Origin of the sequence: Gallintestinimicrobium sp., assembly GCF_046968865.1 — a bacterium.
GTDB classification, from domain to species: Bacteria; Bacillota; Clostridia; order Lachnospirales; family Lachnospiraceae; genus Gallintestinimicrobium; species Gallintestinimicrobium propionicum.
This window is the reverse complement of the sequence record NZ_JBKVPW010000017.1, coordinates 1-57,671: the sequence shown is the minus strand read 5'-3', so window position 1 is coordinate 57,671 and position 57,671 is coordinate 1. Positions and strand designations below refer to the sequence as shown.

General features: G+C 48.0%; 55 protein-coding genes and 1 pseudogene (1 of these 56 running past the window's edge). 48 read left to right on the top strand and 8 right to left on the bottom strand.

The features are described from left to right. The 14 genes from pepF to ACLTOQ_RS13570 all read left to right on the top strand — a co-directional run. Positions 1 to 1,710, top strand: the 3' portion of a protein-coding gene (pepF, locus tag ACLTOQ_RS13635) for an oligoendopeptidase F (protein WP_117962300.1). 96 nt of this gene lie to the left of the window's left edge; the window shows 1,710 of its 1,806 coding nt (coding positions 97–1,806); its start codon lies beyond the left edge, outside the window; its stop codon occupies positions 1,708 to 1,710. 413 nt (positions 1,711 to 2,123) lie between these two features. Beyond that, positions 2,124 to 2,984 carry a PRD domain-containing protein gene (locus tag ACLTOQ_RS13630; protein WP_337427024.1) on the top strand — a complete coding sequence of 287 codons (861 nt, stop codon included), beginning with the start codon at positions 2,124 to 2,126 and terminating at the stop codon, positions 2,982 to 2,984. Then, positions 2,971 to 3,462 carry a PTS glucose transporter subunit IIA gene (locus ACLTOQ_RS13625; RefSeq protein WP_021915607.1) on the top strand — a complete coding sequence of 164 codons (492 nt, stop codon included), beginning with the start codon at positions 2,971 to 2,973 and terminating at the stop codon, positions 3,460 to 3,462. Before ACLTOQ_RS13630 ends, ACLTOQ_RS13625 begins: the two co-directional genes overlap by 14 nt. A gap of 21 nt (positions 3,463 to 3,483) precedes the next feature. Next, entirely contained in the window at positions 3,484 to 5,100 is a 1,617-nt protein-coding gene (gene ptsP, locus ACLTOQ_RS13620) for a phosphoenolpyruvate--protein phosphotransferase (protein ID WP_308728364.1), read from the top strand. A gap of 121 nt (positions 5,101 to 5,221) precedes the next feature. After that, the gene (locus ACLTOQ_RS13615) at positions 5,222 to 5,479 is read left to right on the top strand and encodes an HPr family phosphocarrier protein (protein WP_117962302.1); all 258 of its coding nucleotides are present in this window, start codon (positions 5,222 to 5,224) and stop codon (positions 5,477 to 5,479) included. A 130-nt stretch (positions 5,480 to 5,609) separates the two neighbouring features. Next, positions 5,610 to 7,076 carry a PTS transporter subunit EIIC gene (locus tag ACLTOQ_RS13610; protein WP_412280268.1) on the top strand — a complete coding sequence of 489 codons (1,467 nt, stop codon included), beginning with the start codon at positions 5,610 to 5,612 and terminating at the stop codon, positions 7,074 to 7,076. Between the two features lie 391 nt (positions 7,077 to 7,467). Continuing rightward, complete coding sequence (nagB, locus tag ACLTOQ_RS13605; RefSeq protein ID WP_021915611.1) at positions 7,468 to 8,193, top strand: glucosamine-6-phosphate deaminase; 726 nt, start codon at positions 7,468 to 7,470, stop codon at positions 8,191 to 8,193. 112 nt (positions 8,194 to 8,305) lie between these two features. Beyond that, the gene (nagA, locus tag ACLTOQ_RS13600) at positions 8,306 to 9,445 is read left to right on the top strand and encodes an N-acetylglucosamine-6-phosphate deacetylase (protein WP_412319650.1); all 1,140 of its coding nucleotides are present in this window, start codon (positions 8,306 to 8,308) and stop codon (positions 9,443 to 9,445) included. 78 nt (positions 9,446 to 9,523) lie between these two features. Next, positions 9,524 to 9,853 (top strand): zf-HC2 domain-containing protein, encoded by a 330-nt coding sequence (locus ACLTOQ_RS13595; RefSeq protein WP_021915613.1) that lies wholly within the window; start codon positions 9,524 to 9,526, stop codon positions 9,851 to 9,853. Next, positions 9,854 to 12,541: a DNA polymerase I gene (gene polA / locus ACLTOQ_RS13590; protein WP_412319649.1), complete on the top strand. Its 2,688-nt coding sequence runs from the start codon at positions 9,854 to 9,856 to the stop codon at positions 12,539 to 12,541. Positions 12,542 to 12,591: 50 nt separating this feature from the next. After that, positions 12,592 to 13,200 carry a dephospho-CoA kinase gene (gene coaE, locus ACLTOQ_RS13585; protein ID WP_021915615.1) on the top strand — a complete coding sequence of 203 codons (609 nt, stop codon included), beginning with the start codon at positions 12,592 to 12,594 and terminating at the stop codon, positions 13,198 to 13,200. Then, the gene (locus ACLTOQ_RS13580; protein WP_262586926.1) at positions 13,197 to 13,994 is read left to right on the top strand and encodes an MBL fold metallo-hydrolase; all 798 of its coding nucleotides are present in this window, start codon (positions 13,197 to 13,199) and stop codon (positions 13,992 to 13,994) included. The genes coaE and ACLTOQ_RS13580 overlap by 4 nt, the downstream gene beginning before the upstream one ends. Before the next feature lie 127 nt (positions 13,995 to 14,121). After that, entirely contained in the window at positions 14,122 to 14,394 is a 273-nt protein-coding gene (locus ACLTOQ_RS13575; RefSeq protein ID WP_021915617.1) for an ACT domain-containing protein, read from the top strand. Positions 14,395 to 14,600: 206 nt separating this feature from the next. Then, positions 14,601 to 15,965, top strand: coding sequence for a PFL family protein (locus tag ACLTOQ_RS13570; protein ID WP_021915618.1), 1,365 nt, complete (start codon positions 14,601 to 14,603; stop codon positions 15,963 to 15,965). A gap of 205 nt (positions 15,966 to 16,170) precedes the next feature. Here ACLTOQ_RS13570 and ACLTOQ_RS13565 read toward each other — a convergent pair whose 3' ends face one another. The 5 genes from ACLTOQ_RS13565 to ACLTOQ_RS13545 all read right to left on the bottom strand — a co-directional run bounded on the left by ACLTOQ_RS13565 (position 16,171) and on the right by ACLTOQ_RS13545 (position 20,766). Further along, complete coding sequence (locus ACLTOQ_RS13565; RefSeq protein WP_337755027.1) at positions 16,171 to 17,649, bottom strand: glycoside-pentoside-hexuronide (GPH):cation symporter; 1,479 nt, start codon at positions 17,647 to 17,649, stop codon at positions 16,171 to 16,173. A gap of 178 nt (positions 17,650 to 17,827) precedes the next feature. Beyond that, the gene (locus tag ACLTOQ_RS13560) at positions 17,828 to 19,123 is read right to left on the bottom strand and encodes a nucleotidyltransferase family protein (RefSeq protein WP_412319648.1); all 1,296 of its coding nucleotides are present in this window, start codon (positions 19,121 to 19,123) and stop codon (positions 17,828 to 17,830) included. Between the two features lie 111 nt (positions 19,124 to 19,234). Then, positions 19,235 to 19,717 carry a GNAT family N-acetyltransferase gene (locus tag ACLTOQ_RS13555; RefSeq protein ID WP_262586949.1) on the bottom strand — a complete coding sequence of 161 codons (483 nt, stop codon included), beginning with the start codon at positions 19,715 to 19,717 and terminating at the stop codon, positions 19,235 to 19,237. 32 nt (positions 19,718 to 19,749) lie between these two features. Continuing rightward, on the bottom strand, positions 19,750 to 20,313 hold the full coding sequence (locus ACLTOQ_RS13550; protein WP_337427035.1) for a GNAT family N-acetyltransferase: 564 nt from the start codon (positions 20,311 to 20,313) through the stop codon (positions 19,750 to 19,752). 18 nt (positions 20,314 to 20,331) lie between these two features. Next, positions 20,332 to 20,766: a class I SAM-dependent methyltransferase gene (locus tag ACLTOQ_RS13545; protein WP_412319647.1), complete on the bottom strand. Its 435-nt coding sequence runs from the start codon at positions 20,764 to 20,766 to the stop codon at positions 20,332 to 20,334. Between the two features lie 296 nt (positions 20,767 to 21,062). On the opposite strand from ACLTOQ_RS13545, the gene ACLTOQ_RS13540 reads away from it, so the two are divergent. The 10 genes from ACLTOQ_RS13540 to ACLTOQ_RS13495 all read left to right on the top strand — a co-directional run bounded on the left by ACLTOQ_RS13540 (position 21,063) and on the right by ACLTOQ_RS13495 (position 32,509). Further along, the gene (locus tag ACLTOQ_RS13540; protein WP_412319646.1) at positions 21,063 to 22,760 is read left to right on the top strand and encodes a hypothetical protein; all 1,698 of its coding nucleotides are present in this window, start codon (positions 21,063 to 21,065) and stop codon (positions 22,758 to 22,760) included. Between the two features lie 52 nt (positions 22,761 to 22,812). Then, a complete protein-coding gene (locus ACLTOQ_RS13535) occupies positions 22,813 to 24,231 on the top strand; it encodes a spore germination protein (RefSeq protein ID WP_021915626.1) in 1,419 nt (472 codons plus the stop codon). 97 nt (positions 24,232 to 24,328) lie between these two features. Beyond that, positions 24,329 to 25,480 carry a glycerate kinase gene (locus tag ACLTOQ_RS13530; RefSeq protein WP_412319662.1) on the top strand — a complete coding sequence of 384 codons (1,152 nt, stop codon included), beginning with the start codon at positions 24,329 to 24,331 and terminating at the stop codon, positions 25,478 to 25,480. 246 nt (positions 25,481 to 25,726) lie between these two features. Then, positions 25,727 to 26,944 carry a GTP-binding protein gene (locus tag ACLTOQ_RS13525; RefSeq protein ID WP_412319645.1) on the top strand — a complete coding sequence of 406 codons (1,218 nt, stop codon included), beginning with the start codon at positions 25,727 to 25,729 and terminating at the stop codon, positions 26,942 to 26,944. Between the two features lie 91 nt (positions 26,945 to 27,035). Then, positions 27,036 to 27,965: a GTP-binding protein gene (locus ACLTOQ_RS13520; protein WP_021915629.1), complete on the top strand. Its 930-nt coding sequence runs from the start codon at positions 27,036 to 27,038 to the stop codon at positions 27,963 to 27,965. Positions 27,966 to 27,981: 16 nt separating this feature from the next. Further along, a complete protein-coding gene (locus tag ACLTOQ_RS13515) occupies positions 27,982 to 28,746 on the top strand; it encodes a YlmH/Sll1252 family protein (RefSeq protein ID WP_021915630.1) in 765 nt (254 codons plus the stop codon). A gap of 91 nt (positions 28,747 to 28,837) precedes the next feature. Continuing rightward, on the top strand, positions 28,838 to 29,512 hold the full coding sequence (locus ACLTOQ_RS13510; protein WP_412287176.1) for an IS607 family transposase: 675 nt from the start codon (positions 28,838 to 28,840) through the stop codon (positions 29,510 to 29,512). Next, a complete protein-coding gene (locus ACLTOQ_RS13505) occupies positions 29,424 to 30,584 on the top strand; it encodes an RNA-guided endonuclease InsQ/TnpB family protein (RefSeq protein WP_412319169.1) in 1,161 nt (386 codons plus the stop codon). The genes ACLTOQ_RS13510 and ACLTOQ_RS13505 overlap by 89 nt, the downstream gene beginning before the upstream one ends. 192 nt (positions 30,585 to 30,776) lie before the next feature. Then, positions 30,777 to 31,721 carry a putative ABC transporter permease gene (locus ACLTOQ_RS13500; RefSeq protein WP_412319644.1) on the top strand — a complete coding sequence of 315 codons (945 nt, stop codon included), beginning with the start codon at positions 30,777 to 30,779 and terminating at the stop codon, positions 31,719 to 31,721. 8 nt (positions 31,722 to 31,729) lie between these two features. Next, complete coding sequence (locus tag ACLTOQ_RS13495) at positions 31,730 to 32,509, top strand: ZIP family metal transporter (RefSeq protein ID WP_337425873.1); 780 nt, start codon at positions 31,730 to 31,732, stop codon at positions 32,507 to 32,509. 204 nt (positions 32,510 to 32,713) lie between these two features. Here the strand turns inward: ACLTOQ_RS13495 and ACLTOQ_RS13490 are convergent, their stop codons facing one another. From ACLTOQ_RS13490 to pyrB, 3 genes are read right to left on the bottom strand one after another with little or no spacing between them, the layout of a single operon-like run. Then, the gene (locus ACLTOQ_RS13490) at positions 32,714 to 33,331 is read right to left on the bottom strand and encodes a hypothetical protein (protein WP_262585700.1); all 618 of its coding nucleotides are present in this window, start codon (positions 33,329 to 33,331) and stop codon (positions 32,714 to 32,716) included. A 40-nt stretch (positions 33,332 to 33,371) separates the two neighbouring features. After that, complete coding sequence (locus ACLTOQ_RS13485) at positions 33,372 to 33,806, bottom strand: aspartate carbamoyltransferase regulatory subunit (RefSeq protein WP_021916023.1); 435 nt, start codon at positions 33,804 to 33,806, stop codon at positions 33,372 to 33,374. Positions 33,807 to 33,823: 17 nt separating this feature from the next. Next, positions 33,824 to 34,741 carry an aspartate carbamoyltransferase gene (gene pyrB, locus ACLTOQ_RS13480; protein WP_337425874.1) on the bottom strand — a complete coding sequence of 306 codons (918 nt, stop codon included), beginning with the start codon at positions 34,739 to 34,741 and terminating at the stop codon, positions 33,824 to 33,826. A 510-nt stretch (positions 34,742 to 35,251) separates the two neighbouring features. Between pyrB and ACLTOQ_RS13475 the strand changes: the two genes are divergently transcribed. The 24 genes and pseudogenes from ACLTOQ_RS13475 to ACLTOQ_RS13360 all read left to right on the top strand — a co-directional run bounded on the left by ACLTOQ_RS13475 (position 35,252) and on the right by ACLTOQ_RS13360 (position 57,426). Next, positions 35,252 to 35,620 carry a PH domain-containing protein gene (locus ACLTOQ_RS13475; protein ID WP_262585699.1) on the top strand — a complete coding sequence of 123 codons (369 nt, stop codon included), beginning with the start codon at positions 35,252 to 35,254 and terminating at the stop codon, positions 35,618 to 35,620. A gap of 465 nt (positions 35,621 to 36,085) precedes the next feature. Continuing rightward, positions 36,086 to 37,708, top strand: a pseudogene (locus ACLTOQ_RS13470) (glutamine amidotransferase-related protein); the annotation flags it as partial. 42 nt (positions 37,709 to 37,750) lie between these two features. Then, positions 37,751 to 38,758: an anthranilate phosphoribosyltransferase gene (gene trpD, locus ACLTOQ_RS13465; RefSeq protein ID WP_412319661.1), complete on the top strand. Its 1,008-nt coding sequence runs from the start codon at positions 37,751 to 37,753 to the stop codon at positions 38,756 to 38,758. Between the two features lie 99 nt (positions 38,759 to 38,857). Continuing rightward, positions 38,858 to 39,658, top strand: coding sequence for an indole-3-glycerol phosphate synthase TrpC (trpC, locus tag ACLTOQ_RS13460; RefSeq protein WP_412319643.1), 801 nt, complete (start codon positions 38,858 to 38,860; stop codon positions 39,656 to 39,658). After that, positions 39,651 to 40,322, top strand: a complete 672-nt coding sequence (locus ACLTOQ_RS13455; protein WP_412288056.1) for a phosphoribosylanthranilate isomerase — start codon at positions 39,651 to 39,653, stop codon at positions 40,320 to 40,322. Before trpC ends, ACLTOQ_RS13455 begins: the two co-directional genes overlap by 8 nt. Beyond that, positions 40,322 to 41,506: a tryptophan synthase subunit beta gene (trpB, locus tag ACLTOQ_RS13450; RefSeq protein WP_412288057.1), complete on the top strand. Its 1,185-nt coding sequence runs from the start codon at positions 40,322 to 40,324 to the stop codon at positions 41,504 to 41,506. The genes ACLTOQ_RS13455 and trpB overlap by 1 nt, the downstream gene beginning before the upstream one ends. An 84-nt stretch (positions 41,507 to 41,590) precedes the next feature. Then, positions 41,591 to 42,370, top strand: a complete 780-nt coding sequence (gene trpA / locus ACLTOQ_RS13445; RefSeq protein WP_412288058.1) for a tryptophan synthase subunit alpha — start codon at positions 41,591 to 41,593, stop codon at positions 42,368 to 42,370. A gap of 181 nt (positions 42,371 to 42,551) precedes the next feature. Next, positions 42,552 to 43,577 carry a branched-chain amino acid aminotransferase gene (locus tag ACLTOQ_RS13440; RefSeq protein ID WP_262585692.1) on the top strand — a complete coding sequence of 342 codons (1,026 nt, stop codon included), beginning with the start codon at positions 42,552 to 42,554 and terminating at the stop codon, positions 43,575 to 43,577. Positions 43,578 to 43,918: 341 nt separating this feature from the next. Next, positions 43,919 to 46,639, top strand: a complete 2,721-nt coding sequence (locus tag ACLTOQ_RS13435) for an alpha-mannosidase (RefSeq protein WP_262585691.1) — start codon at positions 43,919 to 43,921, stop codon at positions 46,637 to 46,639. Positions 46,640 to 46,867: 228 nt separating this feature from the next. Beyond that, positions 46,868 to 47,908, top strand: coding sequence for a C40 family peptidase (locus ACLTOQ_RS13430; protein WP_412319642.1), 1,041 nt, complete (start codon positions 46,868 to 46,870; stop codon positions 47,906 to 47,908). Between the two features lie 168 nt (positions 47,909 to 48,076). After that, entirely contained in the window at positions 48,077 to 49,447 is a 1,371-nt protein-coding gene (locus ACLTOQ_RS13425) for an MATE family efflux transporter (RefSeq protein WP_262585689.1), read from the top strand. A 257-nt stretch (positions 49,448 to 49,704) separates the two neighbouring features. Beyond that, positions 49,705 to 50,052: a hypothetical protein gene (locus tag ACLTOQ_RS13420; protein ID WP_412319641.1), complete on the top strand. Its 348-nt coding sequence runs from the start codon at positions 49,705 to 49,707 to the stop codon at positions 50,050 to 50,052. A gap of 120 nt (positions 50,053 to 50,172) precedes the next feature. After that, positions 50,173 to 50,598 (top strand): GNAT family N-acetyltransferase, encoded by a 426-nt coding sequence (locus ACLTOQ_RS13415; protein ID WP_262585687.1) that lies wholly within the window; start codon positions 50,173 to 50,175, stop codon positions 50,596 to 50,598. Between the two features lie 266 nt (positions 50,599 to 50,864). Then, the gene (locus ACLTOQ_RS13410) at positions 50,865 to 51,302 is read left to right on the top strand and encodes a LytTR family DNA-binding domain-containing protein (protein WP_262585686.1); all 438 of its coding nucleotides are present in this window, start codon (positions 50,865 to 50,867) and stop codon (positions 51,300 to 51,302) included. A 9-nt stretch (positions 51,303 to 51,311) separates the two neighbouring features. Next, positions 51,312 to 51,749, top strand: a complete 438-nt coding sequence (locus ACLTOQ_RS13405) for a hypothetical protein (protein WP_262585685.1) — start codon at positions 51,312 to 51,314, stop codon at positions 51,747 to 51,749. Between the two features lie 13 nt (positions 51,750 to 51,762). After that, positions 51,763 to 51,939: a cysteine-rich KTR domain-containing protein gene (locus ACLTOQ_RS13400; RefSeq protein WP_262585684.1), complete on the top strand. Its 177-nt coding sequence runs from the start codon at positions 51,763 to 51,765 to the stop codon at positions 51,937 to 51,939. Next, the gene (locus tag ACLTOQ_RS13395; protein ID WP_262585683.1) at positions 51,933 to 52,643 is read left to right on the top strand and encodes an ABC transporter ATP-binding protein; all 711 of its coding nucleotides are present in this window, start codon (positions 51,933 to 51,935) and stop codon (positions 52,641 to 52,643) included. Before ACLTOQ_RS13400 ends, ACLTOQ_RS13395 begins: the two co-directional genes overlap by 7 nt. Beyond that, positions 52,640 to 54,229 carry a putative ABC transporter permease subunit gene (locus tag ACLTOQ_RS13390; protein ID WP_412319640.1) on the top strand — a complete coding sequence of 530 codons (1,590 nt, stop codon included), beginning with the start codon at positions 52,640 to 52,642 and terminating at the stop codon, positions 54,227 to 54,229. The genes ACLTOQ_RS13395 and ACLTOQ_RS13390 overlap by 4 nt, the downstream gene beginning before the upstream one ends. Positions 54,230 to 54,374: 145 nt before the next feature. Next, positions 54,375 to 55,157, top strand: a complete 783-nt coding sequence (locus tag ACLTOQ_RS13385; RefSeq protein ID WP_262585681.1) for a retropepsin-like aspartic protease — start codon at positions 54,375 to 54,377, stop codon at positions 55,155 to 55,157. Positions 55,158 to 55,166: 9 nt separating this feature from the next. After that, the gene (locus ACLTOQ_RS13380; RefSeq protein ID WP_330667278.1) at positions 55,167 to 55,574 is read left to right on the top strand and encodes an SdpI family protein; all 408 of its coding nucleotides are present in this window, start codon (positions 55,167 to 55,169) and stop codon (positions 55,572 to 55,574) included. Positions 55,575 to 55,591: 17 nt separating this feature from the next. Further along, positions 55,592 to 56,026, top strand: coding sequence for a pyridoxamine 5'-phosphate oxidase family protein (locus ACLTOQ_RS13375; protein WP_262585680.1), 435 nt, complete (start codon positions 55,592 to 55,594; stop codon positions 56,024 to 56,026). Between the two features lie 22 nt (positions 56,027 to 56,048). Continuing rightward, positions 56,049 to 56,564 (top strand): GNAT family N-acetyltransferase, encoded by a 516-nt coding sequence (locus ACLTOQ_RS13370; RefSeq protein WP_262585679.1) that lies wholly within the window; start codon positions 56,049 to 56,051, stop codon positions 56,562 to 56,564. A gap of 15 nt (positions 56,565 to 56,579) precedes the next feature. Beyond that, on the top strand, positions 56,580 to 57,230 hold the full coding sequence (locus ACLTOQ_RS13365) for a DNA alkylation repair protein (RefSeq protein WP_412319639.1): 651 nt from the start codon (positions 56,580 to 56,582) through the stop codon (positions 57,228 to 57,230). Between the two features lie 40 nt (positions 57,231 to 57,270). Continuing rightward, complete coding sequence (locus tag ACLTOQ_RS13360; protein WP_412319638.1) at positions 57,271 to 57,426, top strand: hypothetical protein; 156 nt, start codon at positions 57,271 to 57,273, stop codon at positions 57,424 to 57,426. Positions 57,427 to 57,671 lie beyond the last annotated feature (245 nt).

Below are 57,671 nucleotides of genomic sequence, written 5' to 3'. Positions count from 1 at the left end.
AAGGATTTTGCGGCGGCGAAAAAGGTCGCAGAGGAAGCGGCAGAATATGCCGGACGGCTGGGTGAGAGCGCACAGGCGCTGTATGACTGGTCGGCTCTGACAGAAAAGCTCGACTGCATGCTGAGCGAAATTTACGGTTATGCGTCCCGCGTCAAGGACCAGGATACGGCGGACGCGGCAGGACAGACGCTGTCTGCGCGCGCGATGGGCTTATATGTGGAATGCAGCGGTCTGATTTCCTTTGCAGACCCGGAAATTCTGAGCATTCCGGAGGAAAAGCTGGAAGCATTTTATGCAGAAAAGCCGGAGCTGTTAAAGTATCGCAGAAGCATCAATGAAGTGCGCAGATGCAAGGATCATATTTTATCGCCGGAGCTGGAAAAGATACTGGCAGATGCAGGGGAGATGGCGCAGGCGCCCGGAACGGTTTATTCGTCTTTGGTAAATGCAGACCTGACCTTTGACCCGATAAAAGGCAGCAACGAAGAAGAGCTGGAAGTGACCGGCGGAAGCTTTATCCCGCTGATGCAGAGCCCGGATCGAAATGTGAGAAAAGCGGCGTTTGAATCTCTTTACGGCGGCTATGGAAAGGTGTTAAATACGGCAGCAGGACTGCTGAACGCGCAGGTCAGCCAGCTGAAATTCTTTGCAAAGGCGCGCAAATATCCGGACGCCCTGCACGCTTCGCTGGATGCGACCAACGTGCCTGTGGAAGTCTATCATAACCTGATCGAAGCCGTTCATGAGGACATCGGCATCCTGCACCGTTATATGCGTCTGCGCAAAAAGCTGATGAAGACGGATGAGCTTCATATGTACGATCTTTACACCTCCCTCGTTGCGGATGCGGATGTGAAGATTCCGTTTGAAAAAGCGAAGGAGGAAGTGCTGGATGCGACTGCCGTTCTCGGAAAAGAGTACGGGGAAGTGTTAAAGCACGGCTTTGAAAGCCGCTGGATCGACGTTTACGAAAACAAAGGCAAGCGCGGCGGTGCGTACAGCGCAGGACAGATTGTGCATCCGTATGTGCTTTTAAATTACAAGGGCACGCTGGATTCCGAGTTCACGCTGGCGCACGAGATGGGACATGCGATGCACTCCTATCTTTCCACCAAAAATCAGGAGCCTGTGGACAGAGAGTATGTAATTTTCGTTGCGGAAGTCGCATCTACCTGCAATGAGTCGCTTCTGATGCAGCATCTGCTGAAAAAAACGCAGGACAAAAAGACCAGAGCGTACCTGATCAACTATTTCCTCGAGCAGTTCCGTACGACTCTGTACCGCCAGACGATGTTTGCAGAGTTCGAGTTAAAGATCAACGAGCTGGTACAAAACGGCGGCAGCTTAACGGCAGAGGGCCTGAACAAAATTTACCATGACTTAAACGTATTCTATTATGGGGATGCGGTTGTTGTGGATGACTTAATCGACCGCGAATGGGCGAGAATTCCGCATTTTTATTACAACTATTATGTGTTCCAGTATTCGACGGGCTTTTCCGCTGCGATGGCGCTGTCTGAACGGATTTTGAGCGAAGGCGAGCCTGCGGTGAAGGATTACTTAAACTTCCTGTCCGGCGGCTGCTCCAAAGATCCGATTTCCCTGCTGCAGGGCGCTGGCGTTGATATGCGCACCGCAGAGCCGGTACACCGCGCACTGAAGCTGTTTGACAGCCTGCTTGACGAGATGGAAGCATTGATGGAAGCATGATGTTGGACAAAAATCAGAATTGTTTAATGAGATGTCCTAAAAATAGGATATAATAAGAAGAAATGACGATTCCGCCGGACACTTCTGGAAAAGAAAGGTCCGGCGGATTGTGCAATATGGATGCTAAAATAAAAAATAAAAGGACAAAATAAGACAAAATGAAAAATAAAGGTTGACTTCTGAATGGATGTTCAGTATACTAAGGTCAGTTGATACGACAGCACGATAAGATAAATTGGATTGTTACTGGCAGGCAGGCAAAACCAAGTTTTATAAATTAGTTTTTCAGATATTATATATTTCTGCAGAACTGGTTTATAAAATTTGGTTTTTTGTTTCTAAAGAGTCTGCAAGACCATGTGGGATACCGGACAGTTGATTGTTGCGCATGGGCTGCATTTCAGGAGCGGGGCATGAGGATAGAAAAGGTAATCAATAACAATGTGATCTCCGCGCTGGATGATCAGGGACGGGAGATCGTGGCGATGGGCAGGGGCATCGGCTTCCAGAAAAAAAGCGGTCAGGAGATCAAGGCTGCACAGGTGGAGAAGATTTTTCATCTGGGAAGTCCGGATTTACAGGCACGGTTTCAGGAGCTGCTTGCCAATATGCCAATGGAATGCGTGCAGGTTTCAGATGAGATTATTTCCTATGCGAAGAGTCATCTTTCCATGCAGCTCAACCAAAACGTTTATCTTGCGCTGACCGACCATATCGATTTCGCACTGAGACGGTTTAAGGATGGCATGCTGTTTGAAAATGCGCTTTACAGCGAAATCCGCAGATTTTATCCGGAAGAATTCCAGATTGGCTGTCATGCCCTCGATCTGATCGAAGAGCGGATCAAAGTGAGACTGCCGGAGGATGAGGCTGCATCGATCGCGTTTCATCTGGTCAACAGCGAATTTGGCGGGATGCGCCTGAGAGATACTCAGATTATGACGGAGATAATCCGTCACCTGATCGGAATGATTCGGGCAGATTACCATTTTCCGGAAGACCTGGTTTATGAGGACCGGTTGATCACAAATCTGAAATTTATGCTGAACCGGTTGATCCAGAACAAAGAGGGCTGGATTACGGAGGATGCTCGCTTTAACGAATTTGTCAGGGCAAATTACAGAAATGAGTATGAGCTGGCAAGAGCGATGAGAGACTATATAGAATCCGTGGTTTCCTGCAAGATGACGGAGGAGGAAGTGATCTATCTCGCAGTCCAGCTGAAATATGCAGATATCAAAAAAAAGGAAGGAAAGAAAAATGGGATTTTTTGATCGTTTTAAAAAGGATAAAGGGATTGAGCTTACAGCACCGATGAAGGGAAAATGTGTCAGCATTAAGGAGGTTCCGGATCCGACCTTCGCTGAGGAAATCCTCGGTAAGGGCATTGCTGTGATCCCGCAGGACGGACATGTTTACGCTCCGGCAGACGGCAAGATCAGTACCGTATTTCCGACCGGTCATGCGGTAGGCATTACGACTGCAGATGGTGCAGAAATTCTGATCCATATCGGTCTGGATACTGTAGAATTAAAAGGTGAGCCCTTTGAACAGAAGGTAAAAGAGGGTCAGGATGTGAAAAAGGGCGATCTGCTTGTCGTTGCAGATCTGGACAAGATCAAAGCGAGTGGAAGAGAAACAATCACACCGATGATCATCTGCAATTCTGATGCATATGAGCAGGTAGAAACCTTTACCGGCAAGGACGTGGAAACAACAGATGCGGTTATGAAGCTGCATCCTGCAAAATAAATGTTCAAAGAGGATGATGAAATGGTAGTTTGTCAGGGGAAAAGCGTTCTGAAGGGAATTGCGATCGGGAAAATTTACCTTTATGAAAAGCAGGAATATGTCCTGGAGCAGAAGCAGGTTGCTGATGCAGAGGCAGAGGTTGCCCGGTTCGAAGCAGCTAAGGAGACTGCCATCGGACAGTTGGATGACTTATATGAAAAAGCGCTTGCAGAAGCAGGCGAAGAACAGGCGATGATCTTCGATGTGCATAAGATGATGCTGGATGATGGCGATTATCTCGATGCGATCACCGGACTGATCCGGAGTGAAAAGGTCAATGCAGAATATGCAGTGCATACCACAGGAGAGCAGTTCGCAGCAGTATTTGCTTCCATGGATGATGATTATATGAAAGCGCGCAGCGCAGATGTCAAAGATATTTCCGGACGTGTGATCCGTATCCTGGCAGGCATCGGGGACGGCAGCATTGCTTCAGAGGAGCCGGTGATCTTACTGGCAGATGATCTGACTCCGAGTGAGACGGTTTCTCTTGATAAAAGTAAGATTCTCGCATTTGTAACCCGCAACGGTTCAGCAAATTCCCATACAGCGATTCTGGCACGTTCGATGAATATTCCGGCATTGGTGCAGACCGATGTGGAGCTGTTAAAAGAATACCACGGCATGGATGCAGTTGTAGATGGTCTGGATGGAAAGCTTTATCTGGATCCGGAAGAGGCTGTGCTTGCAGAATTAGTTCAGAAAAAGGAAGCCTGCGGCAGAGAACGTGCGGAGCTTGAAAAGCTGATCGGACTCGATAATGTGACAAGAGACGGTCGAAAGATTAACGTTTATGCGAATATCGGAAGCCCGGAAGATGTGGATAAGGTGCTTTTAAATGATGCAGGCGGTATCGGACTTTTCAGAAGCGAATTTTTGTATCTCGGACGGGAAGACTATCCTTCCGAGGAAGAGCAGTTTGAAATTTACAAAGAAGTATTGAGCCGGATGGAAGGCAAAAAGGTTATCATCCGTACACTTGATATCGGAGCGGACAAGCAGGTGGATTACTTCAAGCTTCCAAAAGAAGAAAATCCGGCGATGGGCTATCGTGCGATCCGTATCTGTTTGGATCGGATTGACGTGTTTAAAACACAGCTCCGTGCAATTTACAGAGCGTCCGTTTATGGTACTGCAGCCATCATGTTCCCGATGATTATCTCAGTCAAAGAGATCCTTCGAATCAAAGAGATCGTGGAAGAGGTTAAGGCAGAGCTGACAGCGGCAGGAATTGAGATTGCACCAGTTGAATTGGGTATTATGGTAGAGACACCTGCAGCAGTCATGATCAGTGAAGAGCTGGCAAAGGAAGTATCCTTCTTCAGTATCGGTACAAACGACCTGACGCAGTACACTTTGGCGATCGACCGTCAGAACCAGAGCCTTGATACCATTTATGATTCCCATCATCCTGCAGTGCTTCGGATGATCCGGATGACGATCGAAAATGGTCATAAAGGCGGCGCGTGGGTCGGCATCTGCGGAGAACTTGGAGCAGATACGACGCTGACAAAGACCTTTGTGGATATGGGGATTGACGAATTGTCCGTTTCCCCGACCTATGTACTGGGGCTTCGCAAGGCGATTCGGGAAATTTGAAAATAATAGAATGCATGCGCTCTGCGAGTATTCTATTGTCATGAATAAAAGCAATGCCGCACATAAATTTCTGAAGCGGCACTGCAAAGAGAATAAGAAGTGACCACAGGAGGAACAGAACATGACACAGTTTTCTTACACAATTCAGGATGAGCTCGGTCTTCATGCAAGACCGGCAGGGCTCTTGGCAAAGGAAGCCGCAAAGTTTAAAAGCACCGTTACGGTAGAAAGCGGCGCAAAAAAGGGAGATGCAAAGAAGATCATGTCCCTGATGATGCTGGGCGCAAAGAAAGAGCATACACTTTCCTTTACTGTAGAAGGAGAGGATGAAGAAGCCTGCGCAGCAGCGCTGGAAGCGTTTTTAAAAGAAAATTTATAAATCGATAACGCTGACAGTTTTCCAAAGTATTCGTTAAGGTGTGTACCTTTATGAATAAATCCGCGGCCAGGGCGGAAACCACAGTGCAGAAAGAATCTGCATTGTATTAAACAAGAAGGGGGTAACTTTTATGAAATGGTTACAGAAACTTGGTAAGGCTTTAATGCTTCCGGTAGCTTGCCTTCCCATTTGCGGTATCCTGATGGGTATCGGTTATTTACTTTGTCCGTCCACCATGCAGGGTGGTGACGTAGTTGGCTTTGCTGAGACACTGGGATTCTTCCTGGTAAAAGCAGGCGGAGCTTTGATCGATAACATTGCGATCCTGTTCGTTATCGGTGTTGGTGTCGGCATGTCCGATAAAAATGACGGCACCGGCGGCCTGGCAGCTCTGGCTTCCTGGCTGATGATGACAACTCTGCTTTCCACAGGCGTGGTTACAACCATCATGCCTTCTATGGCAGAAAAAGAAAGCGCTATGCTGGCATTTGGAAAAATCGCGAACCCTTTCATCGGTATTTTAGCTGGTGTGATCGGTTCTACCTGCTACAACAAGTTTAAGAGCACGAAGCTGCCTGACTGGCTGGCATTCTTCTCTGGCAAACGTTGTGTAGCGATCATCGCAGGCGTTATTTCCATCGTTGTTTCTGCAGTGCTGCTGTTTGTATGGCCTCTGATCTTCGGTGGTCTGGTAGCTCTTGGTGAGGGTATTGTAGGCCTTGACGCTGTAGGTGCAGGTATCTACGCATTCTTAAACCGTCTGCTGATCCCTGTTGGTCTGCATCATGCATTGAACAACGTATTCTGGTTTGACACCATCGGCCTTGGCGATCTGTCCCACTTCTGGGCAGGTGAGACCAGCGCAGACGTAAGCTGGAGCCTTGGTATGTACATGTCCGGTTTCTTCCCTTGTATGATGTTTGGTGTTCCCGGTGCAGCGCTGGCTATGATCCAGACTGCAAAGAGCACGAAGAAGAAAGTTGCAATCGGTCTGGTTGGTTCCGCAGCTCTGTGTGCATTCATCTGCGGCGTTACCGAGCCTTTTGAATTCGCATTCATGTTCCTTGCACCCGGTCTGTATGTTGTATACGCTCTGCTGTACGGCATCTTCACCGTAATCACTGTTTTAGTTGGCTTCCGTGCAGGCTTCTCCTTCTCCGCAGGCGCAACAGACCTTCTGTTCTCTGCATCCCTGCCGGCAGCAGCAAATACCTGGATGATCATTCCTCTGGGCATTGCAGCATTCGTTGTATTCTATCTGGTATTCCGTTTCGCGATCGTGAAGTTTGATCTGAAGACTCCCGGCCGTGAGGATGATGATACAGAAGCTGAAAAGCAGGTTGTTCTGGCAAATAACGACTACACCAAGGTTGGTGAGATCGTGCTGGAAGGTATCGGCGGCAAGGATAACGTTGTCAGCCTGGATAACTGCATTACCAGACTTCGTTTCGAAATCAAGGATTACACCAAGGTTGACGAGAAGAAGATCAAATCTGCAGGCGTTGCAGGCGTTATCCGCCCCAACAAGAACAATGTTCAGGTTATCGTCGGAACCAAGGTTCAGTTTGTAGCAGACGAAATCCAGAAGATGCTGTAAAACATTTTTACAGTACAGGAATTATCGTTTACATTCTTATCGAAGGGAAAAGCCCTCCATTCGATAGATACAGGAAATTAAATATTGACAGTGCCCTGCGGCACGAAAAACCTGGCACATCGGAGGCTCCTCGCAAGAGGGGCTTCCGATTCTTTTTCAAAACAGCGGAATGTTTGTAAAGCGTACCTTCTGGTGTTTTACAGCCGCAGGATCTGCACATTTGGTTTCCCGACACAGCCCGGGCGCGTGTGAACTGTAATCTTATGAGTAAACCTGGGACAATTATTTTTTTAAAACAATTGAGAAAAAAGTCGGGATGTATTAGAATGAATAGAGTAGCCGGAGAGGTTCCGACACAAAATATATTATCAGAAACGGGAGAATAAGCGATATGAGAATTATCAAAACCAAAGATTATAACGATATGAGCAGAAAAGCTGCAAACTATATTGGTGCACTGATCATCAACAAGCCTGACTGCGTACTGGGTCTGGCAACCGGTTCCACACCGATCGGCACATACAAAAATCTGGTAGCTGGCTATGAAAATGGCGACTACGATTTCTCCAACGTAAGAAGTGTAAACCTGGATGAGTACAAGGGCCTGCCCAAGGAGAACGAGCAGAGCTATTACTACTTCATGCATGACAATCTGTTTTCTCATGTAAATATTGATCCTGCAAACACCCATCTGCCGGACGGCACAGAGCCTGACAGTCAGAAAGCCTGTGAGGAATACAATAAAGTGATCGCATCCATGGGCGGTGTTGATCTGCAGCTGCTGGGTCTTGGACATGATGGACACATTGGCTTCAACGAGCCTAACGACGAGTTCGACAAAGAGACTCATTGCGTAGATTTAACAGAGATGACTATCGAAGCAAACAAGCGTTTCTTTAACTCCATCGACGAAGTTCCGCGTCAGGCTTACACCATGGGTATTGCTACGATCATGCGTGCAAAATGCGTCCTGATGGTTGTCAGCGGCAAAGATAAAGCAGAGATTTTAAAGAAATCCTTCTTTGGACCGATCACACCTCAGGTTCCGGCTTCTATTCTGCAGCTGCATCCGAACTTTGTTCTGATCGCAGATGAGGACGCTCTGTCCGCACTTTAATGCATTCTGTTGCTGAAAATGATAACAGGGTCAAAAATCAGAAAGCCGTTGCAGGGTTGTCTGCAGGAGGCTTTCTGAACGTTTGATTTGCCAAAGAAGGAGGCAGGAGACCATGGTTTTACAGAGCAGAAGAGTTTGGCTGGCAGGACAGTTTGTTCCCGCTCAGCTGGAAGTAGCCGATGGAAAAATCGTAAATGTATATCCTTTTGGGACAAAGACTGCAGATGTGGATTACGGCAATAAGCGGATTGTTCCCGGTTTTATTGACGTGCATACGCATGGTGCTTATGGATTCGATACCAACGACGGCGAGCCGGAAGGTCTGCGCGACTGGATGAGACGGATTCCGGAAGAAGGCGTTACCTCAATTCTTCCGACAACCGTAACTCAGATGCCGGAGGTTCTGACCAAAGCGGTTGCAAATGTCGCAAAGGTTGTGGAAGAAGGCTACGAGGGTGCAGAGATTCTGGGGATCCATTTCGAAGGACCTTATCTGGATATGGAATACAAGGGCGCGCAGCCCCCGGAAGCGATTGCAAAACCGACCGTAGAACAGTTTAAAATGTATCAGGAAGCCGCACATGGCATGATCAAATACATCACAATGGCTCCTGAGCATGATCCGGAATTTGCGTTGACGAAATACTGCAGCCAGAACGGTGTAGTAGTCAGCATGGGACATTCCAGCGCGTCGTATGAGCAGGCGCTGATGGGAATCGCCAATGGCGCGATGAGCATGACACATGTATACAACGGCATGACGCCTTATCATCACAGAAAGCCCGGATTGGTCGGAACCGCGTTGCGCGTCCGCGATATTTACGGCGAGATCATCTGTGACGGTTGTCACTCCCATCTGGCTGCACTGAATAACTTCTTCACCGCGAAAGGAAGAGATTATTCTACTATGATCAGTGATTCCCTGCGTGCAAAGCACTGCCCGCCCGGCGGCAATTATGAGCTTGGCGGTCATCCGATCGAAATTGGAGAGGACGGTCTGGCAAGATTAAAAGGAACCGATACGATCGCTGGAAGCACCTTAAATATCAACAAGGGGCTGAGGATTCTTGTGGAAGAGGCGATGGTTCCCTTCGATGCAGCATTAAATTCCTGCACGATCAACCCTGCCCGTGTTCTTCGGGTAGACGACCGGAAGGGTAAATTAACTGCCGGCTACGATGCGGATATCGTTGTTTTGGAAGACGATTATGCGGTTGCACAGACCTATTGCAAAGGAATTGCAATGTTATAAAAAATATGAGATACTAATGGGGCATTTTAGGCACAGCCTGGGATGCCCCTGATGTTTTATGAAAGGAGACTCTGTGATATGACAGATCTGGACTGCAAACAGACCGAAAAGCTGATTCCTCAGTTTTTGAAGGACGAACTGGATAACCGCACGGAAAAGAAATTTTTAAATCATGTGGATGGATGCAGTTCCTGCCTTGAGGAGCTGAGCATACAGTTTCTGGTGACAACCGGGATGCAGCGCCTGGAAAACGGCGATACGTTCGATTTAAACAGAGAGCTGCGCATGCGGATTGACACCGAGAAGCGACATCTGCATATCCTGAGTTCCTTACAGCATGGGCTGTATGCGACAGAAGCGATGGCGATTCTGGCGGCGACTATGATTTTGACGATGGTGGTATTATAAATGAGTGAAAAACTGGTTTTAATTGACGGACACAGCATTTTGAACCGCGCCTTCTATGGCGTGCCGGATTTATCCAATTCCGAGGGGCTTCACACGAATGCGGTCTATGGCTTTTTAAATATTTTATTCAAGCTTCTGGAGGAAGAGAAGCCGGAATATCTGACGGTCGCGTTCGACGTGAAAGCGCCGACGTTCCGGCACGAGATGTACCCGGAATATAAAGGGACGAGAAAGCCGATGCCGCAGGAGCTGCACGAGCAGGTTCCTGTGATGAAGCAGGTGCTGCATGCCATGGGAATCCGGACGATGGAGCAGCCCGGACTGGAAGCGGACGACATTTTGGGGACGCTTGCAAAGCGCGCGGAAAAAGAGGGAATGGATGTATCTCTGGTTTCCGGGGACCGGGATCTTTTACAGATCGCGAGTGACAAAATTAAAATCAGAATTCCGAAGACCAAGGGCGCGCGGACAGAGGTCGAGGATTATTATGCAGCAGATGTTGAAGCAAAGTACGGCGTGACGCCTGCCGGCTTTATCGAATTAAAGGCGCTGATGGGCGATACGGCGGACAATATCCCCGGCGTGCCCAAGGTCGGTGAAAAGACGGCTTCCGAGCTATTAAAGCAGTTTCAAACGCTGGACAATTTGTATGCGCATGTCGAAGAGGTGACGAAAAAAGCGGTGCGGGAATCGCTGATCGCCAATAAAGATCTGGCATATCTGAGTCTCGATCTTGCGACGATCCGCATCGACAGTCCTGTGGTGCTTGACTGGAATGAAGCGCGGCTGGGAGAGCTGTATACAGAGGATGCGTATCAGCTGTTCCGGAAGTTGGAATTTAAAAATCTGCTTGGACGATTCGAGCAGAAAGAGACGAAGCAGGATAGCTTGACGGCAAAAATTCATGTGACGAGAGATTTGGCAGAGGCACAGGAGATTTTCGAGGCGGTCAAAAAAGCGGGACACTGTGGCTTTGCAGTGTTATCCGATCAGAAAAAATGCAGAAAAATAGAAGAAACCGAGTTTTGCGGACTGGCGCTGTGCTGGGGCGAAGAAAAGATCGCTGTGCTTCCGGCGGAGGGCTTTTTGACTGCGCAGTGGCTTTGCAGTCAGCTTTCCGATCTGTATCTGGCGGGCATAGGCCTTTCTACGTTTGAAATCAAAAAAGCGTATCCGGCGCTTTTGTCCAATGGAGAAAAAGACCAGGACAGCTGCGGTACAAAGACGCTGTTCGATGTTTTGATTGCCGCGTATCTGTTAAATCCGCTCAAAAACGATTATGAGCCGGAGGACATTGCAAAGGAGCAGCTCGATCGCATGATCCGCACGAGAAAGCAGCTGTTTGAAAAGCTTTCTTTAAAGGAAGCATATGCGCAGAGACCGGAAGAATTTTATGAATATGCCGGAACACTGGCGTATGTGTGCTATGCGGCTGTGCCGGTGCTTTCCCAAAAACTGGAAGAAGCCGGGATGCAGAAGCTGTTTGACGAAATTGAGATGCCGGTATCCCGTGTGCTTTATGAGATGGAAAAAGAGGGCGTGCTGGTACGCAGACAGGAGCTGCAGGCATACGGTGATGCGCTGGTGGACCGGATTAACGAGCTGGAAACAAAAATCCACGAAGCGGCAGGCTGTGAATTTAATATCAATTCGCCGAAGCAGCTGGGAGAAATTTTGTTTGAAAAGATGGGCTTAAAGGGCGGAAAGAAAACCAAAACCGGATATTCGACCGCTGCAGACATTCTGGAAAAGCTCGCAGCAGACAATCCGATTGTTGCGGATATCCTGGAATATCGGGGGCTGACGAAATTAAAATCGACCTATGCGGACGGTCTGGCGGATTATATCGAGGAGGACGGCAGAATCCACACGTCCTTCAATCAGACGATCACGGCGACCGGACGAATTTCTTCAACGGAACCGAATCTGCAGAACATTCCGATGCGTACAGAACTGGGACGGCTGATCCGCAAGGTATTTGTGCCAAAGGACAACTACTTGTTTACGGACGCGGACTATTCCCAGATCGAGCTTCGTGTGCTCGCGCATATTTCCGGGGACGAGCAGCTGATCGAGGCGTACAAAAGTGACGCGGATATCCATCGGATTACGGCATCCAAGGTGTTCCATACGCCGTTTGAGGAAGTAACGGACTTACAGCGGCGCAATGCAAAGGCGGTCAATTTCGGTATCGTTTACGGTATCAGCTCCTTTGGCTTGAGTCAGGATCTGAGCATTACGCGGAAAGAGGCAGCAACCTATATCGAACAGTATTTTGCAACCTATCCGCAGGTCAAGACATTTCTGGACAAACAGGTGGAGGATGCGAAGCAAAACGGTTATGTGACGACGCTCTACGGGCGCAGACGTCCGATTCCGGAGCTGAAATCCAGCAATTTTATGCAGCGTTCCTTTGGCGAGCGCGTGGCGATGAATTCTCCGATTCAGGGTACGGCGGCAGATATCATGAAGCTTGCGATGATCCATGTCTGGGAAGAGCTGCATCGCAGGAAATTGAATTCCAGGCTCAGTCTGCAGATTCACGACGAGCTGCTGATCGAGACCGATCGTGCGGAAGCTACGGAGGTGGCAGAGCTTTTAAAGGATAAGATGAAGCATGCGGCAGAGCTTTCCGTTTCGCTGGAGGTGGATCTGCATACCGGCGAAAACTGGTATGACGCGAAATAGTAGAATGCACGCTCTGCGAGCATTCTATTGTCATGAATAAAAGGAATGAAATGATGAAAACAATAGGAATTACCGGCGGGGTTGGTGCCGGAAAATCGAAGATTTTAGCATATATTCAGACACACTGCAACTGCCGGATTTTGCTGGCGGATGAAGCAGCGCATAAGGTTCGTGAGCCGGGAAATCCCTGCTACAACGCCCTCGTCCGGCTTCTGGGAACAGACACGCTGGAAGAGGACGGTCAGATCAACCGGCAGAAAATGGCGGCGAAAATTTTTGCAGACCATAAGTTGCTGGAAGCGATCAATGCGGTCATCCATCCGGCGGTTAAAGCCTATATTTTGCAGGAGATCGAAGCCGAACGCGAAGCTGGAAAAATCGACGCCTTTTTTGTGGAAGCGGCGCTCCTGATTGAGGAAGGCTATGGCGAGCTGCTGGATGAGCTATGGTACATTTTTGCACAAAAAGAAGTACGCAGGAAGCGGCTGATGCAGGATCGTGGATATTCCGAAGAAAAGGTAGAACAGATTTTTGCGAGTCAGCTTTCGGAAGAAGAATTTCGATGTCACTGTAAAGTGGTGATTGACAATAGTGCCGACCTGGGGGATACTTACAGACAGATAGACGAAAGATTAAAGGAAGCAGGGCTGAGCAGATGAGATTATGCAGTATTGCCAGCGGAAGCAGCGGAAACTGTATTTATGCGGGAACGGATACGACCCATGTGCTGGTGGATGCAGGCATCAGCGGCAAGCGCGTGGAAAACGGCTTGAACGATATTGGTTTGACAGGACGGGATATTGATGCGATTTTGATCACTCATGAACATATTGACCATATCGCCGGACTTGGTGTTTTAAGCAGACGGTATGGAATTCCGATTTATACGACGGAAAAGACTGCGGACGCGATTCAGGAAACGAAGAGTGTGGGAAAGATCCCGGAAGAGCTTTTTCATCCCGTCTGTGCAGAGGAAGCGTTTACAATTAAGGATCTGACGGTAAATCCGATGCGTATTTCTCATGATGCCGCAGATCCTGTGGGCTATCGTTTTTCTTATGGCAGCAGCCATGCTGCTGTGTGTACAGACCTTGGTACTTATAATGACTACACCGTGGAATGCTTAAAGGGGATGGATGTCCTTTTACTGGAGGCAAATCACGATGTAAATATGCTGCAGGTGGGGAGCTATCCCTATTATCTCAAGCAGCGGATACTCGGAAACCGCGGGCACCTTTCGAATGAAAATTCGGGCAGACTGTTAAGCAGGGTGCTGCATGATAACCTGAAAAAAGTGATCCTGGGACATCTGAGTCAGGAAAACAACCTGCCGGAGCTTGCATATGAGACCGTGCGGATGGAAATTGACCTGGCGGATAATCCGTATCATGGGGGTGATTTCCCGATTCAGGTGGCGAAGCGCAATGAGGTTTCGGAGATGATCTGTTTTTAAAAAAATGAGGAACTGTGAGAGGAGAAAGATTGAAAAATAAAATTTTCAATCGCGGGATTTGTGTCTGCGCGCACTTGACACAAACTTGACATGCGCAAAAAGCGTGCGCGGAAAAGAGGAGAAAAGCATGAAGAAAAGCATTATCACTGTAGTAGGGAAGGACACTGTCGGAATTATTGCAAGAGTATGTGCATATCTGGCAGATAACAACATCAACATTCTGGATATTTCCCAGACCATTGTGCAGGGATATTTTAATATGATGATGATCGTGGATATGAATAATGTATCCAAGGAGTTCGGAACCATTGCGCAGGAGCTGGATGCGCTCGGAGAGAATATTGGCGTTATTATCAAATGCCAGCGGGAAGAAATTTTTGACCAGATGCACAGAATCTGAGACACCAGTTTACTCGTGGCTTCCTGTGAGCTGATTTCATGCTTGCATGAAAATCTGCTTGCAGGAAGGTACGAAGGAAGCGCCAATCCATGAGCAAAAGTAGCGGTGGCGTAGCCAGCGCGGAGAGCATCGAAGATGCGAGTTTGCGAATGGCGCGGTAAACGGCTCAATCACGACAAATACATCTGCGAAATGGAGAAAATAGCATGATCAATATCTATGAAGTAACCGAAACCAATAACATGGTGGAGAAAGAAAATCTGGACGTACGCACCATTACGATGGGAATCAGCCTTTTGGACTGCATCGATTCGGATTTAAACGCATGTCTGGATAAAATTTATAAAAAGATTACCGAATCCGCAAAGGATCTGGTAAAGACCGGCGAAGAGATTGCACAGGAATTCGGCGTGCCGATTGTAAACAAGCGTATTTCTGTGACTCCAATTGCGCTGGTCGGCGGTGCCGCATGTAAGACGCCGGAGGATTTTGCAAAGATCGCAGAAGTGATGGATAAAGCTGCCCACGAGGTAGGCGTAAACTTTATCGGCGGGTATTCTGCGTTGGTGAATAAAGGCATGACCCATGCGGATGAGCTTTTAATCCGTTCGATTCCGATGGCACTGTCCAGAACTGAAAATGTCTGCAGCTCTGTCAACGTCGGTTCCACCCGCTGCGGTATCAACATGGATGCTGTCCGCCTGCTGGGCGAAATCATCAAAGAGACGGCGGAGTATACAAAGGAGCAGGATTCCTTAGGCTGTGCAAAGCTGGTGGTATTCTGCAATGCGCCGGACGATAATCCGTTCATGGCGGGCGCGTTCCACGGCGTGACAGAGGCTGACCGTATCATCAATGTCGGCGTCAGCGGTCCCGGCGTTGTAAAGACTGCACTGGAATCCGTGCGCGGCGAGAGCTTTGAGGTGCTCTGCGAGACGATCAAAAAGACCGCGTTCAAGGTTACGAGAGTCGGTCAGCTGGTGGCAAAAGAGGCTTCGAAGCGGTTAAAGGTTCCCTTCGGTATTGTCGATCTTTCGCTGGCTCCGACGCCTGCAATCGGCGACTCTGTTGCAGATATTTTATGTGAAATCGGTCTGGAGCATGCCGGCGCACCTGGAACGACGGCGGCCCTTGCCCTGTTAAATGATCAGGTGAAAAAAGGCGGCGTTATGGCATCTTCCTATGTTGGCGGCTTGAGCGGGGCATTCATTCCGGTCAGTGAAGATCAGGGTATGATCGATGCGGTGACAGCAGGTGCGCTGACACTGGAAAAGCTCGAGGCGATGACCTGTGTCTGCTCCGTAGGCCTTGACATGATCGCGATTCCCGGAGATACAAAGGCAACCACGATTTCCGGCATCATTGCGGATGAAATGGCGATCGGTATGATCAACAATAAGACAACCGCTGTTCGCCTGATCCCCGTTATCGGTAAGGGTGTTGGCGAAACCGTTGAGTTTGGCGGACTGCTGGGCTATGCGCCGATTATGCCGGTCAACCAGTTCAGCTGTGACGCATTTGTAAACCGCGGCGGACGGATTCCTGCACCGATCCATAGCTTCAAGAACTAAGCGGTATCGTAGCAGGAGCAGGACGAATTCTGAAAAAATATAAACAATAGAATGCACGCTCTGCGAGCATTCTATTGTCATGAATGAAAAAGACCGTCGGTTTTGCAGAGCCTTGGGAAGGCGCGAACCGACGGTCTTTTGGATTTTTTGGAAAGAATTTTGTTTCACAGTTTTTCGCCTGTGGCAGGGAGGGAAAGCAATAGCTTTATGCAGCGTGCCGCTTTTCCAGTTCGACACAGATGCGGTCGTATTCTGTTTCGTCCAGAATATATTTTTTCTTATAAAGGAAGTAGGACAGAAGCATCATCGCGCAGGGCAGCAGGGACATGCACAGCAAAAGTCCGGTGCTCTGCAGCGAGGTCGTGCTGGAGAGCACGCCGGAAATTAAGTCGAGCTTTTCACTTTCGGTAATCAACCCCTGGGTGCACTGCTGCTCCAGCGAAGAAATCTGGTTGGTGTAGCTGGTAACGTCGAACAGCAGATAGGTTGCAGATGTCAGGACAGCGGTCAGTGCGGAGGCAAGCTTTGTGATGAATGGGCGAAGGGAAGCGATGACGGCTTCATCCCTCGTTTCGAATTTGTACTCATTATATTCCACCGTATTGAGGATGGAGATCATCATAATCAGGTAATAGCAATACTGACCGAAATTGGAGAGCATGTAGCCTAACACGAGCAGGGCAAAGCCGAGGGTGCCGGTCTTTGCCAGGAAGCCGGAGATCAGGAGGAACGCGTAGCCGATCACCGCGATGACTGCCATGATGGACATCAGCCGTTTGCGCGGGCATTTGCGGGAAATGGCAGGGTAGAAGACCATCAGAAATGCGGTTGCGGACATGCCGACCATTGTGAACAGGGAATACAGACCGCCTTCATAGCCGAACGTCAGATAAATATAGGTAGATCCCAGTCCGCCGACGATCAGTCCATTGCCGATTTGCTGCAGCAAAAAGATGACTGCGATCCAGACTAACTGATCGTTGCGCAGGATGGTCTGGATGATTTCGCGGAAGCGGAAGCGTTCCTGCTTCGCTGCGGGAGGGTCACGGCGTTCGCGTACACCGAAGATTGTGATGCTCAAAAACAGAGGCGCTAAAATCGCAATGATCAGGGCGATGCGTCCATAGGCGGTAAAGGAACTTCCGCCGATGGCATTTTTGCCGGTAGAAAAGACTGGAATCAGGATAGAAGCCAGCGTAGAACCGATTCCTGCAAACAGCGTGGCACGGGAGGTAAACTGATTGCGTGCGTTGGCATCAGAGCCGAGCGCCGGAATCATACCCCAGTAGGAAATATCATTCATGGTATAGGTGATGCTGAACAAAAAATAAAGGATGCCGAACAGGCAGACGAAGCTCCAACCGTGCAGGTCTGTATTGAAAAACAGATAAATGACGACGGAGGTGGATAAAACGCCGATTGTCAGCCAGGGTTTAAATTTTCCGAAACGGGAATGGGTGTGTTCGATGATGCTTCCCATGATCGGGTCGTTTAGTGCGTCAAAAATCCGGGCAGCGACCATAATTGCGGTGATCGCGGTCAGCTGTGCGGCGTTTAACGAGCGGGTAAATAAAACGAAAGTCAGAAGAAAGCTGTTGATCAGGGCGTAGACAGCATCTCTTCCGACCGTCCCGAGGGGGAACAGAAGTAGGTTTCGTTTTTGGTACTTTTGCTGTTCGTTCATGGATTTTTCCTCCGTTTTTTATTCTGTTTTCATTATATTGCGATTTAAAACAGGATGCAACAGATAAAAATGGCGAATTCCGGAGAGTGGGAAATGAGATTGTCGGAGGATGCGGCAGGGTGGCACAGCGTGCTGTAAAACGCGGGCACTGCAGCGGCAGCGCAGTCTTGTTGTCTGACTACAGCAGAATCAGTTGGCGTGTATACTCGTGAACCGGCAGCTGCCCGGTTTTTGCGCAGCGTGCAGTTTGCGTCAGATGTGCAGCGAGCACATCCTTTTCATAGAGGGCGAGTGCTTCCGGAGAAAGGCTGCGGGCTGCAGCAGCGGGGCGGGAGATGAGCGGAATGCTGCTGTTTTTCTTGAGCACGGACAGCAGGGGAGACGCACTCTTACGAAAACCAAGAATCCGGGCGTAAGGCGTATAGTCGTTATCGCGGGCAGCAAGGAGCATTTCCTGCGAAACAGAGAGCAGAATCCGACACAGACAGCGGCTGATTTTGCTGTAGGTGATTTCACGGGTCTTGAGTCTTGCGCAGAGGTCGTCCCAGTTGGTAAAGGAAAGGCGGTTCGCCTCGAGCTTGTCGGCAAGCTCTTTTCCGACCTCAGCATACGTCCCAAAGGAACCCGGAGCGGCAGTGAGCAGTCGATAGTGCAATGGACTGGATAAGTCATTGGAGAATAAAAACGTGTTCTGCGATAAAACTTCCTCCCAGAGTGGCAGCAGGGGCTGCAGTTCGGGATAGCACTGCAGCTGCGACAAAAGAGCCTGCTTCCCTTGTTTGGCGAGCAGACTGCGCAGCGCGGATGCAGAGGGAAAGTCAGCTGCACCGCCGAGCGGATCGTGATAGCCGCTGCCAACGCGCGAGATCGTGAACGGGCGGATGGAGCTGTTTCGCTGCAGCAGCGCCGAGGTGTATTCCAATCCCAGAAGGTTGTTGGGGGAAGAAAGCAGGGCAGAAATCTGAGCTGCTTGGAAATTGTCATCAGGGCAAGGCATTGATGGCATATCTTTTTTCGGATCGAGGCATAAAAGCAGCGCCTGCTGGCGTGCGGCGGGAAAAGAAAGCCCGGATTTTAATGCTTTTTTCAGGGCATCGGAAAAAGCTGCAGATTCGCACTGCAGCAGAGCAGCCGCTTTTTCAAACAAGGAAATGTCGCCGGATTCGCTGCCAAAGCAAAGGCTGTCCACGCAGCCGAGCTTGTCCAGCAGGGAAACTGCCCCGGCGGCAAAATCTCCGGCGCTTCCGGCGGCGAAGCAGACGGGCAGCTCAATCACGACGTCTGCGCCGGCAAGCAGCGCCATCCGGGTACGGGTATACTTGTCCAGAAGCGCCGGAGCGCCCCTCTGGACAAAGCTGCCGCTCATGACTGCGATCAGATAGTCCGCGCCGGTTTGCTTCCGCGCCTGTTCCATATGGTAAATATGTCCCGGGTGAAGCGGGTTGTATTCTACGATGATGCCTGTTGTTTTCAAAGTGATAAATACCTCCATGTGCACGGGTTCTTAACGTTCTGAGAACTTTTTTCTTTTTTTACTTCCACAGGTTCAAGTTTATTTTTCTGTTTTTAATATCCGATTTCCGAATTATAGCTGTATCTCTAACTCCAAGCAATCCCATTCTTCGCCTAATACCTGATACTTTTCCATTTCATCTAATGCTACATCCTGAAATCCTGTGGTCTTGTAACAATAATATGCAGGATCATTATTACGGAAAACACCTAATGTAACCTTCTTTGCGCCAAAGATTTCTTTTGCATAGAGTAATCCTAACTGAAGCATTTGTTTTCCATAGCCTTTCCCCCTTTTGTTTGCATCAACGATAACAAAGCCAAATCTTAATTCATCAAATGACGCTGTTGGTCTTCTCATTGTAAAAAATCCAACCACATCGTTATCATCTATCGCTGTAAAAGCCATCAAATCACTTACGGAATGAAATTGCTCAAGCGATAACGGGTATGTTCCCAGTACGCCTGCTGTCCATTTATAAAATGCCTTTTCATCTTTTGCCCAGGAAAGTATTGTTTCAGCATCTTTTATATGATAAGGTCTTAGTCTTAACATCATTTTCCCCTTTCTGCAAAACTGGAAGTTGTCTAATTCTTTTTTAAGGGATTATCTAATACATAATACAAAGAAATATACTCATGTCCATCTCTTGCAATTTGGGTATTTTCCTTTACAAAGCGGAAACCACTTTTTTCAATAACTCTTTTTGATTGACTATTTATAACAAAATGGCTACACATTAAGTAATCATAATTTTCTTGTTCAAAGCAGAATTTAATTACTCTATTAACAGCTTCTGGCATTAAACCTTTTCCCCAATACTCTTTACTTAATACATATCCTAGTTCTCTTCCTACTAAATTCTCATACTCATCACGCAACAAAAGACTAAGCGTTTCAAGTCCTAATGAACCTATTACCTTATGATTTTCTTTCAATTCTAAAGCAAAGGTCATTTTCTCATTAATAAACATCTCCAAAATGGTTTTTGATTCTTGAATTGATGTATGTGGATTCCATCCAGCCATTTGACCTACTCCATCAACTTTTGCATACTCAAAAAAGTCTTCTAAATCCATTTCACTCCATTCTCTAATGATTAGTCTATCTGTTTCAAGCACAACACCTGTTAAATCAACATTTGCATTCATAAATCTATCACTCCTCAATCAACTCCCGATTGTTCTATGATACGATAAACATGCCATATTCTTTTGGCACGTTGTAGTATGAGCGGTCAAAATATCTTTTTTAGCCTGTTTGGGAATGCCGGTGATCGACGTCATACTGGAAAGAGAATAAAGATATTCGATTATGTCATCGATATTGCTTTTGGCAGCTGCGATCATCGCTTTTGAAAAATCTGAAAGAGTCAGCCTGGAACACAGACGGATCAAATCTTCTTTGTTTTTCCACATATCGCCCGTCCCGCAGCCTAATTCCAAAACGCGCATTCCGGGGTCAATTTTATAATTGGAAAAAATCCAGTTTCCGAATCCCATCTTGTTTGTCGAATATTTATCATGAATGGAAATTCTCGTTTGCAAATTGGTTGCAGTAGCATACTGCTGTTCCACAACGGACATATCATTCAGCTGATCCATACATAACCTCGCTTTGATTTCTTGTTTTTGATCCTGGTATTTGGAAAACAGTATAACATAAAATAAAGGCATATGGGAAGCTGCGAAAAGCATTGAAGATGCAGCTTGGCGAATGGTGCAGATGAACGATAACCTAAAATAGCAAAAAGAAGTTTTTAACGGAAAGATCTTGTGCTGCTTCATATAGATTTTTCTGTTTTGAGTATGGTATACTGTAAGAGTATGTGAGAAAACTTAGCCTTCTTATATATTTTTAACGAACTAAAAATTTATTTTATATAGAGAGGGATCGGCAGATGGGAAATAAGGAATTATTTAAAACAGTTTTATTCGGCGGATTTCAAAAAGAAGAAGTATGGAACTACATGCAGGAGGTTGAGGCGGAGATAGAAGGGGGACGTCAGGTTGCGGAACGCGCACAGCAGGAATATGCGCAGCAGCTGGAAGAGGAAAACCTGATGCGGCAGAAACTGAGCCAGCAGCTTTCGGATGAACAGGAACGCACGGAGAAGCTGGAAGAAGAAAAGAATGCGATGGAGTCGGAACTTGGCACACTGCAAGCAGAAGCAGAAAGTCTGCGCGCAGAAAAAGCAGAACTGCAGACCGGGCTGAACAAGCTGCAGGAAGAAAAGATCGGGCTGGAAGCGGCAGTTGAAACCTTAAATACAGAAAAAGCCGGACAGCAGGCAGAAATGGAAGCGCTGCAGAAGGCAAAGGACGAATTACAGACAAGGGCGGAATCCTTACAGACGGAGAAGGAAGAGGCTTTGGAGGATCTGGAAAATCTGCGGATAGCGCAGACAAAAATTCAGGCAGAGGCAGAAAGCCTACGTGCAGAAAAAGCAGAGCTGCAGACCGAGCAGAACAAGCTGCAGGAAGAAAAGAGCGGGCTGGAAGCGGCAGTTGAAACCTTAAATACAGAAAAAGCCGGACAGCAGGCAGAAGTTGAAGCGCTGCAGAAGGCAAAGGACGAATTACAGGCAAGAACAGAAGTTTTAGAAGCTGAGAAAGAGAAAGCTTTGTCAGAGCTGAAAAGTCTGAGGACTGAGAAAGTCAAACTGGAAACCGAAGCAGAAAAATTGCGTGCAGAGCAGCAGGAATTGAAAGCGGAAGCTGACGATCTGAGTGTCCAGCTGGAAACGCAGCAACTTGCGCTTGCAAAGGAGAAAGAACACACTGCAGCACGGCTGGCAGAATGGAAGAGCCGGGAGGACAGCCTGAAAACAGAATTAAAGCGCAAAAAGGCAGAGGCTCAGACGATTTTCCAGAAACAACAGCAGGAGATTCGGCAGTTAAAACAGCAGTTGGCAGCTTTAAAGTCAGATCATGCAAGAAGTGCAGGACAGAGTAGCCTGGACGGTTTGAAGAATGGTCTGGGACAGATGTTCTTTAAGGTTACAGGAAATGCAGGCAGAAATAGTGCTGGAAAACGCAGCGAAGCGATGCGGCAGTGGAACGCAGACAGCTACAGCGAAGAAAGAACGCAGTGGGGATATGCAGAAAATCCTAGCCGTGCCGAAAAAACGCAGGGACAAGCAGATGACTACAGGGAAAAATCGCAGGAAATCGTAAAAACGGACTATGCGAGTCAAAGAAACGATACGGCAGTCACAGAGCAGGGCGCGCCCGCTGCAGGACAGAACATGACCGTTACGGCTGCAGTCCACCCTGCGTCCGACACAATTTCCGATGTTGCACTCGACACCACATTTGATACAGTTCCGGCGCCCACCGCACCGGATGAAAATAAATTGACTGATACGGTCAATAGGACGACCGACGACGCGATCGCAGAAGCTGCAAAAGCCTGCGAGGACATACAGGCGGCGCAGGAAGCCAAAACGCAGGATTCGGAGAATGCGGATGCGCAGCAAAAGCAGCAGGAAAAAGATACTTATTATAAAGAGCATGTGAATACGGTCAACGAGACGATCGCCCGGGCGCAGGAGCGGATTGCAAAAATGCTTCAGGAGCTTCAGACAGAGGTAGAATAAAAGGGAACCCTTTTGGACAGACTAAAGCAAAAAGTCCGGGAGGAAGATTTCCATGACGATGAAAAAAGTGAGCGGCGATCTGGCGAAGAACAGAGACTATCTGGATCGACAGCTGGGCGTTGGGGAAAGCTTTGACGTATTGTACCGAAATGTGGAGATCGGGAAGAAAAATGCAGCTTTGTATATGATCGACGGATTCTGTAAAGATGAAGTGATGCAGAAGCTGCTGCAGCATTTTATCGGAATCACGAAAGAGCAGATGCCGGAGGACGCGGCAGAGATGAGCAGGCAGCTTGTGCCTTATGGAGAGGTCGATCTATGCGACGATCTGGATGAAATCTGCAGGCAGGTGATGTCCGGCGTGACCGCCCTGCTGTTGGAGGGATATGAGCAGGGCATTTTGATCGATGCCAGAACCTATCCGGCGCGAAGTGTCGGTGAGCCGGAAAAGGATAAGGTGCTGCGCGGTTCGAAGGACGGTTTTGTGGAAACCATTGTCTTTAACACGGCGCTGATCCGCCGCAGGATCCGAAGCACGCAGCTGAGGATGGAAATGCTGCAGGCAGGAAAAACGTCCCACACCGACATCGTTTTGTGCTATATGGAGGATCGGGTAGATCAGCAGTTCCTTGAAAAGATCCGGAACCGGATTCAAAACCTGCAGGTGGATGCGCTGACGCTGAACCAGGAAAGCCTTGCGGAGTGCCTGTATCAGGGACGTTGGTGGAATCCGTTTCCAAAGTTCCGATTTTCTGAACGTCCGGACACCGCGGCGGCACAGGTGTTGGAGGGAAATATCATCATTCTGGTGGACAACTCGCCGTCGGCGCTGATCACACCGACCTCCCTGTTTGACGTGCTGGAGGAAGCGGACGATTATTATTTTCCGCCGATCACGGGAACGTATCTGAGACTGTCGCGCCTGCTGATCGCCATTGTAACGTATTTTCTGACACCGACGTTTCTTTTGTTGATGGAATATCCACAGTGGATTCCCAAAGGCTTTGAGTTCATCGCAGTGCGGGATACGGTCTATATTCCGCTGATCTGGCAGCTTTTATTGCTGGAGCTTGCAATCGACGGTCTGAAGCTTGCGGCGGTCAACACCCCGAATATGCTCAGCACGCCGCTGTCGGTCATGGCGGCGTTGGTTTTGGGAGAGTTCAGCGTAAAGAGCGGGTGGTTTAATAGTGAGGTCATGTTGTACATGGCATTCGTCGCAGTCGCCAACTACACACAGAACAGCCTGGAGCTTGGCTATGCGCTGAAATTTATGCGGATTATCAATTTGGTGCTGACGGCAATTTTTGGCGTCTGGGGATATGTTGGAGGAATCGTGATTCTGGCGGTTTCTCTGTTGTTTAACCGGACGGTGAGCAGCAGAAGCTATCTGTATCCACTGGTGCCGTTTCATGGAAAACAGCTCGGACATCAGCTGTTTCGGACAAGGCTGCCGGCGGCAAGAAAATAGGCCTGGTGCAAGGATGGAAAATGAAAAAGCAGCACTGGCAGCGCTTGTGAGAAAATGGTGCGAAGAAAAGGATAATGCAGTCAGGATGGAGTCCAGGATGAAAACAGTAATTGCAATCGATTCTTTTAAAGGAAGCATGACTTCGATGGAGGCTGGAAACGCGGCGGCAGCAGGCGTGAAAGCAGTTTTCCCGGACGCTGAGATCGTCGTGCGTCCGCTGGCGGACGGCGGGGAAGGCACGGTGGAAGCACTGACAACCGGAATGGGCGGACGCATGGAAACAGCGCTGGTAAGCGACCCGCTCGGCAGGAAAATTTCAGCGTCCTACGGTATTTTGGAAAAAAATAAAACAGCGGTAATAGAAATGGCGGCAGCTGCAGGGCTGCCGTTACTTTCCAAAGAAGAACGCAATCCGCTACATACAACGACCTACGGCGTTGGGGAGCTGATCCGGGATGCGATTCGGAAAGGCTGCAGGCATTTTATTGTCGGGATCGGCGGCAGTGCGACAAACGACGGCGGAGTTGGGATGCTTTCGGCGCTTGGATTTGAATTTCTGGATAAAAGTGGTCAGCCGGTGCGAAACGGGGCGGCCGGGTTAGCAGATCTTGCGGAAATTCGGAGTGGACATGTACTGCCGGTTTTAAAGGAGTGCACGTTTCGGGTTGCCTGTGACGTGGAAAATTCCCTCTGCGGAGAGCTTGGCTGCAGCAGCGTATTCGGGCCGCAAAAGGGTGCTGATGAAAAGAGCATCCGGCAGATGGATCAATGGCTCTTTTCCTATGCACAGCTGACGAAAGAGCACTTTCTACAGGCAGATGAAAATTGTCCGGGTGCGGGTGCTGCTGGCGGTCTTGGGTTTGCATTCCAGAGCTACTTAGGTGCGCGGCTCGAGCCGGGAATCCGGATTGTATTGGAAGAGACCGGGCTGGAACGCGAGATGGCGGACGCGGATTTTGTCCTTACCGGAGAGGGCAGGATAGACGAACAGACTGCGATGGGGAAAGCCCCTGTAGGCGTGGCAAAGCTCGCGAAAAAGCATGGCTGTACGGTGCTCGCTTTTGCCGGAGCACTGCAGGAAGGCTTTACAGCCTGCCATGAGATCGGAATCGACGCAGCGTTTTGCATTCAGAAAAGGGCAGTCAGCCTGGAAGAGGGGATGGATCGGGACGCTGCGATGCAAAATCTGACGGATACCTGCAAAGAGGCGTTCCGGCTGGTGAAAGCTGTCGTGGGTGTTCCACAATGAGACAGTATTCTATGTCCCATATTGCCGGTGTTGTCCCACAATGAGGTGTTGACAATTATCCCGTTTTAGCGCAGAATATAAGGATGACTGGTTAGGAATGACGAATCCTGTAGAAAGCAGTCAAAGCAAAGAAACGGAGATTTAAGATTGAAAAATAAAATTTTTCAATCGCGAGATTTGTGTCTGTGCGCACTTGACACAAACTCGGCATGCGCAAAAAAGCGTGCGCAGAAATGAGAGGAAAACATGACAAAAATAGATATTGTATCCGGCTTCCTTGGAGCCGGTAAGACAACCCTGATCAAGAAGCTGTTAAAGGAAGCGCTGGCAGGAACCCAGACCGTCCTGATCGAAAACGAATTCGGTGAAATCGGCATCGACGGAGGATTTTTAAAGGACGCTGGAATCGAAATCAAAGAAATGAATTCCGGCTGTATCTGCTGCTCCCTGGTAGGCGATTTCGGAACTTCTTTAAAGGAAGTTTTAAACACCTATCATCCCGACCGTATTCTGATCGAGCCCTCCGGCGTCGGCAAGCTTTCTGACGTTATGAAAGCAGTCCAGAATGCGGGACTTGGCACAGAGGTTGAGTTAAACAGCGCGGTTGCTGTCGTAGACGCTTCCAAGTGCAAAATGTATATCAAGAACTTCGGTGAGTTCTTCATCAACCAGATTGAGCACGCCGGAACGATTATTTTAAGCCGTACAGACGTTGCATCCGAAGAAAAGGTAAAACAGGCGGTAGAGCTGATCCGGGAGCACAACGAGAAAGCGACCATTATTACAACACCGCTGGCACAGCTGGAAGGCAAGGAGATTCTTGCTACTATTGAGGGGGCAAAGGATCTGGAAGCAGAGCTGATGGAGCAGGTAAAGGCAATGCATGACGAGCATGAGCACCACCATCACCATGAAGAGGACGAAGACGAACACGAGCATTGCTGCCATCATCACCATGATGAGGAAGAAGACGAACACGAGCATTGCTGCCATCATCACCATGATGAGGAAGAAGACGAACACGAGCATTGCTGCCATCATCACCATGATGAGGAAGAAGACGAACACGAGCATTGCTGCCACCATCACCATGATGAAGAGGAAGACGAACATGAGCATCATCATGAGCACGACGAAAACTGCACCTGCGGCTGTCACGATCATGACCACCACCATCACCATCATGCCGATGAAATCTTCACCAGCTGGGGCTTTGAAACTCCTGCAACCTACACGACAGAAGAGGTTGAGGGCTTCTTAAAAGAGCTGGACAACGAAGAAAAGTACGGCATCGTTCTGCGTGCAAAGGGTATGATTCCGGCAGCAGACGGCACATGGATTTATTTCGACTATGTTCCCGAAGAGAGCAATGTGCGTGCTGGTAAGCCTGATGTAACCGGTAAGATTTGCGTCATCGGTTCGAAGCTAAAGGAAGCAGAGCTGGAAAACCTGTTCAGAAAATAATAGAATGCTCTGGGAGCATTCTATTATCGTGAATAACAGAATGCGAGTTCTGAAAGCATTCTGTTATCAAGAATAAAAAGAGGAGAACTGTATGAAGCCGGTTTATATTATCAACGGATTTTTAGGGAGCGGAAAGACAGAGTTCATTAACTTTACACTGGATCAGCCGTATTTCCAGAGCTCCGGCAAAACCCTGCTTCTGCTGTGTGAGGAGGGCGAGGAAGAATACGACCCTTACGTTTTAAAGCGCAGCAAGACGATCGTGGAAACCATCGAGGAAGAGGCGGATTTTACTCCGGAAAAGATGGTCGAGCTGGAAAAGAAGTATCATCCGGAGCGCATTATCATAGAATATAACGGTATGTGGAAGTTCCGCGACCTGCGCCTGCCGTGGCACTGGAAGGTGGAGCAGCAGATCACAACGATCGATGCATCCACCTTCCCTATGTATTTTACGAATATGAAATCTATGGTTTCGGACATGATCCGCAAATCCGAAATGATCATCTTCAACCGCTGCGATGGTATCGAAGACCTCAATACCTATAAGAGAAACGTCAAGGCACTCAACCAGACTGCAGAGATTATTTTCGAGGATCAGGATGGGGAAATCGACGAGATTATGGAAGAGGATCTCCCATATGACTTAAAGGCGGATAAAATCGTGCTGGATGACAATACCTACGGCATCTGGTATCTTGACAGTCTGGATCATGTGGATCGCTATGTCGGCAAGACGATCGAGTTTATCGGCATGGTGATGAAGCCGGAGGAATTCCCGAAAGGCTATTTTGTGCCCGGACGTATGGCAATGACCTGCTGTGCGGAGGATATGACCTTCCTCGGCTTTGCGTGCGTTTACGATAAGATCGATCTGTATCAGGAACGCGACTGGGTAAAAGTGACCGCAGTAGTCAAAAAAGAATATTTTGCAGATTATGAAGGCGAAGGTCCTGTGCTGTACGCAGAGTCTGTGACAAAGGCAAAACAGCCTAAAGAGCCGGTTATCAGCTTTACCTGATCGGCAGGAAACGGTTATGGCAGAGAGGGATAAGGAACTGCAGCTTTTGGAGAAGCGGTTTGCAGAGCTTGCAGACCGCGCCTGGCAGCAGAATCTGTTTGTTTTTACCGGCTTTTTATCGCTGGCAGAGCAGGAAGTGCTCTGGAGAAGCGCTGCAAAGGCGGGAGTACATATCGAATTATACGGCGGAATGGATGGTGCAGAGCGGTGTATGGGCAGGTTCGGAGATCCGGAGGAATTTGGATATGAAGAGCCGTTTCCGATCTGTGCGGTAAAAATCGAGCCGCTGGCGGAAAAGTTTGCGGAAAATTTCAGCCACAGGGATTTTATGGGCGCGATTCTAAATCTTGGGATCGACCGGAGCACGATCGGGGATATCTGTGTGGAGGGCAAATGCGCGTATGTGTTCTGTACGTCTGCGATGTCTGTATTTTTACAGGAAACTCTCGAACAGGTGCGCCATACAAAGGTGCGTTGCGTGCCGGTAGAAAAGCTGGAGGCGTTGCCGGAGAAAAAACTTTCTTACCGGGAAGAGCATGTGGCGAGCCTGCGCTGCGACGGAATTGTGAGCGCGGTCTGGAGACTGTCGCGCAGCCAGGGGCAGACGCTTTTTTCACAGAAAAAGGTCTTTGTCAACGGGAGGTTGACGGAAAACGGCAGCCAGATGTTAAAGGACGGGGACACGGTATCGGTCAGAGGTTTCGGAAAATTTATTTTCCGGGGTGAAAAAAACACAACCAAAAAGGGACGGCTTGTGATCGGAGCCGATCTTTTTGTATAGGAGGAAACTTTAAGTACTCGAAATCACCATCAATAGTGATTAAATGTGTTAAAATATACTCATGGAGGGCATTGTTATGAACACATCTAATATCACTAATTACAAACCAAAAGATTTTGCTGAATTATTGGGTGTCTCTGTCAAAACGTTACAACGCTGGGATAGAGAGGGGATTCTAAAAGCAAATCGAACTCCAACTGATAGGCGTTATTATACTTATGATCAATATCTTCAGTTTAAGGGCATAAATACTGAAAACGATAATCGTCAGATTGTTATTTATGCCAGAGTATCTACAAGAAACCAAAAAGATGATTTACAAAACCAAGTAACTTTTTTACGTCAGTTTTGCAATGCTAAAGGTATCATTGTAGATCAATGTATTGAAGATTATGGAAGTGGGCTTAACTACAATCGTAAAAAGTGGAATCAATTATTAGATGAAGTAATGGAACAAAAAATCAAAACTATTATAGTTACACATAAAGATAGATTTGTCAGATTTGGCTATGATTGGTTTGAAAAATTCTGTATGAAGTTTAATACAACCATAGTGGTAGTGAATAATGAAGAACTATCACCGCAGGAAGAACTTGTACAGGATATTGTATCTATACTTCACGTTTTTTCTTGTAGATTGTACGGCCTTCGTAAGTATAAAAAACAAATAGAAGGGGATGAGGAAATTGCTAAAGAGCTTCAAAACGGAAATAAATCCGACAGTCGAGCAAAAAATCAAGATCAACAAGACTATCGGCACTTGTAGATACGTCTACAACTTCTATCTCGGTCACAACAAAGCTTTATACGATAAGGGTGAAAAGTTTATGACCGGCAAGAGTTTTAGCGTATGGCTCAATAATGAGTACATTCCTGATAATCCTGATAAAATATGGATCAAAGAAGCATATTCAAAAGCTGTAAAAAAATCTATAGAAGATGGATGCACTGCATTTACAAGATTTTTTAAACACCAAAGTGCTTTTCCTAATTTCAAAAGGAAAGGTAAGTCTGATGTAAAAATGTATTTCGTAAAGAATAATCCTAAAGATTGTAGATGCGAGAGACATAGGTTAAACATACCCACTTTAGGTTGGATACGCATGAAAGAAAAAGGCTATATACCAACAACGAAAGACGGATGGAAAATCAAAAGCGGTACAGTATCCATCAAAGCAGGCAGATATTATGTGTCAGCTCTTGTAGAAATTCCCGACGCTAAGATTGCTAATAATAGCAATGACGGTATAGGAATTGACCTGGGTTTGAAAGACCTGGCGATTGTTTCTAATGGTAAAACTTATAAAAATATCAATAAGTCAGCAAGAGTTAAAAAATTGGAAAAGAAATTGCGCAGAGAACAAAGATGCCTCTCACGCAAGTATGAAAATTTAAAGAAAGGGGAGTCCACTCAAAAGAATATACAAAAGCAAAAGCTCAAAGTGCAAAGACTTCATCATAAAATAGATAATATCCGTACTGATTATATCAATAAATCAATAGCCGAGATAGTGAAAACCAAGCCATCTTATATAACGATTGAAGATTTGAATGTATCAGGAATGATGAAGAACAGACATCTATCAAAAGCCGTTGCATCACAAAAGTTCTATGAATTTAGAACTAAGCTTAAAGCGAAGTGTGATGAAAATGGTATTGAATTAAGAGTCGTAGACAGATGGTATCCATCATCCAAAATATGTCACTGCTGTGGTGCTATCAAGAAAGATTTGAAGCTTTCAGATAGAATATACCGTTGTGATTGTGGCTATGTCGAGGATAGGGATTTCAATGCTGCTCTTAATCTAAGAGATGCTTTAACTTACGAAGTTGCATAATGAACGCAAACGTAAGTATGTACTGCGGGCTATCGCAGGAATTTACGACTGTGGAGTGTACAAGAACTTGTGAGTAGCGTATTGTTTACAATCGCCAAAGCATACACAATGAAGCAGTAAGAAGTATCCGCAAGGACTTCAATTTCTCGATGTGTTTGAGTATATTTAAACACATTTTGAGTGGCAGGACGTATGCTGGGATATACCTGGATTCAATGGCTGTTTTTCTTTTTCTTTTACAGCTTTTTTGGTTGGTGCTTTGAATCGACCTATGTTTCACTGCATGAGAAACGGTTTGTAAATCGCGGCTTTATCCGCGGACCTTTTCTGCCGTTGTATGGAACGGGCGCACTGATGATGCTGATCGTGTCGATGCCGTTTCGGGATAATCTGATTTTAACGTATGTGGCGGGCTGCGTGGGCGCGACAGTGCTGGAATATATCACGGGTGTATTGATGGAAACACTGTTCAAAGTCCGTTACTGGGATTATTCCCATAAAAAATTCAACTTCCAGGGTCAAATCTGTCTGGAATCTTCGCTGGCATGGGGACTTCTGACGATCCTGATGACGCGGATTATCCACAAGCCGATCGAAGCGTTTGCACTCTGGCTTCCGTCTTCGGTGCTGACGGGTGTGACGATGGTGGTGACTGTGATTTTTGCAGCGGACTTCGCCCTTTCCTTCAAGGCGGCCCTGGATCTGCGCGATGTGCTGGTTCGGATGGAGCAGGCGAAGGACGAACTGGAAAAGATGCAGAGGCGTCTGGATGTAATTCTGGCGGTTTCCGAAGAAAACTGGGAGAACCGCAAAAAAGAGTGGAACCAGAGTGTCGAGAGCACCAGAGCTGGCTTTGTACAGCGCCGGGATGAGCTGGTAAACGGTATCGAAAAGCGTTTCGAGCGTGCAAAGGAGCTGTTGCCCAGCGGAAGATTGAATCTCAACCGGGAAGAGCTGTTCGACCTGCGTTCAAAATTTGGCGTGAATCTGCAGCGTCCGGAACTGACCACTTTCCTGAAGGATTTCACAAAGCGCGATATGTTGCGCGGTAACCCTGGCATGGTTTCGAAGAAGTTCTCCGAAGCATTGGAAGAACTGAAGAAATCCGCTGCAGAATATAAGAAAAAAGAGAAATGAGAGGAAGTATGACAGTTTTTTGGGGATTGATGATTCCACTTGTCGGGACGACGCTCGGCTCGGCATGTGTATTTTTTTTGAAAGACAAACTCAACGAGCTGCTGCAGAAAGGACTGCTGGGCTTTGCATCCGGCGTCATGGTTGCGGCGTCTGTCTGGTCGCTTTTGATTCCGTCGATGGATATGGCGGCGGGAATGGGACGGTTTGCATTTGTACCGGCGGCGACTGGCATGCTTTTGGGCATGGCGTTTTTGCTGGTGATGGATCGCGTTATTCCGCATCTGCATCTTGGCACGCAGGAAGCGGAGGGACCAAAAACCTCCCTGAAAAAGACGACGATGCTTGTTCTTGCGGTGACGCTACATAACATTCCGGAGGGCATGGCGGTAGGTGTCGTGTTCGCGGGCATGCTTTCGGGCAGCACCGAGATTACCGTGGCGGGAGCGTTTTCACTGGCGATCGGAATTGCGATTCAAAACTTTCCGGAGGGTGCAATCATTTCGATGCCGTTAAAGAGCGAGGGACAGATGAGCCGTAAAAAAGCGTTTCTGTGTGGAACGCTTTCCGGTGTGGTAGAGCCGGTCGGCGCGGCGGTTACGATTGCTCTTGCGAGTGTGGTCGATCCGCTTTTACCGTATCTGTTATCATTTGCGGCGGGCGCGATGCTCTATGTTGTCGTAGAAGAGCTGATTCCGGAAGCCTCGGAGGGCGAGCATTCGAATCTGGGAACGGTTGGATTTGCGGTCGGATTTGTACTGATGATGGTGCTGGATGTGGCGCTGGGATAAAAGGATGCCCCCGGCAGCAGAGGATTTTGGTTCTCTGTTGCCGGGGGCAATTGTTCATGACAATAGAATGCACGCTCTGCGAGGAAGCGCACTCGGCGCAGGGGTAGATGGTTGCCGAGGCGTGGATCGCACTGCAGCGGAATGGAAGAATGTCGCTTGCGCGACCCGCCGCAGGCGGAGAATCCTGCTTCGCAGGATTCTTTTTTACACAACTTCCAGGTGCCAGGTATAATAGAGCTTCGGATAATCGGAAAGATAATGCTCGAGCTCGAAATCATACCGAACGGTGCCGCTTGCTGTAAACGGGAGCGGTGCGAAGCTGCCGTCTTTTAAGGAAACGGACAGGTCGCTGATGACAAAGCCCTGTTTTTTCATTTCTTCTTTAAAATAATTGAAATAAAAGGCGCCGTCTTTGGAAAGCGTATAGCGTACCTCGTAGCGGTAGCCGGAAAAGAGGCGTTTGCTCTGTGTCAGAATTTCCTTTTCCTGCATCCGGTCGCGAGACAGAAACGGATAAAAGTTTGCAAGCAGGGCCGTTCCCTGACGGTAGTCGCCCTCGTGCCAGAGGCGGGTTCCATCGAAAAGATGCTTGCCGCCGACGGTCTGGTATTTCCCGCTGCGGGCATCCTGACGGATGGTTTCCTGCAAGGTCTTTAACTCTTCCTGAACGAATTCTGGCATGCGTTCCGGCAAAACGGGAGCTGTGGGGGCAGGTTCAGAAGCAGCCTGTGGAGCCTGGGCGGCAGACATCTGCTCTGCCAAATTTGACTTCTGGTTCTGCTCTGTCTGGATTTCTGTTTTAATTTCATCAAAAAAGGACATGATGGGATTCTCCTTTGTATACTACCCCCTATTTTAAGCATTAAAGATTTTGTTTGTCAAATTTTTCTTCACAGTATTTGCAGCGATAAACTTCCTTGTTCGGGTCAGCGAGGACGAAGATCTGCGGCAGCTCCTGCTCGATCGAGGTAATACAGCGGGGATTTTTGCAGCGAATGACGTTTTTGATCTGTTTGGGAAGCTTTAATTCTTTCTTTTCGACGATATCCCCGCTTTTGATGACATTGACGGTGATGTTATGGTCGATAAAGCCGAGAACGTCGAGGTCGAGCATGTTGACATCGCATTCTACCTTCAGAATGTCCTTTTTGCCCATCTTGTCGCTGCGCGCATTTTTGATGATCGCAACGGTGCAGTCGAGCTTATCGAGCTGCAGATGGTGATAGATGGACATTGCCATGCCTGCCTGAATATGGTCGAGTACAAAGCCTTCTTCAATTTTACCTACGTTTAACATAAGAAATCTCCTTTTTCTCAGTCCACATGAATATTTAAGAGGGTCAGAATCAGCGCCATCCGAACATAGACCGCGTACTGCACTTGTTTGAAATAAACGGCTCTCGGGTCGTCATCCACATCGACAGAGATTTCGTTAACTCTGGGGAGGGGGTGCAGCACCAGCATGTCGGGCGGTGCGAGCTTCATTTTTTTAGCAGTCAGGATATAGAAATCCTTCAGGCGGACATAATCCTCTTCGTTGAAGAAACGCTCTTTCTGAACGCGGGTCATGTAAAGAACGTCCAGCTCGGGCAGCTTGTCTTCCAGACGGATGACTTCTTCATAAGGAATATTTTTTTCACGCAGCATCTCTGTGATATAATCCGGAACCCGCAGCTCGGCCGGGGAAATGAAGATGAACCGGAGGTTGTCGTAGCGGGAGAGCGCGTTGACTAAGGAGTGCACGGTACGACCGAATTTTAAGTCGCCGCACAGACCGATAGTCAGGTTGTTTAAATGCCCCTTTAAGGAACGGATGGTCAGCAGATCGGCATAGGTCTGGGTCGGATGCTGATGACCGCCGTCACCGGCATTGATGACGGGAATGCGGGATTTCTCAGCGGCAACGATCGGAGCACCCTCTTTGGGATGGCGCATTGCGCAGATATCGGCGTAGCAGGAAATGACGCGGATCGTGTCGGAAACACTTTCGCCTTTGGAAGCGGAGGAATTGGATGCATCCGCAAATCCGAGCACTTTGCCGCCCAGGTTCATCATAGCGGCTTCAAAGCTTAAACGGGTTCTGGTGCTCGGCTCGTAGAAACAGGTCGCCAGCTTTTTGCCCTCGCAGGTATGGGCATATTTGTCGGGGTGTTTCTCGATGTCGTTGGCAAGATCAAAGAGCTGATCCAGCTCTTCCACAGAAAAATCCAGTGGGTTCATCAGGTGTCTCATGAATGATAATCCTCCTTGAACAGTTGAGTTTCAGACATAATAAAATCGAAGAGAATCAAACTCCCTTCGATTTGAAACAAAATGCCTGTATTTCTTTTTAAAAAAATGAAATCCATGTCCTCTGCCGGAAATAATCTGACAAAGAAAAGAAAAAAACGAACTTCCGAATAAACAGAACTGTTGAAAATAAAACATGACAGACTGCATGGTCATCGCGCTTCCTCCTTTGGGTTTCATTTTGCTTGGACAAGTATAGCATAGAGATATTTTGAATGCAAGGAAGAATTGAAAAAAATATCGCGATGGCGTATAATGATACTACAGTTCACTCGAACGTTCCTGTGGGCAGATCTCATGCTTGTATGAAAATCTGTTTGCAGAATGCCACGAAGGGAGCGCCACTTCATGAGCAAAAAGAGCTGCGAAGCAGCGGGAAGCATCGAAGATGCGCTTTTGCGAATGGCGCGATGAACTGTATCGAATCCACCAGATGCAAAAGGAGGAAATAGCATGGAATTTCGGGAAAAGAAAAGATGGGGATTTTTGGGACTTCCCTTTACCTTTACAACCTACATGGTTACAGAAGAGCTGATTACTGTGGAAGAGGGATTTATTAACAAGCGGGAGAACGACTGCTACATATATAAAGTACAGGACGTAGAACTGATCCGGACGCTGGGGGAGCGGATGTTCGGACTTGGTACTGTAAAGTGCTACACCGGCGATACGACAAATCCGGAGCTGTATCTGACCCATATCAAAAATGCAAAAAATATCAAAAACTTTATTCTGGAAGCGTCTGAGAAGGCGCGGTTGAAGCGCAGGACGATGAATATGCTCGACATCGGTGCTGATGCAGATATTCCGGAAGAAAACTAATTTTCAAAAAAGTATTGACAAAGAAATCAGACTGTTTTAATATGCTTTTAACAAGTTGAACTTATATCAATTTAAACCGATGAAGTGGAGATAACGGTACAGGCGCACTTCCAGAGAGTCCGGGCAGGTGGGAGCCGGGCAGAAAGCGGAGTATCAAATGGACCACGGAGGGCACAGTCAAAGGAATTTTGTTCCGAGTATTCTGTGACGGAGGGCATCCGTTATTTGCCGGGGGTATGTTAGTATCCTTTGGAATGTTTGAATTCTTTAAAAGATATCTGTACCCTGATAAAGAGTGCGTACGATCGCAAAGCAAGGTGGTACCGCGGGAAGACAGGCATAAAGTGCCTGCAGCTTAAAAGATGATGAGCCCCCGTCCTTGACAGACAAATCTGTCATGGGCGGGGGTATTTTTTTATCGTATAGGAAACTTTGTTTCCATACGATAAAAAACGCTCCGCGAGGATGCGCACTCGGCGCAAGAATATCCCAAGACACATTCTTTTTTACAGGAGGAACAGTCGCATGGAACAGACATCACTGGAAGAACTGAAAAGAACGGCAGCGTCCGGAGCTTACCGGAGGATTCCGATCTGGCGTGAGATTTTTTCAGATATCGCAACACCCGTGCAGGTACTGAAAAAACTGCTGGCGGTAAGCGACCACTGCTTTTTGTTAGAAAGTGCGGAGGACAACAAGCAGTGGGGACGGTACAGCTTTCTTGGGTTCGATCCTGCGATGGAGCTGACCTGCATGAACCATCAGGTGACAATTACAACAGATCATGTCGAGCAGTTTGAAACAGAGAATCCGGCGCAGGTGATTGCAAGGGTGATCGAAGAAAACCGCGCGCCGCAGATCAAAAAGCTCCCGCCTCTGACCGGCGGTCTGGTTGGATATTTTGCATACGACTATATCAAATATGCGGAGCCGACGCTTCGGCTGGACGCAGAGGATCAGGAAAAGTTCCGGGACGTCGATCTGATGCTGTTTGATAAGATGATCGCATTTGATCACTACAGACAAAAGATCATCCTGATCTGTAACAGTCGGATATCGGAAGCAGACGTGCAGGCAGAAGGTGGACAGACAGCCGGCGCGGCAGCGGCAACGGACCTCCGGGCAAGGGGGAAAAGCGCGCGGGCAGCAGCGGACGCCCCGGTATCTGCAGCAGAGCCCGACACCCTGGAAGCGGTTTACCGCACAGCTCTTCAGACCCTTGATCAGATGCAGGACATCATCGAAAAGGGCGCAGAAAAAAACGTGTCCTCAGGGAGGCTGACAACAGAGCTCACGCCGCTGTTCGATCAGGAAAGCTACTGTGAAAAGGTGGAACAGGTCAAGCATTACATCCATGAGGGAGACATTTTTCAGCTGGTGCTTTCGAACCGTCTGGAAGCCGGATTTGACGGAAGCCTGCTGGATACCTACCGGATTCTGCGGACAAAAAATCCGTCACCGTACATGTTTTATTTTTTCAGCGACGATCTGGAAATCGCCGGCGCTTCGCCGGAGACACTGGTAAAGGTGGACAATCAGACCGCATACACCTTCCCTCTTGCCGGGACAAGACCCAGGGGAAAGGACGAAAAGGAGGATCAGGAGCTGGAAGCCGATCTGCTTTCCGATGAAAAGGAGCTGACGGCAGAAGAGATTGAGGCATTAAAGCCCGAAGCGATTATCCTGTCGCCGGGGCCGGGGCGTCCGCAGAATGCGGGCTGCTGCATTGAGGTGGTGCAAAAGCTCGGCGGGAAAATCCCGATCCTCGGCGTGTGTTTGGGGCATCAGGTGATCTGCGAGGCATACGGCGGAGTTGTTTCCTATGCAAAACAGCTGATGCACGGCAAACAGTCCGTGACAAAGCTCGATACGAAAACGCCGCTGTTTGTTGGTCTGCCGGAGGAAACGACGGTGGCACGGTACCATTCGCTGGCGGCGCAGGAGGAAACCTTTCCGGAATGCCTGCAGGTGACTGCCAGGACATCGGACGGCGAGATCATGGCACTGCAGCATAAAACAAAGGCGGTGTACGGCGTACAGTTTCACCCGGAATCAATTTTAACTCCACTTGGGAAAAAGATGCTTGAAAATTTTTTACAACTTGCGAATGCAGAGAAAAAGGAGAAGACAATGATTAAAGAAGCGATTGTAAAACTGGCAGCAAAGCAGAACCTGGATTATGAGACCGCAGAAGCTTCGATGGATGAAATCATGGGCGGAAAGGCAAGTCCGGTACAGATGAGTGCATTTTTAACCGCGATGGCGATGAAGGGCGAGACAATCGAGGAAATTACCGCGTGTGCGGCGGGGATGAGAAAGCATTGTGTACGCCTGTTACATGATCAGGATGTGCTGGAAATCGTTGGAACCGGCGGTGACCATTCCAATTCCTTTAATATTTCTACAACGTCTTCTCTGGTGATCTCGGCAGCAGGCGTTCCGGTGGCAAAACACGGCAACCGTGCAGCATCCAGCAAGAGCGGTGCGGCGGACGTTTTAGAAGCACTTGGTGTAAAGATCACCATCGATCCGGCAAAGAGCGCAGAAGTGCTCAAAAAAATCGGTCTGTGCTTCCTGTTTGCACAGAATTACCACCTGTCGATGAAATATGTCGCACCGGTCAGAAAAGAGCTGGGTATCCGTACGATTTTCAATATTCTTGGACCGCTGACCAATCCGGCAGGTGCAAACATGGAGCTGATGGGTGTTTATGACGAGGCACTGGTGGAGCCGTTAGCACGGGTGCTGGCAAACCTTGGCGTGAAAAAGGCAATGGTCGTATATGGACAGGACGGTCTGGATGAGATTTCCATGAGTGCACCGACGACAGTCTGCGAAGTAAAGGATGGGGAATTTTTATCCTATGTGATCACTCCGGAGCAGTTCGGCTTTACCCGCTGCAGCAAAGACGAGCTGATCGGCGGAAGACCCCAGGACAACGCGCAGATTGCACTGGCGATTTTAAAAGGGGAAAAAGGACCCAGACGGGATGCGGTCGTTCTGAACTCCGCAGCGGCAATCCATATCGCAAAGGGCATTTCAATCGAAGATGCGATCAGGGAAGCGCAGGAAGTCATCGAAAGCGGTAAGGCGCTTGCACAGCTGGAGCAGTTTGCAGCGCTGACGAATCAGGAGTAAGAAGATTGAAAAAATTTTTCAATCGCGGGATTTGTGTCTGCGCGCACTTGGCACAAACTCGACATGCGCAAAAAGCGTGCGCAGAAATGAGTGGAAAGCATGAAAGAAAAGACGATTCTGGATACTCTCGCGGACGCTGCGCGGGCGCGTGTGGAGGAAAATAAAAAGAAAAAGCCGATGGAGGTTCTGAAAAAAGAAGCAAAGAGCCTGGCTGCAGATACCGGGTTTCCATTTGAAAAAGCGCTGGCGGCGCCGGGGATTTCGGTTATCTGCGAGGTCAAAAAGGCATCTCCATCTAAAGGACTGATTGCAGTAGACTTTCCGTATCTGGAAATCGCGCGGCAGTATGAGCGCGCGGGCGCATCTGCGATTTCCGTGCTGACGGAGCCGGAATACTTCCTCGGAAGCGATGACTACCTTCGGGAGATTGCACGTGAGGTGAGCATTCCGGTGCTGCGCAAGGATTTTACGGTGGATGAATATCAGATTTATGAAGCAAAGCTTTTAGGTGCTTCTGCGGTGCTTCTGATTTGTGCGATTTTGTCCGAGAAAGAGCTTGGTCAGTTTTTAAAAAAGGCGCATAGCCTTGGCTTATCGGCGTTAGTTGAGGCACACGACGAAGAAGAGGTTGCGCGGGCGCTGCGTGCCGGAGCGCGGATCATCGGTGTCAACAATCGGAACCTGAAGGATTTTACTGTGGATGTCAAAAGCAGTGTGCGTCTGCGGGCGCTGATTCCGCCCGAGGTACTCTACGTCTCCGAAAGCGGCATCAGGGGTGCAGAGGACGTTGCCGTTTTATATAAAAATGGAACGGACGCGGTGCTGATTGGCGAAACGCTGATGAGAAGCAGCGACAAAGCGGCGATGCTGCAGGAGTTGAAGAGGGACTGCCATGAGTGAGCAAAAGCAGCGCAGCAAAGATATAATTCGAACTGCAAACATCGCAGAATCTGCACACCCACGCCTCAAGATCTGTGGGCTGTCCCGCCCTTGCGATATCGAATGGGTCAACGACGCCGGAGTTGATTTTGCAGGTTTCGTCTTTGCAAGGAGCAGGCGGCAGGTTTCACCCGAGCAGGCAAAACAGCTGCACAGCATGTTAAAAAAAGAAATCCCGGCAGTCGGTGTTTTTGTCAACGAAACAATAGAAACCATTGTCGGTCTGGTAGAGGATGGCGTCATTGACTGGGTGCAGCTGCACGGGCAGGAAGACGAGGCATATATAAATGAACTGAAAAGCAAAGTCAGCTGTCCGGTGATCCAGGCGTTTTCCGTCCGGACGAAGGAAGATGTGCTGCGTGCCAGGGAAAGCTACGCAGATTACATTTTGCTGGATCAGGGCAGCGGCGGAACCGGAAGAGTCTTTGACTGGACTTTAATAGAATCTATCGGCCGCCCATTTTTCCTGGCGGGCGGGCTGAATGCAGAGAATATAAAAGAGGCTGTGCGAACGGGAGCCTGGGCGTTCGACGTCAACAGCGGCGCAGAAACCGACGGTTTTAAGGATCGGGAGAAAATTTTCGCGTGCGTAGCGGCAGCACGGCAGAAGGAGGAATACAACTGATGGAAAAAGGCAGATTTGGAATACACGGAGGACAGTACATTCCGGAGACGCTGATGAATGAGATCATTCATCTGGAGGAGCAGTACGAATTTTATAAAAATGACCCGGAGTTTTGTGCGGAGCTTGATGATCTGTTAAAAAATTATGCAGGAAGACCGTCGCTGTTATATTATGCGGAGAAAATGACAAAGGATCTGGGCGGTGCGAAGATCTATTTAAAGCGGGAGGACTTAAACCACACCGGTTCTCACAAGATCAACAACGTACTCGGCCAGGTGCTGATGGCAAAAAAGATGGGTAAAACCCGCGTCATCGCAGAAACTGGCGCCGGACAGCATGGGGTTGCCTGTGCAACAGCTGCGGCACTGCTCGGACTGGAATGTGAGATTTTTATGGGAAAAGAGGACACAGACCGGCAGGCGCTGAATGTTTACAGAATGAAGCTTTTAGGCGCAAAGGTGCATCCGGTAACAAGCGGAACCCAGACCTTAAAGGATGCAGTAAACGAGACGATGCGTGAGTGGACAAACCGCGTATCGGACACCCACTATGTACTGGGCTCTGTTATGGGACCGCATCCGTTTCCGACGATCGTGCGGAATTTCCAGTCTGTCATCGGACGGGAGGCAAAGGCACAGATTCTGGAAAAGGAAGGAAAGCTTCCGGCAGCTGTTTTGGCGTGTGTCGGCGGCGGCAGCAATGCAATGGGTATGTTCTATGAGTTTATTCCGGAAAAGAAAGTTGCATTGATCGGCTGCGAGGCTGCAGGAAAAGGAATCGATACGGATAAGCATGCAGCAACAATGGCAAAGGGAACGCCAGGTGTGTTCCACGGTATGAAATCCTATTTCTGTCAGGATCAGTACGGACAGATTGCACCGGTGTACTCGATTTCTGCAGGACTGGATTATCCCGGCATTGGACCGGAGCACGCATGGCTGCACGATACCGGACGCGCAAGCTATGTACCGGTAACGGATGAGGAAGCGGTAGAAGCGTTTGAGTATCTGGCGCGTACGGAGGGCATCATCTGCGCGATAGAGAGCGCCCATGCGGTTGCGCATGCGAGAAAGCTTGCACCGACCTTGTCTTCGGATCAGTCGATCATTATTTGTCTATCCGGGCGCGGCGACAAGGACGTTGCAGCGATTGCAAGATATCGCGGCGAAGATATTTCAGAGTAAACCCGAAAAACAGAGAATAAAAGAAAACTTTGGCAGGCGCAAAAAACCTGCAGGAAAGGCTGTCCGAAAGACAGAAGGAAAAAGATGAGCAGAATCCAAAAGGCATTTGAAAATAAAAAGGCATTTATTGCATTTTTGACAGCGGGAGATCCGTCCCTGGATAAGACAGAGGAATACATTCTGGAAATGGAGCGGGCAGGCGCAGATCTGATCGAGATCGGCATTCCGTTTTCCGATCCGATCGCGGAGGGACTGGTCATTCAGGAGGCGGATATCCGGGCGCTTTCCGGCGGTGTGACGACCGACGATATTTTTGACATGGTAAAGAAACTGCGGGAGAAAACAGAAATTCCGCTGGTATTTATGACATATTTGAATCCGGTGTTCCATTACGGCTACGAGGCGTTTTTTGAACGCTGCCAGGATGTAGGGATCGACGGCATCATCATCCCCGATCTGCCCTTTGAGGAAAAAGAAGAGGTTGATGTTGTTGCAAGCCGCTATGGCATAGACCTGATCTCGATGATTGCACCGACCTCCAAAGAGAGAATCCGTAAGATTGCCAAAGGAGCGAAAGGATTTTTGTATGTGGTATCGTCGATGGGCGTAACCGGAGAGAGAACTAATATCACCACCGATATCGGTGGGATGTTAAAAGAAATCCGCAGTGTCAGCAGCGTTCCGGCAGCGGTTGGCTTCGGTATCCACACACCGGATCAGGCGGCAGAGATTTCCAAAACGGCGGATGGTGTTATTGTCGGAAGTGCAGTTGTAAAGCTGATCGAAAAATACGGCTCTCATGCGGGCGGACATTTATACACCTATGTGCGGATGATGAAGGAGACGGTCAGCCACAGCGAATAAGCGAAAGCATCCACGCTGCGGTTTCTAAACGGGCGCGGCAGGAGAAGGCGCGTGAAAAAAATCTTTTCTATCGGAAAGAATAGTGCTATAATGTTTTCGAATTCTATAGAAAACTGCAAAACAGACGCCGGCAAAAGAAGAACCCGGCGGATGGGAGCCAGAAGTAAGGAGTGTGGACAAGATGGAAAAAAAGAATCTGGACTGGGCAAATCTCGGATTCGGCTATATGACAACAGATTACCGTTATGTGGCAAACTACAAAAATGGTGCCTGGGATAAGGGTGGACTGACAGACGATCCGACAGTTACCCTGAACGAATGTGCAGGTATTTTTCATTATTGCCAGGAGATCTTTGAAGGTCTCAAAGCATATACAACAGAGGATGGACATATCGTAACGTTCCGCCCGGACTTAAATGCAGTCCGTATGATGGACAGCGCAAAGCGTCTGGAGATGCCTCCGTTCCCGGCAGAGCGTTTCCTGGAAGCAGTAGAAGAAGTGGTTAAGGCAAATGCTGCATGGGTTCCTCCTTACGGCAGCGGCGCAAGCTTATATGTTCGTCCTTATATGTTTGCAAGCTCTCCGGTTATCGGCGTTAAGCCCGCGGATGAATATCAGTTCCGCATTCTGGTAACTCCGGTTGGACCGTACTTTAAGGGCGGCGTTCATCCGCTTACCATCTGTGTCAGTGATTTTGACCGCGCAGCACCGCATGGAACCGGACATATCAAGGCTGGTCTGAACTATGCGATGAGCCTGCATGCCTATGTAACCGCACATCAGAACGGCTACGATGAAAACATGTTCCTTGATCCCGCAACCCGCACCTATGTAGAGGAGACCGGCGGCGCAAACTTTATCTTCATCGACAAAGAAGGAACTCTTGTCATTCCTAAGTCTGACAGCATCCTTCCTTCTGTAACACGTCGTTCCATCGCAGTCGTTGCAAAGGATATCCTGGGCATGAAGGTGGAAGAGCGTCCGGTTAAGCTGGCGGAGCTTTCTGATTTTGCAGAATGCGGCGTCTGCGGTACGGCAGCTGTTGTATGCCCGGTCGGCAAGGTGGTAGACCATGGCAGGGAGATCTGCTTCCCCAGCGGTATGGAAAGCATGGGACCGGTGATCCAGAAGCTGTATGACACTCTGACAGGTATTCAGATGGGTAAGATCGAAGGACCTGCAGGATGGGTTCATAAAATTATGTAACGGATTTATATTACAGCCGCAGGGTGCATGGATTTGCTGCACCCTGCGGCTGTTCTTGCTTTTTGGGGTTACAGTTCACTCGTACCCTTCTGCGTTCAGATTCCGTGCTTGCACGAAAATCTGAACGCAGAAGGGTACGAAGGGAGCGCCATTTTATGAGCAAAAAGAGCTGCAAAGCAGCGGAAAGCGTCGAAGACGCGGTTTTGCGAATGGCGCGGGTGAACAGTAACATTTTTTTAGAGATAACCTAACTATTTTGGGTGTTGCATTTTTTCATGGAATAGGGGATGATAAAACCAGAGATTCCGGAGAATTGCCGGACAGGAAAGAGGGAGAAACCTATGAAGAAAAAGACTGTACATATTATTTCCCATTCCCATTGGGACAGAGAATGGTATCTGCCGTTAGAGCGGCATAAAATGAAGCTGCTGGATCTGATCGACACCAACATGGAACTGTTTGACAAAGATCCCGGCTTTTACAGCTTCCACTTGGATGGTCAGACCATCGTGCTGGACGACTATCTGGAAATCCGTCCGGAAAAAAGAGAAGAGCTGTTAAGACATGTCAGAGAGGGACATTTCCGTGTAGGTCCCTTCTACATCCTGCAGGATGAGTTTTTAACCAGCGGTGAAGCAAATGTCAGAAACCTTCAGACCGGTATTCGTGAAGCAAAGGCCTACGGCAATCTGACAAAGGTTGGCTATTTCCCGGATGCATTCGGCAATGCGGGACAGATGCCTCAGCTGCTGACCCAGGCTGGCATGGAAGCTGTTGCGTTTGGCCGCGGCGTAAAGCCGGTTGGTTTTAACAATGAATTAAAAGAAGGCGGCGAGTACGAATCCGCTTATTCTGAAATGCAGTGGCAGTCTCCCGACGGCACAAAGCTTCTTGGTATCCTGTTTGCAAACTGGTACTGCAACGGTATGGAAATCCCGGTGGATGAAAAAGAAGCAAAGGCATACTGGGAGGAACGTCTTGCAAAGGCTGAGATGTTCGCATCTACAGACGAGCTGCTGTTCATGAACGGCTGCGACCATCAGCCGGTTCAGAAGGATCTTTCTGCAGCAATTGAAACCGCGCGCAGATTGTATCCCGATATCGAGTTTGTTCATTCTAACTTCGAAGATTATGTCAAGAAGGTTCAGGCAGAGGCAGGTGAAAAGCTTTCTACCGTAAAAGGCGAGCTGACCAGCCAGGAGACAGACGGCTGGTATACGCTGGTCAATACCTGTTCCTCCCATGTAACCTTAAAGCGCCAGAACCGCAGAAACGAGGTTGCACTGGAGCGCGTATCCGAGCCTCTGGCTGTATTTGCAGCAGAAAACGGTAAGGAATATCCCCATGACCGTTTCAACTATGCATGGAAGATCCTGATGCAGAACCATCCCCACGACAGCATTTGCGGCTGCAGCGTGGATCAGGTCAACAAAGAAATCGAAGTCCGTTTCGACCGTTCCACAGAGATCGCCCATACCCTTTCCGAGGATGCTTCCGCTTATGTTGCAGACCTGACAGATACTTCTGTATTTGAAAAATATGGCGAAAACGCAGTTCCGTTTGTTGTGTTCAACACCACTGGCGACGAGCGCACCGGTAAGGTGACAGTCGTATTGGATGCAAAGCGTGACTACAACAAGTGGCTCTGGGACGGACGCCGCGATATGAAGGCATGGGAGCTGCCGGAGTACGTTGTTGTGGACAGTGAAGGCAATGTACAGAAAGCAACGGTAGAAGATGCAGACGTAAAATTCGGCTATGACCTGCCGGATGACAAGTTCCGTCAGCCTTACATGGCAAGACAGGTGAAGGTTTCCCTTTTTGCAGAAAAACTGCCTGCACTGGGATACCGTACCTACGCGCTGGTTCCTGCAGAAGCCGCTGGGACAGCTGGAAAGGGCAGCAACATCGCAAGCGATGACCGTCATCTGGAAAATGAATTCCTGAAGGTTGCGATCAACGACGACGGTACGTTGAATGTTCTGGACAAGCAGACCGGAAAGACCTACGAAGGTCTTGGATATTTTGAAGATACCCTGGATGCGGGCAACGAATACATCTACTTCTGCCCGAAGGGAAATCCTGAAATTGTGACAAAGGGCACAAAGGCAGAAATCAAGCTGGTGGAAAATACCGATTTTGCGGCAAGCGTGGAAGTGACCAATGTGCTGACCGTTCCGGTTTCCGCAGACGATCAGTTAAAGGAAGAGCAGGAAGGTCTTGTAGAATTCATGAAGCGTACCTGCAAAAGAAGCAGTGAGACGACACAGATCGTTCTGCACACCACAATTACTCTGGAAAAAGACAGCCGCAGCGTGAGGTTTGTAACCGAGTTCGATAACACTGCAAAGGATCACAGAATTCGCGTGGTAGCACCGACCGGAATCTCCTGCACACACCACTATGCAGACAGCGTATTTGAAGTGGTGAACCGTCCCAACGAGCATAGCAAGCTGTGGGAGAATCCCTGCAAGTGCGAGCATCAGCAGAGCTTTGTGGGCTTAAACGATGAAAAGGGCGGCATGCTCATTGCAAACATCGGTCTGTATGAGTATGAAATCCTTCCGGAGGAAAAGAATGCACTGGCAGTTACCATCCTGCGTAGTGTCGGTGAGCTGGGTGACTGGGGCGTATTCCCCACCGAGCTGTCCCAGCAGCTGCGTCATATCACTGCAGAGTACGAGATGACCTTCTTTGCAGGAGATCTGGTTGAAAGCAACAGCTTCAGAAGCGCATATCAGTTCCAGGTACCTTATACAGTTGCACAGACCAAGGTTCATGCAGGAACCCTGCCGGCTGAGAAATCCTGGCTGACCTGGGAAGGCGAGCGCATGATGTTCTCCAACCTCAAGGAGAAAGCAGAAGGCACTGACCGGATGGCACGTTTTGTCAACTGCTCCGGCGAACCCACCGTTCTGCGTATCAAGAAGGACGCTTCTTTTGAAACCCTGTACTTCTCCAATATTCTGGAGGAAGAGGTTCGTCCCGAAACTGCAAATGCAGACGGCTGGTATGAAATTCCTGTCAGAGGCTTTGAAATCGTAACAGTTGGAATGAGATAAAAAATATTCTATTGCAAAAAATGGGAGAAGCTGTTGTGCGAATGTGCAGCAGCTTCTTTTGATGCATTGCGCAGAAAGCGATGCTGTGCAGCCATCGTCCGCATGCGCACAGATAGGTTGACGGATGCATACAGACTTTCCGTATACCGGAAGCCTGAATTGCATAAATTTTGTATTGTATTATCGTATTTGTTTTTTCGATGAAGCAGAAAGAAGAGGGAAAAGGAAATGTTGCGAAAGCCTGGAATTTGCCAGAAACCGGTAATAACGTTGTATGAAACGCCTGCATATGCAGCGTGTGGTACGGCTGTTGGCATAGAGCCTACGGGCGTGCCGGAAAATGGCGGTGTTGCAGATGAAATTCTCTTTGGATGGCAGTACGAGGTTTTGGAAGAGAATAACGCTTTTTATAAAATCCGGACGCATTATGGATATGAGGGATGGATTGCGGCAGAAGAGTATGTGCCCCTGGAAAGTGTAGGAGGTGCAGGTGTATGCTATGATGCACAAAACTCCGGTTGTGCCATGCAGCTTTTTCAGGTTTGCCAGAATATTGCAGACGTGCTGGAAGCGGAACGGGTACAGGCAAGGCGTATCACGACACTGTATGCCGGGAGTCTGATTTGGGCAGAGAAGGATTCGGCTTCCGGCGATAGTAGCGCTGCAGCCCGCCTGCTGCAGCCGGGCTGGCGACGCGTCTTTTTACCGGATGGAATGGGCGGTCTTAGGGATGGATATATGCGGAGCCGTTTTCTGGAGCCGTGCCAGGGACAGGAGCAGTGGAGAAAATGGGTGACGCAGCGGCCGACGGTTCTGACGGAGCGTATAGACGCAGTATCACAGTCGGAGCCGAAAGAACAAGAGGATGCAGACGCACTCAGGTTGGAAGAAGCTTTCCGGGAAAGCATCGTGCAGACTGCGTATTCCTATCTCGGGACGCAGTACCGCTGGGGCGGGAAAACAGCATGTGGAATTGACTGCTCCGGTCTTGCGTTTATGAGCTATTTCCGAAATGGGATCCTGATCTGGCGGGATGCAGCGATCAAAGAAGGCTATCCGGTTCATGAAATCCCGATAGAACAGGCCAAACCGGGTGATTTGCTCTTTTTTCCGGGACATGTGGCGATTTATCTGGGAAATGGAAAGATCATCCATGCGACCGGACATCCCGAAAGCAGCTGTGTGACCGTCAATTCCCTGTGGGAGGGCGAGCCGGGATATCGGGAAGATTTGAAAAACAGTCTGTGTGCAGCTGGAAGCATTTTTTAAAATGGAGAAATCTGTATTACCGCAAAAAGATTTCCTGAAGGTGTCTGGTAAAAGATTTTTGTTTGACTTTTTCAAAAATCAGAAATATAATAACTTACGAACGAGTAGCAAAATTGCGTAAATCCAGTTTTGCTGCTCGTTTTTTTGTGCGAAAAAAGGAGGAAACTTATGAAAGCGGAAAGCAACAAAATGAAAGAAATGCCGGTCAATAAGCTCATGATTCAGATGGGAATTCCGATGATTTTATCGATGGCATTGCAGGCGGTTTACAACATTGTGGACAGCGCTTTTGTCGGAAATATGAAATCCGGGAGCGAAGCGGCGTTAAATGCGCTGACACTCGTATTTCCGGTTCAGATGCTGATGGTGGCAGTCGGAATCGGTACCGGTGTTGGAACCAATGCCCTTCTCGCATTGACCCTTGGGCAAGGAAACTCCAAAAAGGCGGCGAAGGTCGCCGGGAACAGTCTGTTTTTGGGCGCGGTGATCTATGCGGTGTGCCTGTTGTTTGGGATATTTGGGGGAAAAACGTATATTTCTTCCCAGACCATTGACCCGGAAGTTATTTCGATGGGAACGGATTATCTGAGCATCTGCTGCGTGATTTCGTTTGGAATTATTTTCTTTTCCATCTTTGAAAAACTGCTGCAGGCGACGGGACGTTCACTCTATTCCACCATCGGTCAGGTTGTGGGTGCGGTAATAAATATCATCCTCGATCCGATTATGATTTACGGAATCGGACCCGTTCCGGAAATGGGAGTACAGGGCGCTGCATACGCGACGGTGATCGGACAGGTGGCATCTGCGGCATTGCTGTTCTTCTTCCATATAAAATTCAATAAAGAATTCGAGCATGGCGTAAAATATCTGAAACCGGACATTGGAATTATAAAAGAGATCTATGCAATCGGGCTTCCGGCAATCCTTGCACAGGCACTGATGTCTGTCATGGTTTATGTGATGAACCTGATTTTAAAATTCAATCCTTCCGCCCAGACCGCATACGGACTGTTTTATAAAGTCCAGCAGTTTGTGCTGTTTCTGGCTTTCGGACTGAGGGACGCGATCACGCCGATCATAGCATTTGCATATGGAATGGGAAGCAAAAAGAGGGTTCAGGACGGAATGAAATATGGTCTGATTTATACGGCTGTGCTTATGGTAATCGGAACAGCAATTACGGAAATTTTCCCGGACGCGTTTGCTTCGCTGTTCAATGCCGGACAGTCGAGAGAGTATTTCATTGGGGCGATGCGGATAATTTCGATCAGCTTTCTCTTTGCGGGAATCAATGTGGCATATCAGGGAATCTACCAGGCACTGGAAAGCGGTGCAGAGTCCCTGGTGATTTCTCTGCTCAGACAGTTTGTGATCCTATTGCCGCTGGCTGGTATTTTTTCCGTGTTTGTCAGAAACGGACAGGCAGACGTTTCGCTGATCTGGTGGGCGTTTCCGATCACAGAGCTTGCTGCCTGCCTGGTGGGATATGCCCTGTTAAAGAAAGTCAAAAAGAACAAGGTGGAAAATTTGGAATAAGGAAAATGCAATGCCGGATTTGTATTTGCGAAGAAGCTTCTTTCTATGCTACAATTAAGTTCAGGCGCTTTGTGTGGAGTGGAAACAGAACGGACAGAGGCATTTACACAATTCGATGAACTGGGAGTGACAGAATGGAAACAACAACACTAATATTCTTATTTTTTATACTGGTATGGGGTATACTCGGAGTTACGTTTCTTTGCATCGGCATCGGATTGCATGTAAGAGGACGGAAAAAAAGAAATATCTGCACTTTGCCGATCACTGCAACCGTAGTGGATCTGCGAAGAGAAAGAGTGGGTGTGGATGATTTTTCTGCCAGTGGAGAGGCGGCGTTAAAATCGTGGTTTCCGATTTATGAATACACCGTTGGAGGTGTGACACAGAGAGCAAAAGCATTTATCGGAACCGCGAAACCGGAAGTGGAAGTAGGACAGGCGGTGGAGCTTTTTGTCAATCCTGACCACATTGAGGAATTTTATTGCCCGACTGAAAAAACGTCGTGTATTCAAAAGGTGTTTATCGGAGTGGGAGCAGTGTGTCTGTGCCTTGCAGTCATTATGGTAGGAATCCTTTGGTTTGTATCAGGACCCCTGGTATAATATTGCGGACTCCTATTGGGAGAAAGCACTGGACGAGCTGGGGATAAGATAGGGTGGAACAAGCTTGCAGGTATTGTGAACTTTGGTTTGACGAAGTTGCGTTTGAGAGGAATATAGATTATGGTCAGAAAATTACAAAAAGCAGATATAGACAGGGTTGCCGATATATGGTTAGATACGAATTTAAAAGCACATGATTTTATTTCTGCTCAATATTGGAAACGTAATTTTGAATTGGTAAAAGAAATGCTGTTACAGGCGGAAGTCTATGTCTATGAAAGTGATCAGAAAATCCAGGGGTTTATAGGGCTGAACAACGATTATATCGAGGGAATTTTTGTTTCTGATAAAATGCAGTCTCAGGGTATCGGTAAAATTCTGCTGAATGATACAAAAGACAAAAGAAACGAATTACGCTTAAATGTGTATCGGAAAAATACACGGGCAATCTCTTTTTACAAGAGGGAAGGTTTTGAGATCCAGAGCGATGGATTGGATGAAGCTACTGGAGAAAGAGATTATGTAATGGTGTGGAAAAAGAAATAGAAAATCCCGTTTGCAGAATTACGAAAATCCAAACCCCGAAAAAGATAGGATGCTCCTGACAAACTGCCGTGTCTGCTGAAAGCAAGACACGGCAGTTTACTTTGATTCATGACAATAGAATGCTCGCAGAGCGTGCATTCTATTGTTTCCTCTCTTGTGGATGTATGATGCAACTTATCCTCTGATTTTTACAACTTACAGTCCCCAATGTAGATATGAGAAACAAGCTGTGATATAGTATCGTAGAACTGAAGGGAGGTGGGGACATGAAGCTGTCTGTGGAGTTGATTCCCGGTGAAAAGGAAGAAGAAGTGATCGTTCGCTGCTATGACACGCAGGAGAAATGGGTGGAAGCGATCCGAGCGGTTACGACCGGAGAAATTTCAATCAGCGCTTTTGCTGACGAAAAAGTTTATCGGCTGAAGCTCAGCGATGTTTACTATTTTGAGGTCGTAGAGGGGTGTTCTTTCCTGTATTGTGAAAAAACAGTATTTAAGTGCAAGCAAAAGCTGTATGAATTTGAAGAAACATGTCGAGGCTCTATGTTTTTTCGATGCAGTAAATCCATGATCCTGAACGCAGACAAGATTCAATATGTCCACCCATCTGTATCGGGACGGTTCGAGGCCACGTTGGAAAACAGCGAAAAAGTGATCATTTCCCGGCAGTATGTCGGCGAGCTCAAACGACTGCTGGGGGTATAGGAGGTGCTTATGAAAAAAATCGTGTTTTGGCTCCACCGCTTTGTAGTGGCTTATGGGATCATCATGCTCAGCACCTTTTTCATGTGTCTGCTGTTTAATCCTACTTCCGAATTGCCGGTAGTTACTTTTTTCGGCAGATGTATCATTTTCACACTGGTGTGTATGGCATCGTTGGCAGTTTATTATTCAAAAAGGGAGCTGACCTTAGGGGACTGGTGGTTCCGTACTGCATTACACACAGTGCTCCTGGAAGCAGTTTTGCTCCCTCTTGCACATCATTGGGAGTTTTGGTACAACTCCTTGGATGGGATGATTTACGCCAGCTTTATTCTGGCTGCCAAAATTGTCTGGCATTTGATTGATTTTGGTCAGACCGCCCGAACAGCTACCGAGGTAAACAGGCAGCTTCTCCGTCGCAGGAAAGCTCAAGAACAGGATTTACAGTAAGGGGTGATGTTGAATGGAGAATAAAGAGAAAATAGATTGGATATTATGCCCAAAATGTGGCAGCAAGACACGGACGCAGATTCGGACGCATACGGTGCTGGAGGACTTTCCCCTCTTTTGCCCCAAGTGCCGCTATGAATGTGTGGTTTCCTGTCACGATGGGAAAATGGAGGAACAGAAAAAATGTTGAAAATCGAGCATTTGACAAAAAAATACGGAGAGAAAAAGGCAGTGGATGACCTGTCTTTGCAGATCAAGCCCGGTGAGATCTACGGCTTCATTGGACATAACGGAGCAGGCAAGACCACGACCCTGAAATCCTGCTGCGGCATTTTGCAGTTTGAGAGCGGCGATATTTTCATTGATGGAATTTCGGTGAAGGAAAACCCGATTGACTGCAAACGGAAGCTTGCCTATATTCCCGACAATCCAGACCTGTATGAATTTATGACGGGAATTCAGTATTTGAATTTTGTGGCGGATATTTTTGGGGTCGGTGCTGCTGACCGCAAATATCGGATTCGCCGCTACGCAGATGCCTTTGAGTTGACGGCAGATCTGGCGCAGCCAATTTCCGCTTACTCTCACGGCATGAAGCAAAAGCTGGCGATCATTTCCGCATTGATCCACCAGCCGAAGCTCATTATCATGGACGAGCCTTTTGTGGGACTTGATCCCAAAGCCTCCCATTTGCTGAAATCCATCATGCGTGATCTGTGCGGCAAGGGATCGGCAATTTTCTTTTCTACTCATGTGTTGGAGGTTGCGGAAAAGCTCTGCGACAAGGTCGCCATCATCAAGGGCGGTAAGCTGGTGAGATCCGGAACCATGGAGGAGGTTAAGGGAGATACTTCTTTGGAAGATGTATTTCTGGAACTGGAGGGTGAAGGATGACAAAAGCACTATTCAAACGGCAAATGATGGAGGTTTTTTCCTGGCTGTATCAGGAGAAAAAGACGGGAAAGCACCGCAGTGCAAAAGGAGTTGTCGGCACGGCAGTTTTGTATCTGCTCCTGTTTGGCTTTCTTGGAGTGATCTTTGGGGGTGCCGCCAATGCGCTTTGCGAGTCGCTGCTTTCTGCCAATATGGGATGGATGTATTGGTGCATCATGGGACTGCTGGCTGTTTTTCTTGGCGTGTTCGGCAGCGTATTCAATACCTATAGCTCCCTTTATCAGGCCAAGGACAATGACTTGCTGCTGGCGATGCCGATTCCTGCGTCACAAATTTTGCTGGCTCGGCTGTCTGGCGTCTATGCCATGGGGCTGATGTATGAGCTGATCGTGATGCTCCCGACACTGCTGATCTGGTTTGTGAACGCACCCGTTTCCATTATGGGAACCATTCATGTGCTGCTGATTCCGTTGGTGCTGTCGGTGCTGATTCTGGTGCTGTCGGCTATCCTCGGCTGGGTGGTTGCACTGGTGGCAACGAAGGTTAAGCACAAGAAGATCATTACCGTTGTGATTTCACTGGCGTTTATTGGGGCATACTATTATGTTTGCGGGATGGCATATTCCATCTTTCAAATGATACTTTTCAATCTCGAAGCCTTTGGAGAAAAGCTGAGGATTTTCCTCTATCCTCTGTATCACATGGGTATGGCAGCAGAGGGAAATGCTCTTTCCATGCTGATTTTTACGGGAATTGTGCTGGCGGCGGGAGTGACTACCTATTTGGTTTTGTCCCACAGCTTCTTAAAACTGGCAACCACCAACCATGGCGAGACAAAAACGGTTTACAAGGAGCAGACGGTCAAAACCGGCTCGGTCAGCGGAGCATTGCTGCAAAAAGAACTGCGCCGCTTTGTGGGCAGCACTAATTATATGCTGAATTGTGGGCTTGGCATTGTACTGATGCCGTTTTCCGCAGCGGCTTTGGTTTTAAAATCGGCCTCTGTTCGGGATTTTTTCTCCATACCGGGGCTGGAATCCTGCCTCCCACTGCTGGCTGTCGCAATCGTTTGTCTGTTTGCGACGATGAATATTATGACTGCTCCATCCATTTCTTTGGAGGGCAAAAATCTGTGGATCGCCCAGTCTATGCCTGTGTCCGGCAGTCAGGTGCTTCGGGCAAAACTGCACCTGCACTTGCTTCTGACGTTCCTTCCGGCCATTCCGCTGGTGGCTGTTTTGGAGTGGCTGACAAAACCGGGATTGGTATATGGCATTTTGATTCCCGTGGTCTCTGCATTGTTTGCACTCCTGATGGCAGAAATCGGTCTGGCCTTGAACCTGAAAATGCCGAATTTGAACTGGATGAGCGAGATTGTACCCATCAAGCAAAGCGTTCCGGTTGCGGTAACCTTGTTTGGCGGCTGGTTGATGGTAATAGCGCTTGCAGGAATCTATGTGATGTTAAGAAATGTTGTAAGTATCAGCACTTATTTCGTGCTGGTCTGCGCGGCACTTTTCGTGGCCGCTGGCTGGCTTCATCATTGGCTGATGACCAGGGGTGCAAAGATATTTGAAGTTTTATAAGAGGACTGGACATCTTGCCTTGATTCATGACAATAGAATGCTCGCAGAGCGTGCATTCTATTGTTGCAGATCCTTCCATTATTATGCAGACCTTTGACGGCGGCAAGTATGCAGTGTATCATTTGTATTGGGAGGGGATGATCCAATGATAAATTGCCTGTCGAGCAGCAAATTTGCAAACCTTCTGTTTGTAAACGTCCAAATTGAAAATGTGAATGCCATCGCATTGTTTGACACCGGCGCGGGTATGACGGTTATCTCAAAAAGCCTTCTGCACCGGTTTTGTGCCGTACCCGAAAAAGAGACTCTCCGCGCCGGAAACAATAATGGTATGGTTCGTGAGTTTCAGACTGCTGCTATTCCCGGCATCCGGATCGGAGATATTTGTGTTGAAAAATGCAAGGTGCTCGTAACGGATGATGCAGATTTTGCACACAGCGATGAAAGCGGCAGGATTTTCCCGGCTGAAATGCTGCTCGGATGGGACGTGATTTCCCGATATCGTTGGAGTTATTCCACAAAAGACGAATCCTTATCGGTCAGCTTACCGGAAAGGACGGCTGAACATCTAAGTCCTGAAATCAAGCACGGCCCAGTCGTTTCCCCGGAGTATGCTGGGCGGTGCTTTTCGGCCAGAGTTGACACCGGGCATACCGGCTCCATCCTCAGCGCCTCTTGGTATTCTCGGCTTCCTGACATTCACTATCACGAAACCGAAATTGCTGGTGTCGGGACTTCACAATATAAACGGATTCCCTATGTGCGGGAACTGCAGCTTCGGTTTCAAAACCAGACGATTACTTTACAGGATGTCGATATTTGCGACAAGCTATACGGTCAATCGGAGGAGATAGAGGCGCTGCTGGGATACGATTTTCTGGAAAGCCGAGACTGGCTGCTGGAGCAGGCGTTCAGGCTTCTGCCATGAGGTGAACCGATGCAATCGAAATTTTGGGAGGTGGATTTTTTGTGGTTTTGGTGGTTTATGTTAATAAGTGATTTATTAATTCCAATTGTTATGGTGGTTCTTGGAAGAATGATGTGGAAACATTGTCCAAAACATATAAATGGTATGTTAGGTTACAGAACAACTCGTTCAATGAAAAATATAGATACATGGAAATTTGCTCACGACTATTGTGGAAAACTTTGGTGGAAAATAGGATGGTTAATGATGATACCATCTGCTTTGATACATATTCCGTTATACCATCGTGATGAAAATACGATTGGGGCTGCAGGGGGAATTCTAATAACAATTCAAAGTATTATTTTGATTGTATCAATTTATCCGACAGAGAAAGCTTTGCAAAAACATTTTAATGATAACGGAACACGTAGATAAATTTGTAGAGGTAAATAATGGAAAAATTAACAAAAGAAGCTGAAAAAATACTAATGGAGCGCTTTGGAAAAGACAGTATTATTGCTTTGGCAACTGCAGTAAATGAAATTCCTTATGTTCGTAATGTAAATACCTTTTATGTGGATGGTGCATTTTATGTGCTTACATATGGGTTATCAAACAAAATGAAGCAGATCGAAGTAAATCCAACGGTTGCACTTACCGGCGAGTGGTTTACCGCACATGGAAAAGGTGTTAATTTGGGGTATTTTGGAAAAGAAGAAAACAAAGAGATTGCAAATAAGATGCGAGAGGTATTTTCTGCATGGATCGATAATGGACATAATAATTTTGATGATGTAAACACTTGTATTTTGCGTATTGACCTAACAGACGGATTATTGCTTTCGCATGGAATACGATACGAGATTGATTTTTTAAGGCAACCGTAAATTATTGTTTATGGAGGAAACGATGAAACATACAATGTTTGAAATTGTCCGTGCACAAGCAGAGGATGCGGCTGCCTTGCTGAACTACCTGAAAATCATCGGTGGAGAAACAGATAACCTCAGCTTTGGACCGGAGGGTGTGCTCCTGGACTTGGAAGCAGAGCAATCCTATCTGCGTCTGCAAGCTCAATCGACGGACAATGTTCAGTATCTTGCCAAAGTGAACGGTGAGATCATCGGAACAGCAAGCCTGAACCGCAAGAACAATCGAATGTGCCATCGTGGAGAGTTCGGGATCAGCCTGAAAAAAGCATGGTGGGGCTGCGGTGCGGCCTCTGCGCTGACGGAAGCAATCCTTTCTTTCGCAAAGGAAAATGACTTCCGTCAGTTGAATCTGGAAGTGCGAAGCGACAATTTTCGTGCCATCCACCTTTATGAAAAATACGGTTTTCGCAAGCTGTGCACCTTCCCGGCATTTTTCAGAATCAACGGGCAGGATATCGACTTTGACCTAATGAATTTGAGTTTGGAAGAATAATATGGAGAAAAGATTATGGAAGAAAGAAAACGTTTAACCCCACAGTCCGTTCAGCAGGATCTGGACGCTTTGGGGCAATACAAAACAGCAGACGTGGACAGGCTGATCCGCCGCTATGTCAAGGAACAGGCGGATGCGGCACCCCTTCGGGAACATATTTTGACGGAGCAGCAGTTTCATCGAATCTACTATTATGTAAATTTACAGCAAATTAAGGATGTGGCTGCACGGATGGCTTTCATCCATGAGAATTTACTGTTTACGGATTGGTGGCACACGGATCAGATCATTCGGTATGTGGCGGCGCTGGATTTTGAAATGGCGATAGGGTATGCTCAGGAATATATTCATTCCGATGATCCATTTATTCGTCGCTGGGGCTATGTAATGTTCATTTCCCGGCTGGGGCATGGTCATGCAGAGTGGTTGCTGCCGCTGATGAAAGCAGATGATCACTATTATGTGCAGATGGCGCAAGCCTGGTTGATCGCAGAGCTGACTATTTTTGAGCCGGAGGTTGTTCATCGGTGGATGAAAAGCTGTGGGCTTCCTTATTCCATCTGCGGCAAGGCCATTCAGAAAATCTGTGATTCCTACCGGGTTTCCGACGAGTGGAAAGTGAAATTCAAAGCCTTGCGGACGGAACTGAAACAAGCTCCAATCTGAACTGCGGGATTACGAAACTTTTCGGAAGCTGGGGATTCCCATGCCGAAGCTGCTGGCTGCAGCAGAAGAACTCATACGAGAAGATTTTTATGCTGACGATTATGTTGATTCAACTATGAAATTGATTTCTGACAATATTTTCTATGAAACTGTAAAAGTGAACTACATTGAGCTGATCAGAAGTATATTACGATAAGAGATAATTCACCCACAGACAAGCCAGATTGGAGCCTCATCCACGATGGAGAGAACGTTGCGTTTACTGCAGTCGATGCGCTGGTACACGAGCCAGAAACTTCTTGACGAGAACATCTATTTCATGCTATATTTGGTGTATAGACCATATAAAAAACAAAGATAGTACATAGGATGAGGACGAGGACAAATGGCAACAAGTTTAAGCGAACCAACAAAGAAACGCATCCTGCAGGTATGCGTAAA

Coding starts and splice junctions, on each gene's coding strand:
- ACLTOQ_RS13630 (WP_337427024.1), top strand. CDS start 2,124: ATGAGGATAGAAAAGGTAATCAATAACAATGTGATCTCCGCGCTGGAT.
- ACLTOQ_RS13625 (WP_021915607.1), top strand. CDS start 2,971: ATGGGATTTTTTGATCGTTTTAAAAAGGATAAAGGGATTGAGCTTACA.
- ptsP (WP_308728364.1), top strand. CDS start 3,484: ATGGTAGTTTGTCAGGGGAAAAGCGTTCTGAAGGGAATTGCGATCGGG.
- ACLTOQ_RS13615 (WP_117962302.1), top strand. CDS start 5,222: ATGACACAGTTTTCTTACACAATTCAGGATGAGCTCGGTCTTCATGCA.
- ACLTOQ_RS13610 (WP_412280268.1), top strand. CDS start 5,610: ATGAAATGGTTACAGAAACTTGGTAAGGCTTTAATGCTTCCGGTAGCT.
- nagB (WP_021915611.1), top strand. CDS start 7,468: ATGAGAATTATCAAAACCAAAGATTATAACGATATGAGCAGAAAAGCT.
- nagA (WP_412319650.1), top strand. CDS start 8,306: ATGGTTTTACAGAGCAGAAGAGTTTGGCTGGCAGGACAGTTTGTTCCC.
- ACLTOQ_RS13595 (WP_021915613.1), top strand. CDS start 9,524: ATGACAGATCTGGACTGCAAACAGACCGAAAAGCTGATTCCTCAGTTT.
- polA (WP_412319649.1), top strand. CDS start 9,854: ATGAGTGAAAAACTGGTTTTAATTGACGGACACAGCATTTTGAACCGC.
- coaE (WP_021915615.1), top strand. CDS start 12,592: ATGATGAAAACAATAGGAATTACCGGCGGGGTTGGTGCCGGAAAATCG.
- ACLTOQ_RS13580 (WP_262586926.1), top strand. CDS start 13,197: ATGAGATTATGCAGTATTGCCAGCGGAAGCAGCGGAAACTGTATTTAT.
- ACLTOQ_RS13575 (WP_021915617.1), top strand. CDS start 14,122: ATGAAGAAAAGCATTATCACTGTAGTAGGGAAGGACACTGTCGGAATT.
- ACLTOQ_RS13570 (WP_021915618.1), top strand. CDS start 14,601: ATGATCAATATCTATGAAGTAACCGAAACCAATAACATGGTGGAGAAA.
- ACLTOQ_RS13565 (WP_337755027.1), bottom strand. CDS start 17,649: ATGAACGAACAGCAAAAGTACCAAAAACGAAACCTACTTCTGTTCCCC.
- ACLTOQ_RS13555 (WP_262586949.1), bottom strand. CDS start 19,717: ATGTTAAGACTAAGACCTTATCATATAAAAGATGCTGAAACAATACTT.
- ACLTOQ_RS13550 (WP_337427035.1), bottom strand. CDS start 20,313: ATGAATGCAAATGTTGATTTAACAGGTGTTGTGCTTGAAACAGATAGA.
- ACLTOQ_RS13545 (WP_412319647.1), bottom strand. CDS start 20,766: ATGGATCAGCTGAATGATATGTCCGTTGTGGAACAGCAGTATGCTACT.
- ACLTOQ_RS13540 (WP_412319646.1), top strand. CDS start 21,063: ATGGGAAATAAGGAATTATTTAAAACAGTTTTATTCGGCGGATTTCAA.
- ACLTOQ_RS13535 (WP_021915626.1), top strand. CDS start 22,813: ATGACGATGAAAAAAGTGAGCGGCGATCTGGCGAAGAACAGAGACTAT.
- ACLTOQ_RS13530 (WP_412319662.1), top strand. CDS start 24,329: ATGAAAACAGTAATTGCAATCGATTCTTTTAAAGGAAGCATGACTTCG.
- ACLTOQ_RS13525 (WP_412319645.1), top strand. CDS start 25,727: ATGACAAAAATAGATATTGTATCCGGCTTCCTTGGAGCCGGTAAGACA.
- ACLTOQ_RS13520 (WP_021915629.1), top strand. CDS start 27,036: ATGAAGCCGGTTTATATTATCAACGGATTTTTAGGGAGCGGAAAGACA.
- ACLTOQ_RS13515 (WP_021915630.1), top strand. CDS start 27,982: ATGGCAGAGAGGGATAAGGAACTGCAGCTTTTGGAGAAGCGGTTTGCA.
- ACLTOQ_RS13505 (WP_412319169.1), top strand. CDS start 29,424: ATGAGGAAATTGCTAAAGAGCTTCAAAACGGAAATAAATCCGACAGTC.
- ACLTOQ_RS13500 (WP_412319644.1), top strand. CDS start 30,777: ATGCTGGGATATACCTGGATTCAATGGCTGTTTTTCTTTTTCTTTTAC.
- ACLTOQ_RS13495 (WP_337425873.1), top strand. CDS start 31,730: ATGACAGTTTTTTGGGGATTGATGATTCCACTTGTCGGGACGACGCTC.
- ACLTOQ_RS13490 (WP_262585700.1), bottom strand. CDS start 33,331: ATGTCCTTTTTTGATGAAATTAAAACAGAAATCCAGACAGAGCAGAAC.
- ACLTOQ_RS13485 (WP_021916023.1), bottom strand. CDS start 33,806: ATGTTAAACGTAGGTAAAATTGAAGAAGGCTTTGTACTCGACCATATT.
- pyrB (WP_337425874.1), bottom strand. CDS start 34,741: ATGAGACACCTGATGAACCCACTGGATTTTTCTGTGGAAGAGCTGGAT.
- ACLTOQ_RS13475 (WP_262585699.1), top strand. CDS start 35,252: ATGGAATTTCGGGAAAAGAAAAGATGGGGATTTTTGGGACTTCCCTTT.
- trpD (WP_412319661.1), top strand. CDS start 37,751: ATGATTAAAGAAGCGATTGTAAAACTGGCAGCAAAGCAGAACCTGGAT.
- trpC (WP_412319643.1), top strand. CDS start 38,858: ATGAAAGAAAAGACGATTCTGGATACTCTCGCGGACGCTGCGCGGGCG.
- ACLTOQ_RS13455 (WP_412288056.1), top strand. CDS start 39,651: ATGAGTGAGCAAAAGCAGCGCAGCAAAGATATAATTCGAACTGCAAAC.
- trpB (WP_412288057.1), top strand. CDS start 40,322: ATGGAAAAAGGCAGATTTGGAATACACGGAGGACAGTACATTCCGGAG.
- trpA (WP_412288058.1), top strand. CDS start 41,591: ATGAGCAGAATCCAAAAGGCATTTGAAAATAAAAAGGCATTTATTGCA.
- ACLTOQ_RS13440 (WP_262585692.1), top strand. CDS start 42,552: ATGGAAAAAAAGAATCTGGACTGGGCAAATCTCGGATTCGGCTATATG.
- ACLTOQ_RS13435 (WP_262585691.1), top strand. CDS start 43,919: ATGAAGAAAAAGACTGTACATATTATTTCCCATTCCCATTGGGACAGA.
- ACLTOQ_RS13430 (WP_412319642.1), top strand. CDS start 46,868: ATGTTGCGAAAGCCTGGAATTTGCCAGAAACCGGTAATAACGTTGTAT.
- ACLTOQ_RS13425 (WP_262585689.1), top strand. CDS start 48,077: ATGAAAGCGGAAAGCAACAAAATGAAAGAAATGCCGGTCAATAAGCTC.
- ACLTOQ_RS13415 (WP_262585687.1), top strand. CDS start 50,173: ATGGTCAGAAAATTACAAAAAGCAGATATAGACAGGGTTGCCGATATA.
- ACLTOQ_RS13410 (WP_262585686.1), top strand. CDS start 50,865: ATGAAGCTGTCTGTGGAGTTGATTCCCGGTGAAAAGGAAGAAGAAGTG.
- ACLTOQ_RS13405 (WP_262585685.1), top strand. CDS start 51,312: ATGAAAAAAATCGTGTTTTGGCTCCACCGCTTTGTAGTGGCTTATGGG.
- ACLTOQ_RS13400 (WP_262585684.1), top strand. CDS start 51,763: ATGGAGAATAAAGAGAAAATAGATTGGATATTATGCCCAAAATGTGGC.
- ACLTOQ_RS13395 (WP_262585683.1), top strand. CDS start 51,933: ATGTTGAAAATCGAGCATTTGACAAAAAAATACGGAGAGAAAAAGGCA.
- ACLTOQ_RS13390 (WP_412319640.1), top strand. CDS start 52,640: ATGACAAAAGCACTATTCAAACGGCAAATGATGGAGGTTTTTTCCTGG.
- ACLTOQ_RS13385 (WP_262585681.1), top strand. CDS start 54,375: ATGATAAATTGCCTGTCGAGCAGCAAATTTGCAAACCTTCTGTTTGTA.
- ACLTOQ_RS13380 (WP_330667278.1), top strand. CDS start 55,167: ATGCAATCGAAATTTTGGGAGGTGGATTTTTTGTGGTTTTGGTGGTTT.
- ACLTOQ_RS13375 (WP_262585680.1), top strand. CDS start 55,592: ATGGAAAAATTAACAAAAGAAGCTGAAAAAATACTAATGGAGCGCTTT.
- ACLTOQ_RS13370 (WP_262585679.1), top strand. CDS start 56,049: ATGAAACATACAATGTTTGAAATTGTCCGTGCACAAGCAGAGGATGCG.
- ACLTOQ_RS13365 (WP_412319639.1), top strand. CDS start 56,580: ATGGAAGAAAGAAAACGTTTAACCCCACAGTCCGTTCAGCAGGATCTG.
- ACLTOQ_RS13360 (WP_412319638.1), top strand. CDS start 57,271: ATGCCGAAGCTGCTGGCTGCAGCAGAAGAACTCATACGAGAAGATTTT.